We start from the raw sequence: 52,081 nt of genomic DNA on the forward strand, positions 1-52,081 counted from the left end.
ACGAGCAGGTGGTGCCGCGCGGTGGCGACGGGCGCGAATGCGCTGCGCGGCCCGTCGGCCGCCACGACGTCGCCGACCACCAGGTCGTGCACCCACCGGGAGCCGCCGGACCCGTCGGGGCAGAGCAGCACCGAGATCGAGTAGCTCTCCGGTGCGATGCCGGCGCCGGTCAGCGAGTAGGCGTTGCGCCGTTCGCCGCAGTGCAGCACCAGGTGGCTGCCCGGCGGGAAGGCGGGAAGCGCGGCCCCGTCGGCTGAGGCGAGCTCGACCGTCCGGATGCCCGGTGCCGCCTCTCGCACGCCGGTGACCCGGAGCAGGAGGGTGCCCGGGCCGGCGTGCACCACGGTCCCCGCGGGCGCGGGCGCGGGCGCGGGCGGGGTCACCGCGATCATGCCGGCACCCCCGTCAGCGCCTCCGGCCCGGCGTCCTCGGCGTCGACCATGTACCCGAGGTAGGCGCCCAGCCGCCGGGACACGTGGTGGTAGACGTGCAGCGTCCGCCCGCAGCCCTGGCAGGTGCAGGTCGCCCCGATGGCAGCGGAGGTCTGCGTCTCGTGCGTGCAGTGGGCGCAGTGGACCCGGCGGCTGGGGATCCCCGTCACGTGGGTCAGCACCTCGGCGGGGACGGCTCCCAGCCGGAGGGCCCGGGCGCGGGCCCGGAGGACGCCCTCCTCCGGGCCCGCTACGAGCAGCCGCCAGCCGATCAGGGCCTCGCTCGCCCGGGCGTCCACCCAGGCGAGCGCCTCGGTGGTGGTGCGCGCCCGCAGCACGCTCACCGCCGCCCCGGCGGCCGCGGCCTCCGCCGCCCAGGCGGTGACGACAGGGCCGGCGGCCTCGTCCAGGCCGAGGACGGCGGCGCTGCGGACGCCGTGGGGGAGGGCCGGTGGAGCGGCCGCCCACCGGGGCACGCTGGTGTGCTCGATCCCCATGCCGATCAGGGAGCGAAGGACCGCTGGCCGGTGTAGAAACCCAGCGCCCGGTCGGGGGTCTCGAAGCGGATCCGCGAGCCCTTGGGGAAGAACAGCACGTCCTTGGGGCGGGCGACCACCCGCGCGCCGCTGTCGAGGTCGGTGAGGTGGAACTCGCCTTCCACGACGACCTTCATCTCGTCGTAGGTGTAGGTGTAGTCCAGCGGCTCGCCGGCGAGCAGCTCGAAGAAGCCCGAGCACAGTTCCGAGCCCCCGGGGTTGGCGAACGTGTCGCCGATGGCGGCGTTGACGCCGGGAACCTCCATGCTCGGCAGGTCCCCGTAGGTGCCGCTCGCATGTCCGAAGACCATGGTGCCGGTGGTGGTCATGTCCGCCTCCTCAGCGTGGGAGCGGTCGGGCGACCGATCCCTGTGGGTGGACGACATGTAACGCCAGTGGACGATCGGATGGGTGTCATCGCTGTAACGAGTGGGTGACGGGGGTCGATCGAGGCGCGGGTGCACCTCTCCCGTCCGGGTCATGCGACCGCGGTGGAGCCCGCCTCGCTCCCCGGCCGGCACCTATGCTCGCGCCGTGGAGGCGACCCCCGAGCCCGGCGGGCACGACGAGGCACCCGGCGGGCAGCTGGAGGACGTCATAGCGATGCGCGTCCGCGAGTTCCGGCTGGCCAAGGGCGTCTCGCTGGCCGAGCTCGCGCGGAGCACCGGCCTGAGCAAGGCGATGCTGTCGAAGATCGAGCACGCCCAGACCTCCTGCAGCCTGTCCAGCCTCGCGCGGCTGGCCGAGGCGCTGGCGGTGCCGGTCACGGCGCTGTTCCGTGGCGTGGACGCAGAACGCGAGGCGGTCTTCACCCCCGCCGGCCACGGCGCGCAGATCGTCCGTCGGGGTAGCAACGTCGGGCACCTCTACCAGCTCCTGGGGGCGCTTCGCGGGGAGCACAAGCGGCTGGAGCCGCTGCTGGTCACCCTCACCGAGGCCAGCGAGGTGTTCCCGCTGTTCCAGCACCCGGGCACCGAGTTCATCTACGTCCTCGAGGGCGCGCTCACGTACGGCCACGGGGAAGCCCGCTACGAGATGCGTCCCGGTGACTCGCTGGTCTTCGACGGCGAGGGGCCGCACGGGCCGGTCCAGCTGACCGAGCTCCCCATCCGCTTCCTGACCGTCACCGGCTACGGGCACGTCGTCTAGGTCCCGTCCGGCCGGCCCGCAGCACGTGCGGCGGAACTCTCGCTTTCGTAACGCAGATTCACGTCGGTGTAACCACGAGCGCGTCCAGCGCCATGAGACTCCGTTTCACGACGTGACACGCGGCGACCGCCTCGTACCCCGGTACCCCGGTGCCGGGCGGGCGGTGGTCGCCGGCGGTGGCGTCCCCGCACCCGGCTCCGGGTGCGACCCACCGATGTCGTGGCGTGGCCGGCTCCCGCCCGACCGACCTGAGGAGAGTGGCTCATGCCCGCAGCCGATCTCGCCTGGCTCCTGGCGGCGTTCGCCCTCGTGCTGCTGATGTTCCCGGGCCTCGCCCTGTTCTACGGGGGCATGCTCGGCAGCAAGAACATGCTCAACATGGTGATGATGGTCATGAGCACGCTGGCCGTCACGAGCGTCCTCTACGTGCTCTTCGGCTACGGGCTGGTGTCGGGCGACTCGCTCGGCGGCTGGGGTCTGATCGGCAACCCGGCCGACCACCTCGGCCTGGCCGGCTTCCACGACGACGGGGGCACCGGCGGAGCGGAAGGCGTCTACTGGACCGCCTTCTTCATCCTGTTCGCCGCCATCACGATCGCGATCGTGGCCAGCGGTGCAGCCGGCCGGATGAAGTTCGGCTCCTGGCTGGTGTTCTCCGCCGTGTGGCTCACCCTCGTCTACTTCCCGCTCGCGCACTGGGTGTTCGCCTTCGACGACGAGGAGAGCGGCGTCGTCGGTGGCTGGATGCGCAACGTGCTCCAGCTGCACGACTTCGCCGGCGGCACCGCGGTGCACATGAACGCCGGCGTCGCCGCCCTGGCGCTCGCGATGGTCCTCGGCAAGCGGCGCACGCCGACGCACCGACCGCACAACCTGCCCCTGGTCGTCCTGGGCGCCGGCATCCTGTGGTTCGGCTGGATCGGGTTCAACGGGGGCTCGGCGGCCGGGGCGAACTTCCTCGCGCAGTACGTCGTCCTCACCACGCTGCTCGCCGGGTCCACCGGCATCCTCGGCTTCCTGCTGGTCGAGAAGCTGCGCGACGGCCACGCCACGACGCTCGGCATGGCCTCCGGGGCCATCGCCGGCCTGGTCGGCATCACCCCCTCGGCGGACACGGTGAACGCCGTCGGTGCACTGGTGGTCGGCTTCGTCGCCGGTGCGGTCGTAGCCTGGGCGGTGACGTGGAAGACCAAGCTGGGCGTCGACGAGAGCCTCGACGCGTTCGCCGTGCACGGCGTCGGCGGCATCGCCGGCACCCTCTGCGTCATGCTCATCGGCGCGTCGAACTCGCCGGGCGGCGTGCAGGGCATCCTGCTCGGCGGGAGCTTCGACATCGTCTGGCGCGAGCTGGTGGCGATCGTCGCGACCTGCACCTTCTCCTTCGTGATGACCTACGCCATCGCCTGGGTGCTGCAGCGCACGATCGGGCTGCGCGTCGACGAGGCGACGGAGGACGCCGGCCTGGACGTCGCAGTCCACGCCGAGTCGGCGTACGACTTCGACCGGGGCGTGAGCCCCACCCGCGTGGGCGCGACCGTCTACGGCCCGGACCAGGTGCCCCCCGCGCCGATTGCCGCAACCCCGAGGTCGCCCGTCTGACCCGCCGCCGCCTCCCGGCGGCAGTCACGAGAAACCGGAGGCCGGTCCCTGAGGGGGCCGGCCTCCGGCGCGTCGCGCGAGGTCCCCCGCAACACGAACCTGGCGCCACCGTAACGCCGCGGAAACCCAGGGAGTGTTAACTCGTATGCGACAGAGGTTCATGACAGTGAACAGTCGCAGGAGGATCCCGTGCCGCTCACCGCCACCCGTCCCGAGGCCCCGCCGGCGGCCCTCGCGACCGCACCCGAGACGCTCGACCTCGCCACGCGGGCCCGCGCCGACGGCACGCAGTTCATCCTCGCGCTCTTCGTCGACCTCACCGGCAAGCCGTGCGCCAAGCTCGTCCCGGTCGAGGCGGTGGAGGAGCTGCAGGCCGACGGTGTCGGTTTCGCCGGGTACGCCGTCGGCGCCATGGGTCAGGAGCCGAAGGACCCGGACCTCATCGCGATCCCCGACCCCGCCTCGTACATGCCGGTGTCCTTCATCCGCCCCGGGCTGGCGATCGTGCACTGCGACCCGCACGTCCAGGGCCGGCCCTGGCCGTACGCGCCACGGGTGATCCTCAAGGAACAGCTGGCCCGCGCCGCGGAGCTCGGTCTGGACCTCAAGGTCGGCGCCGAGGTCGAGTACTTCCTCGTGGAGCGCGGCCCGGACGGCACCCTGCGCCCGGCCGACCCCAAGGACACCGCCGAGCGCCCCTGCTACGACGCCCGCGGCCTCACCCGCATGTACGACCACCTGACCGAGGTCTCCCGGGCCATCAACTCGCTGGGCTGGGGCAACTACGCCAACGACCACGAGGACGGCAACGGGCAGTTCGAGCAGAACTTCCGCTACGCCGACGCGCTGACCACCGCCGACCGGGTGGTCACCCTCCGGTACCTGCTCTCGGTCCTCGCCGAGCAGCGGGGCATGACGGCCACCTTCATGGGCAAGCCGTTCACCGACCGCACCGGCAGCGGCCTGCACATGCACCTCTCGCTGTGGCGCGACGGCGCACCGGTGTTCCCGGACGCCGGGGACCCGCGAGGCCTGGGGCTCTCGGCGCTGGCGTACTCCTTCCTCGCCGGGCTGATCGACCACGCCTGCGGCCTGCAGGCGGTGCTGGCCCCGACCGTCAACGCCTACAAGCGCACCGGCGCCACCGGCACGCGGTCCGGCGCCACCTGGTCCCCACGCACGGCGTCCTACGGCGGCAACGACCGCACCCACCTGCTCCGCGTGCCGGACGGCAACAGGGTGGAGCTACGCGGCGGTGACGGCTCGGCGAACCCCTACCTCGCTGCGGCGGCGGCGCTGGCCGCCGGGCTGGACGGGGTCCGCCGGGGGCTGGACCCGGGCGACCCGGGGGCGACGACCAGCAGCCCGCTGCCGCCCACGCTGCTGCACGCGGTCGAGGCCCTGGAGACCGACCCGGTGGTCGCGGGAGCCCTGGACGTCGCCGGCCCGGGAGTTGCCGCCTACTTCGCCGGCCTCAAGCGCGAGGAGTTCTTCGAGTGGCACGGGCAGGTGACCTCCTGGGAGGTCGACCGGTACGTGACCGCCTTCTGACCAGCCGGTTCGTCGAGAGGAAACAGCCCCATGTGCGGGATCGCCGGGCTCCACCTGCGGGAGCCCTCCCTGTACCCCCGGCTCGGTGAGCTGCTGACCGGGATGCTCTGCCAGGTCACCGAGCGAGGACCGGACTCCGCGGGGGTCGCCGTCTACGGGGATCCGCGCTGGTCGCCGCCGGGGGAGTCGACGGTGTCGCTGCTCCCCGGCGACGCGAGCGCCCAGGAGATCGGGACGGCGCTGCGCGAGCGGCTGCCCGGGGCGGTGGTGGTCGTCGCCGGGCAGACGCTGGTCGTGCACGCCCCCACCGACCCCGGCACGCTCGTCGCCGCCGTCCGCGCCGTGGCGCCCGGGGGGATCGTGATCGGCCAGGGGGAGGACCTCGCCGTCCTGAAGGGCGTCGGCCACCCGCAGGCCCTCGCCGCCGAGTTCGGCCTGCTGTCGGCGCAGGGCTGGCAGGGCGTGGCGCACACCCGGATGGCCACCGAGTCGGCGGTGACGCCGGAGGGCTCGCACCCGTTCTCCGTCGGCCTGGACCAGTGCCTCGTGCACAACGGCTCCTTCGCCAACCACGCGACGATCCGCCGCGAGCTCCGGGCCGGGGGCATGACGTTCGACAGCGAGAACGACTCCGAGGTCGGCGCCCGGTTCGTCGCCGCCCAGCTCGCCGCCGGCTACGACCTGGAGAAGTCGCTGACGTTGCTGTGCGAGCGGTTCGACGGCTTCTACACCCTGCTGGTCGCCACCCGGGACAGCTTCGCGGTGGTCCGCGACGCCATCGCGTGCAAGCCGGCCGTCGTCGCCGAGACGCCCGAGTGGGTCGCCATGGCGTCGGAGTACCGCGCCCTCGCCGGGCTGCCCGGTGTCGAGAACGCCCGCATCTTCGAGCCCGAGCCGGAAGAGGTCTACGCATGGCAGCGCTGAGCACGTCCCTGGAGTTCGAGGAGCGGCGGGTGGAGCTCGCCGAGCCCACCCTGGTGGACCTGGCCGTGTCCGACGTCCGCGCGCTCAACAGCGCGCTGCACGCCGTCGACGTCGCCGAGAAGGCGCCCACCTGGCGGGTCGCGAACCCCGGCGGCCGGCACAACATCGCCGTGGGTCTGGACGCCGACATCGACGTCGTGGTCGACGGGCACGTCGGCTACTACTGCGCCGGCATGAACAAGGCCGCGACGGTGACCGTCAACGGCAACGCGGGCGTCGGTGTCGCCGAGAACATGATGAGCGGGACCGTGCGCATCCGCGGCAACGCGTCGCAGTCGGCCGGCGCCACCGCGCACGGCGGGTTGCTCGTCGTCGAGGGGTCGGCGGCGGCCCGCTGCGGCATCTCGATGAAAGGCGTGGACGTCGTCGTCGGCGGCGACGTCGGCCACATGAGCGCATTCATGGGGCAGGCCGGCCGCCTGGTCGTCTGCGGTGATGCCGGCGACGCGCTCGGCGACTCCCTGTACGAGGCGCGGATCTACGTAGCCGGTTCGGTGAAGTCCCTCGGCGCGGACTGCGTCGAGAAGGAGGTGCGCGCCGAGCACCTCGCCGAGATCGCCGGCCTGCTGGCCGCCGCCGGTATCGACGCCGACCCGTCGTCCTTCCGGCGGTACGGCTCCGCCCGGCAGCTCTACAACTTCCACGTCGACAACGCCTCGGCGTACTGAGGAGGGGCACCCCGTGACCGACAACCCCGCACTGGCCCCCGACCCCGCTCTCCGCGAGTCCGCCACCTTCGACCGCGCGACCATCGCCGACATCCAGCGCGCCGCGGAGACCGGCATCTACGACATCCGCGGCGGCGGCGCCAAGCGCAAGGTCCCGCACTTCGACGACCTGCTCTTCCTCGGCGCCAGCATGTCCCGCTACCCGCTGGAGGGGTACCGGGAGCGCTGCGACACCGACGTCGTCCTCGGGAACCGCAACGCCACGTACCCGCTGCACCTGGCTACGCCGGTCACCATCGCCGGCATGAGCTTCGGTGCGCTCTCCGGGCGGGCCAAGGAGGCGCTGGGCCGCGGCGCCAGCGAGGTCGGCACCTCCACGACCACCGGCGACGGCGGGATGACACCGGAGGAGCGCGGCCAGTCCAAGCACCTCGTCTACCAGTACCTCCCGTCCCGCTACGGCATGAACCCCGACCACCTGCGCATGGCCGACGCCATCGAGGTCGTGCTGGGGCAGGGGGCGAAGCCCGGCGGCGGCGGGATGCTGCTCGGCCAGAAGATCACCGAGCGGGTGGCCGGCATGCGCACCCTGCCCATGGGCGTCGACCAGCGCAGCGCCTGCCGGCACCCCGACTGGACCGGCCCCGACGACCTGGAGATCAAGATCCGGGAGCTGCGGGAGATCACCGACTGGGAGAAGCCGATCTACGTCAAGATCGGCGCGACCCGCACCTACTACGACGTCAAGCTCGCCGCCAAGGCCGGGGCCGACGTCATCGTCCTCGACGGGATGCAGGGCGGCACGGCCGCGACGCAGGACGTCTTCATCGAGCACGTCGGCATCCCGACGCTCGCCGCGCTGCCGCAGGCCGTGCAGGCGCTCCAGGAGGAGGAGCTGCACCGGAAGGTCCAGCTCGTCGTCTCCGGGGGCATCCGGAACGGCGCGGACCTGGCCAAGTGCATGGCGCTGGGCGCCGATGCCGTCGCGATCGGCACCGCGGCGCTCATCGCGCTCGGTGACAACGCACCGCACCTGGACGCGGAGTACCGCCGGCTCGGGTCGGCAGCAGGCTACTACGACGACTGGCAGGCCGGCCGCGACCCGGCCGGGATCACCACCCAGGACGACGAGCTCGCGCAGCGCCTCGACCCGGTTCAGGGCGGGCGGCGGCTGGCCAACTTCATCCGGGTGATGACCATGGAGGCGCAGATCATCGCCCGTGCCTGCGGCAAGGCGCACCTGCACTCCCTGGAACCCGAGGACCTGGTGGCGCTCACCATCGAGGCCGCCGCCATGGCCCGGGTGCCGCTGGCGGGCACCAGCTGGATCCCGGGGCGCGGGCTGTGACCGCGGCGGCCACCGCCGACGTCGTCGTCGTCGGCGGTGGGCTGGAGGGGACGTCCATCGCCTGGTCGCTGGCTCGACGAGGGGTGACCGACGTAATCGTCTGCGAGCGGGACACCGTCGGTTCCGGCGGCACCGGCAAGTCCAGCGGCATCGTGCGGTGCCACTACGGGGTGTCGTCGCTGGCCGCGATGGCCACCCGCAGCCTCGAGCTCTTCGAGAACGCGGCCGAGATCCTGGGCGACGACGTCGGCTTCCGGCAGACCGGGTACGTCGTCGGCGTCGGCGAGGCGAACGTGGACGCGCTGAGGGCCAGCCTGGCCAACCAGCGGGCGGTCGGCGTGCAGACCGAGGAGATCGACCGGGCGGAGGTCGGGCGCCTGTGGCCGGTGGCCGACCTCTCCGACTTCGCCGCGTTCGCCTGGGAGGCCCGCGGTGGCTACGGCGACGCCTACCAGACCGCCCAGGCGTTCGCGGCGGCCGCGCGGCGACTGGGGGTCCGCGTCCGCCAGGGCACGGCCGTCGCCGAGGTGCTGGCCGGCGGTGGCCGGGTCACCGGGGTGCGGCTCGTGGACGGTTCGGTGATCCGGGCGGGAACCGTCGTCGTCGCGGCCGGCCCCTGGTCGGTGCCGCTGCTGGCGGGGCACGGCATCGACCTGCCGATCCGCGTGCACCGCGAGCCGATCGTGGTGCTCGACCCGGGCGCCGACCTCGGGCAGCTCCCCGTCTTCTCCGATCTCGTCTCGCTGCAGTACATCCGGGCGGAGAGCGGTGGGCGGCTGCTGTTCGGCAACAGCGACCTGTCGATCCCGGAGCCCGCCGACCCCGACTTCTACCTGAACCGTGCCACCGACGACTTCCTGGAGATGGCGGGGCAGAAGATCTCGCACCGCTTCCCGGGGCTCGGGGACGCCTCGGTCACGGGCACCTATGCCGGGTGCTACGACGTGACGCCGGACTTCAACCCGGTGATCTCGGAGACGCCGGTGGAGTCGCTGCTCGTCGCCGCCGGGTTCAGCGGGCACGGGTTCAAGATCTCGCCGGCGGTGGGGCGGCTCGTCGCCGACCTGGTCGTCGACGGCAAGAGCTCGGACGTCGACGTCCCCGAGTCCGACTTCCGGTTGTCGCGGTTCGCCGAGGGCGCGCTGCTCACCAGTCCCTTCCCCTACGTCGGGGCGGGGGAGATGCGCTGACCCGCCGTCGCCGCGCAGGTCCGCCGCACCACCCAGCGTGATGCGGCGTACCGGGCCCACCTCGCTCGACCACACCACCGGCAGGCAGGCACGCCGTGCCTACGACGACGACCTCCGCGCGGACCGCCCCGTCGGGAGTGAGAGTGGTGGTGAGCCCGAGCGCGGGGGTCTCGTGGGGCTGCGGCGTGATGGCCGGGGTGGGCGCGACGACGATCATCGCCGTGGACATCGACGACCGGAAGCTGGAGTGGGCCCGGCAGTTCGGTGCCACCCACACGGTCAACTCGAAGGAGACCGACCCGGTCGAGGCGATCACGGGGTTCACCGGCGGGTTCGGCGTCGACGTCGCCATCGACGCCGTCGGCCACCCGGAGGTGTTCGAGCAGGCGTTCTGCGCCCGCGACCTGGCCGGCCGCGTGGTCATGGTCGGCGTCCCGACGCCGGGCATGGAGATCACCCTGCCGGCGATCGAGGTCTTCGGCCGGGGTGGTGCGGTGAAGTCCTCCTGGTACGGCGACTGCCTGCCCAGCCGCGACTTCCCGATGCTGGTCGACCTCTACCTGCAGGGCCGCTTCCCGCTGGAGGCGTTCGTCACCGAGACCATCGCGCTGGACGACGTGGAGGAGGCGTTCCACAAGATGCACGCCGGCGACGTGCTCCGCTCCGTGGTGGTGCCCGACACGTGAGCACCCGCGCGAGCCGGTCGTCCTCCCGTGCGGGGCGAGCGGAGTCGGCTCACACCTCGACGCCGGTGCCGCAGACTCCGCAGACCTCGAGCTCCTGGCGCTTCCACCGGGCCACCGGGACGAGGAACAGCGAGAACTGCCGGTACTGCCGGATCCGCGACCAGCGCGTGGTGTTGTGGCAGTTCGGGCAGGTGCGGGTCGCGCCAGGGCCGAGGTGCTTGCGCCTGGTGCCGAACCCGAAGAGCAGCAACATCACGCCAGCGTAGGGAGCGGACCGGTCAGCCGCCCGACGCGCGCTGCTGCTCGCTCCGTCCGGAGACCCTCGAGCTCCTCCTCGGGGCGGGCGCCCGTCACTCGCCGGGGTGCGGCGGGACGTCGTCGGCGACGACGGCGCCCCGGCTCCCTGCGGGCAGCTCCGGCCCCACGGTGGAGTCACGGACGGTCTGCCGCTCGGCCTCGGCGTTCACCGCGGCGCCGAAGAAGATGAGCAGGACGGTGGTCCACAGCCAGAACATGCTGATCGCCACGCCGGCGAGCGAGCCGTACGTCGACTGGTAGCTGCCCAGGCCCTGCACGTAGGAGAAGAACCCGTAGGTCACCGCCAGCCAGACGACCGTCGCCAGGACCGATCCGGGGGTGAGCCACCGCCACCGGGCGCGCGCCCGGGCCGGGCCGAACCGGTAGAGGACGGCCAGCGCCACGGCCATGAGCGCGGCGAGCGCCAGCCACGAGAGGACCTGGGTGGCGAGCCGGAGCGGGCCGGAGGACGTGGTGACCTCGGCCGCGGCGACCCCCGCGACGGCGAGCAGCGCGGCGAGGAGGACAGCACCGCCGAGGACGAAGACCAGGGCGAGCCCCACCCGGCGCGGGAAGCTCCGCGTCTCCGGCTGGTGGTAGGCGATGCCGAGCCCGTCGAGGAGGTAGGTCATCGCGGTGGTCGCCGTCCAGAGCGCCACGATCAGCCCGGTGAGCCCGCGGAAGGTGAGCACCTGGCCCGATGCCGCGGTGATCGTCGTGAGCTGGTCGGTCACGACCGCGTCGAGCTCCGTGGGCAGCACGTCCGCCATGCCCGACAGCTGCCGGCGGGCGGTCTCGGGCGTGTTGACGAAGCCGTAGATGGACAGCGCCGTCACCAGCACGGGGGCGACCGACAGGACGGCGAAGAACGCGACCCCGGCGCTCTGCACCATGAGGCGGTCGCTGAGCACCTGGCGCGCCACCCGCCGGAGCACCCGCCGCCACCCGGCGGCGGGGATCCGGTGCGGGGAGTGCGCCTCGTGCCCGCGCCGGCTCCGCACGCCACCGGAGGGGCCCCCACCCCGGACGACAGCCATGGCACATCCCACCCCCGGCGGCGCGCGGCCGCAACGGTTCCGCCGCGTCGGTGACCGACCGCCTTGCTCCTGCGGCGTGGACGGCGGAGCCTCGGCCCATGACGCAGGGCGGCACCACCTTCGGCACCGTCGTCCGCTGGGACGACGACCCCACCGGCGCGGTCATCGAGGCCCCCGACCTCCCGGGCGGCTGCTGGGCCGACGCGCACGCGGTGGAGCAGAGCACCACCGGCTCGGGCGGCCTGCGGGCCGGGCAGGTCGTCGAGGTGGAGTGGGCCCGGCCCGGCGCGCACGGCCTGCCCTTCCGCGCCCTCCGGGTCGTCCCGCGCAACGACCTGCAGGCGACCGTCGGGGGCTGAGCGGCAGGCGGCGCGGCGACGCCCCGGCCGCCGGCGCCGCGCGGGGTCTACTGTGGGGGCGTACCGGCCGCGGGCCAGCACGCCCTCGCCTGGCGAGGATGCCCGCTGGTGCGACCGGTGCTCCCGCCGTCGTCCGGCGGGCTGACGGTCCCGAGGGGCCCTCGGGGCGCGCGGCCCGGGACGTCGTTCTCCCGCGCAGCCCCGGGGCGGGGCCGGATCGCGGAGCGCACCACCCGCGGGGCGTGCGGTCCCGCGGCTTCCGCCGTCCGGTCGACGGGGCCGTGTGCGCGTCCTGCCCGGCAACCCCGCCGGGCAGTGCAGAGGAGGAGTCTGTGGCTCGACCAGGACGGCGCTCGACGGGCGCCCGGCGCGGCGCTCCGCGAACCCAGCGGCGTGTCCGCGAGGGCGACGTCATCGCGGTGCTCGCCCGCGCCGTCCGCGACGTCGAGGCGGCGGTCAAGCGCGACCGCGTGACCCCGTCGGTGCGCGCCGAGTTCCAGGCCATCGCCCTGGTGCTGCGCGAGGAGCGCGCCCGGGTGCAGGCCGACCAGAGCACCGGCGAGGGACGCCGCGCCGAGCAGCTGAAGCGGCTCGACGGCATCGCCACCATCCTCGCCACCACGGCCGTCCGGAACTCGGGCCTGCTCGCGTTGCTCTCCGACGACGCGGTCGCCACCGAGGCGGCCCGCTCGCACCGGCGGGAGCTGCTCGCCGCCGCCGGCATCGAGGCACCCGAGGAAGAGGCCCCGGAGCCCGTGCAGGCCGCGCCGGTGACCGCGTCCGCCGAGCGCCAGGTGGTGCCGCAGTCGGTCATCTCGCGGCAGCTGGCCAACCCCTTCCTCGCCCCGGACTTCGACGTCGTGCGGCCCACCGCGGTGCGGCCGCGCCGGCTGGCCGGCTGGGAGCTGCTCGAGCCGCTGTTCAACTCCTTCGAGCGGGCCGGCGGAGGCGCCCCGGCGTGCATGCCCCTGCCGTTCCCGAGCTCGCAGTTCACCCCGGCGGGGCTGGAGCTCATGCCGCACCAGGGTCAGCTGGTCGCGGCGGCGGCGAACGGCCACCGCACCTTCCTGCTCGCCGACGAGCCGGGCCTCGGCAAGACGGCCCAGTCGCTGCTCGCGGCCGAGGCGGCGCAGGCGTTCCCCTTGCTCGTGGTCGTCCCCAACGTCGTCAAGACCAACTGGGCCCGCGAGGCCGCGCGCTGGGTGCCGCAGCGCCGGGCCACGGTGATCCAGGGCAACGGCGAGAACGCCGACGGCTTCGCCGACATCGTCGTCGTCAACTACGAGGTGCTGGACCGGCACGCGGGCTGGCTGGGCGACTTCGGGTTCGGCGGGATGGTCGTCGACGAGGCCCACTTCATCAAGAACAAGAGCTCGCAGCGCTCGCAGAACGTGCTCGAGATCGCCCAGCGCATCCGGCTGCGCACCGCGCGGCCGCTGCTCATGGCGCTCACCGGTACCCCGCTGATCAACGACATCGACGACTTCAGGGCGATCTGGCAGTTCCTCGGCTGGATCGACGAGGAGAAGCCGCTCGGCGAGCTGATGGAGTGCCTGGAGGGCACCGGGCTGACGCCGGCCGACCCCGGTTTCTACCCGGCGGCCCGCCAGTGCGTCATCGACCGGGGCATCGTCCGCCGCCGGAAGGTCGACGTCGCCGCCGACATCCCCGCGCGCCGCATCGCCGACCTCCCCGTCGAGCTCGACGACAAGGCCGGCCGCTCGATCCGTGCCGCCGAGCGGGAGCTCGCCCGCCGCCTGGTCAAGCGCTACGAGAGCGCGCTCGCGGCCCGCGAGTCGGCCACCGTGGTCGAGGGCATCGACCACGCGCTGGTGCGCAAGGTCGCCGGCTGGGAGCTCAAGGACTCGACCTCGGGCACCGGCGGCGACAACGTCTTCACGATGATGCGGCGGATCGGGCAGGCGAAGGCCGGGCTCGCCGCCGACTACGCCGCCCAGCTGGCCCGCAGCGCCGGCAAGGTGGTCTTCTTCGCCAAGCACGTCGATGTCATGGACGTGGCCGAGGAGACCTTCGAGGGCATGGGCCTGCGCTACTCCTCGATCCGCGGTGACCAGACCCCCGCGGTGCGGCAGCGCAACATCGACGCCTTCGTCAACGACCCGGAGGTCGCCGTCGCGGTCTGCTCGCTGACCTCGGCCGGCGTGGGGATCAACCTGCAGGTCGCCTCCAACCTGGTGCTCGCCGAGCTCTCCTGGACCGACGCCGAGCAGACCCAGGCCATCGACCGCAGCCACCGCATCGGGCAGACCGAGCCGGTCACCGCCTGGCGGATCATCGCCGCGCAGACCCTCGACGCCCGGATCGCCGAGCTCATCGACAGCAAGGCCGGCCTGGCCGCCCGCGCGCTCGACGGCTCGGACGAGGAGATGCAGGGCTCGGCCGACGTCCAGCTCGAGGCGCTCGTCGCGCTGCTCACCGCCGCACTGGAGGACCGATGACCGCCGAACCGCTCCTGACCTCGGCGACGCGGGTCGCCGAGCTCCTGCTCGAGGTACAGACCCGCGTCAACCGGCGGATCGACGCCGAGCTCGCGGAGCTGCTGCCCGGCGTCCAGCGGCAGCTGGGCGTCTCCCCGAACGGCGCCGCCGACCTCTCCGACCTGGTCAACACCCGGATCACCGGCTCCAGCGCCGTCGTCACCCCGGCCGCGGTCGCCTCCGTGGTCCCGGTGCCGGAGGGCTCGGCCGCCACCACGCGGGCGGCGCGGCGGGCGGTGACCGGCATCCTCACCGGGGCTGACGAGCGCCTCGCGGTCATCGCCGGGCCGTGCTCGATCCACGACCCCGAGGCCGCGCTCGAGTACGCGGCCTTCATCGCCCGCATGCGGGAGCGGCACGGCGCGGACCTCGAGATCCTCATGCGCACCTACACCGAGAAGCCGCGCACCGAGGTCGACTGGAAGGGCTTCGCCTACGACCCCTTCCTCGACGGGTCCAGCCGGATCAGCGTCGGCCTCGTCGCGACCCGGATGCTGATGTGCCGCATCACCGCGTCCGGCGTGCCGGTGGCCGCCGAGCCGCTGAACGCGCTGACGCCGCAGTACGTCAACGGCCTGGTCACCTACAACGGCGTCGGGGCGCGGAACGTCACCGACCAGACCGCCCGGGAGCGGGTGTCGGGTTTCTCGTCGGTGGTCGGGTTCAAGAACTCGCCCGAGGGCAGCGTGGACTCCGCGATCCAGGCGGTGATGACGGCGCGGGCGCCGCACCAGTTCCTCGGCGTGGACGCCCACGGCGTCTCCGCCCAGCTGTCGACGGCGGGCAACGGCACCGGCCACGTCATCCTGCGCGGCGCCAAGGACGGCCCGAACTACTCCGCCGCCCACATCGCCGACGCGCGGCGCCGGCTGGCCGCGCGCGGGCTGCCCGAGGTGCTCGTCGTCGACGCCTCGCACGGCAACAGCCAGAAGGACCACCTGCGCCAGATCGACGTCGTGCGCGACCTGGCGGGCCAGATCGCCGGCGGCGAGCAGGCGATCCGGGGGGTGATGGTGGAGAGCAACCTGGTCGCCGGCCGGCAGGACCTCGACCAGCAGCGGCCCGGCGAGCTGGAGTACGGCAAGAGCGTCACCGACGCCTGCGTCGACCTGCCGACGACCGAGCAGCTGCTGGCCGAGCTCGCGGAGGCGGCCCGCGCCCGGCGCGGCTGAGCACCCCTCGCCCGTCGGGCGGTGCGGGCCGGCCAGTACGGTCGGCCGTCCGTCCGACCAGGCAGGAGGCCCGATGTCCGGGAGCCCGGAGATGCTTCTCGTGGTGAACCGGGCGGCCGGGACCGCCCAGGACGACCGGGTGGAGGCGGCGGTCGCCGGGCTGCGTGCCGGCGGCGACGTCGCCGTGGCCGCGACCGCCGACGCCGGTGACCTCGACGAGGCGCTGGCCGCCCACCCCGGCTCCCGGGTCGTGGTGCTGGGCGGTGACGGTTCGGTGCACGCCGTGGTCGCCGCCCTCGACCGGGCCGGTCGGCTCTCGGCCGACGAGCCGGTCGGTGTCATCGCGTGCGGCACGGGCAACGACCTGGCCCGCACGCTCGGGCTGCCGCTGGACCCGGCCGACGGTGCCGCCGCCGTGCTGGCCGGGGTGCCGCGCCGGCTGGACCTGCTCCGCGACGAGGCCGGGGCCGTGGTGGTCAACGCCGTCCACGCCGGGGTGGGGGCGGAGGCCGCCGCCGAGGCGCACCGGCTCAAGCAGCGGCTCGGCGCGGCCGCCTACCCGGTGGGCGCGGCGATCGCCGGGCTGGGGGGCACCGGTTGGCCGCTGCGGGTGGAGGTCGACGGGCGGGTCGCCGTCCACGAGGGCGAGGGCTGGGCCGCCGACGGCGGGCGGCCCGTCCTCATGGCCGGGGTGTGCAACGGGGCGACGATCGGCGGCGGCACCGCGCTGGCCCCGGACGCGCGGCCCGACGACGGCCTGGCCGACGTGGTGGTCTGCACGGCGACGGGGCCGGTCGCCCGGGCCGCCTACGCGGCAGCGCTGACCGCGGGCCGGCACGTCGAGCGGCCCGACGTGCTGGTGCTGCGCGGTCGCGAGGTGCGGATCTCGGGTGGCCCGGTGCCCGTCGACGCCGACGGCGAGCTCGGCGAGCTGCGGCAGGCGGGAGGCTGGCGGCTCGCGCACCACGCCTGGTCGGTGCTGGTGCCGCGGTAGCCGCCGGGGAGTCAGGCGCGGCTCTCCAGCCGGCGCCGGACGACGGCGGCCTGCTCCGGCGAGCCGATGAGCGCGCCGATCTCCGCCTGCTCGGCGGCCAGCCCCTCGGCGAGCGGCACCCGGCCGGCCAGGTCGACCAGCCGCTTGACCGCCCGGGTGGCGCTGCGGCTGTGCCCGGCGATCTCGGCGGCCAGCTCCAGCGCGGCGGCGAGCGGGTCGGCGGCCTCGCGGGTGGCCAGGCCGAGCCGCACCGCCTCGGTGCCCGACACCTTCCGCCCGGTCAGCGCGAGCTCCTTGGCGACGTCGCGGCCGACCAGCTCGGGCAGCAGCTGCGTGCCGCACATGTCCGGCACGATGCCCCACACGATCTCCATCAGCGACAGCTGCGCGTCGGGGGCGACCAGCCGGATGTCCGCGCCCAGGGCGATCTGCAGGCCGCCGCCGAACGCCACGCCGTGCACCGCCGCGATCACGGGGGCGGGTACCAGCGACCACACGTGCACGACCTGCTGGGCCAGCGCGCCGGCCGCGCCCAGCGGCTCCGGGGCGGTCGCTTCGCGCTCGCGGGTCCGCTCCTGCCCGCGTTGGGCCATGTCCGCGAAGGAGCCGAAGTCCAGGCCGGCGCAGAAGGCCCGGCCGGCGCCGGTGAGCACCACCGCGCCGACGTCGTCCCGGGCCATCAGCTCCTTGCCGGTGGCCAGGATCGCCGTGAACATCGCCGGGTCCAGCGCGTTCATCTTCTCGGGCCGGTCCAGCCGCACGGTCGCCACGCCGTCGGTCACCGTGAGCGCCACCCGGCGCGAGACGTCGTCAGCCATGGTCGCTGTCTACGGGCGGCCCGGCCCGCCTGTCAACGCGCGGTGCCCGGGCCGCGGTCAGGTCCGGGCACGAGCTCGGCCGCCCGCACCGCCGCCCGCCTGCTGCTCGGCGCGGTCATGGTGGCCGCCGGTGGTTCTCGTCGTGGTGCTCCCCGGCAACATCGCGCAGTACGTCGAGGCGACCGACGCGTTCGGCCTCGACCCCGGCCGCGAACGGTTCGTCCGGCGTTCTTCCAGCCGCTGCTGGTGCTCTGGGCCCTCCACGGCGGCGGCTGGCTGCGGCGGCGCCGGCGGGCCGACGCCCGTCCTCCCGCCGCCGGCCGCCCGGTGGCGTGAGGCGGTGATCACGTACCCGCCGGTAGCCGGTGGGACCGCCGCTCAGGCACTAGGTTCGGGGGAGGACCGGGTCGTCGGCGCAGGGGAGTGGCACGTGGGCAGGTCGGTGCTGGTGACAGGCGGCAACCGCGGCATCGGGCTCGCGATCGCCCGTTCCTTCGCCGAGCAGGGTGACTCCGTCGCCGTCACGCACCGCGGCAGCGGCGCACCCGACGGGCTCTTCGGCGTGCGGTGCGACGTCACCAGCGCCGAGGACGTCGACCGCGCCTTCACCGAGGTCGAAGGGCACCAGGGCCCGGTCGAGGTGCTGGTGAGCAACGCCGGGATCACCCGCGACGGGCTGCTCATGCGGATGAAGGAGGAGGACTTCACCGACGTCCTCGACGCCAACCTGACCGCCGCCTACCGGGTGTCCAAGCGCGCGGCCGCCAAGATGGTGCGCGCCCGCTCGGGCCGGATGGTGTTCGTCTCCTCCGTGGTGGGCCTGCTGGGCTCGGCCGGGCAGACGAACTACGCGGCGTCGAAGGCGGGGCTCGTGGGGCTGGCCCGCTCGATCGCCCGCGAGCTCGGCAGCCGCGGCATCACGGCCAACGTCGTCGCACCCGGGTTCGTGACCACCGACATGACGGCAGAGCTGCCCGAGGCCCGGCAGAAGGAGATCCTCGGGCAGGTGCCGCTGGGCCGGTACGCCGACGCCGACGAGATCGCCGGCGTCGTGCGGTTCCTGGCCAGCGACGCGGCGGGCTACATCACCGGGGCGGTCGTCCCGGTCGACGGCGGACTGGGAATGGGGCACTGATGAGCGGCATCCTCGAGGGCAAGAAGGTCCTGATCACCGGGGTCCTCACCGAGGCGTCGATCGCCTTCGCCACCGCGCGCCTGGCGCAGGAGCAGGGCGCCACCGTCGTCCTCTCCAACTTCGGGCGGGCCCTGTCGCTGTGCCAGCGGATCGCCAAGCGGCTGCCGCAGGAGGCCGCCGTCGTCGAGCTCGACGTGACGGACACCGAGCACCTGGCGACGCTGGCCGACCGGCTGCGCGAGCAGGGCTTCGACCGCCTGGACGGCGTCGTGCACTCGATCGGCTTCGCGCCGCAGGAGGCGATGGGGGAGGGCTTCCCCGAGGTCGCGTGGGAGCACGCCGCCACGGCGTTCCAGGTCTCGTCCTGGTCCTACGCCTCGCTCACCCAGGCCTGCCGGCCGCTGCTGGCGAACCCGTCCTCGGTGGTCGGCCTCACCTTCGACGCCTCCGTGGCCTGGCCGGTGTACGGCTGGATGGGCGCGGCCAAGGCGGCGCTGGAGTCGGTGAGCCGCTACGTGGCCCGCGAGCTCGGCCCCGAGGGCGTGCGGTCCAACATCGTCGCCGCCGGGCCGCTGCGCAGCATGGCCATGAAGTCCATCCCGGGCAGCAAGCAGTTCGAGGAGGCGTGGGAGGGGCGCGCGCCGCTGGGTTGGTCGGTCACCGACACCGAGCCCGCAGGCAAGGCCGTGGTCGCCCTCCTCTCCGACTGGTTCCCCGCCACCACCGGCGAGATCGTCCACGTCGACGGGGGCTTCCACGCCGTCGGCGTGTGAGTGCATCCGGCGACGCCCCGCGACAGGAAAGAACCCACGTGCCCCGCGCCATCGTCGACATCACCCCTGCCGGCCAGCGTCCCGACGAGGACCCGTCGCTGGCCGTCCGCAACAACGGTGGCGTCCCGCCGTCGGTCGAGCCCGCCCCGCCCGGTCGGCGGGAGGCGCTGCTGCTGCTCTCCTTCGGCGGCCCCGAGGGGCACGACGACGTCATGCCGTTCCTGGAGAACGTCACCCGGGGCCGCGGCATCCCGCGCGAGCGGCTGGAGGAGGTCGCCGAGCACTACCACCACTTCGGCGGCGTCAGCCCGATCAACGACCAGAACAAGGCGCTGCTGGCGGCGCTGGAGGGCGAGCTGCGCTCGGCCGGGATCGACCTGCCGGTCTACTGGGGCAACCGCAACTGGGCGCCCTACGTCGAGGACGTCTGGCAGCAGATGGCCGACGACGGCATCCAGCACGCCTACGTGCTCGCCACCTCGGCCTACGCCTCGTTCTCGGGCTGCCGGCAGTACCACGAGGACGTCGCCCGGGCCCGCGCCGCGCTGACCGGCGACGCCGCCACCCCGGGCGGTCCGACCGCCGAGAAGCTGCCGCACTACTTCGACGCCGACGGCTTCGTGCGGGCCAACGCCGACGCCCTCGCCGCCGCGCTCGCCGAGCTGCCGGCCGACGTGCGCGACTCCGCCCGCCTGGTCGCGACGGCGCACAGCATCCCCGACGCGATGGCCGCCGTCGCCGGGCCGGAGGGGCACGCCTACGAGGCCGAACTGCGGGCCGCCGCGCAGCAGGTCGTCGCCCTCGCCGCCCCGGGCCGGCCGTTCGACCTGGTGTGGCAGAGCCGCAGCGGCCCGCCGTCGGTGCCGTGGCTGGAGCCCGACGTCAACGACCACCTGGAGGCGCTGGCGGAAGCCGGGGAGAAGGCGGTCGTGCTCTTCCCGGTCGGCTTCGTCAGCGACCACCTCGAGGTGATCTGGGACCTCGACAACGAGGCGAAGGAGACCGCCGAGCGGCTGGGCCTGGCCTTCGCCCGGGCCGCCACCGCCGGCACCCACCCGGCCTTCGTGGCGGCGTTGCGGGAGCTGCTGGAGGAGCGGCGGGCCGGCGGCGAACCGCGGCTGGGCACCAACTGCCCGGCCTCCTGCTGTTTCGTCCGTCGGCCTGCGGCCGACACCGCGGCCGACGGCCGTTCCTCTGCGGGCTGAGCCGCTGCTTCGTGCCTGCGCGGGACCCTCCGGGCCCCGCTCGGCCCGGGTCGCCTCGCGGCGACGGCCTCGCCTCCGTCACCTCGGGATCCAGTTGCAGGCGGCGGTGATCGCCTCCCGCACGGAGGTGGACAGCGGCCGCAGCGCCTCGTCCCGGGCTGCGGCCTGGCGGTGGGTGACGGCCCCGCCGGGGGCGTCGGCGAGCGCCAGGTCGAGCACCGCGGCCAACCGCATGCCCCGCGCCAGCAGCGACAGCGCCAGCGGATCGGTGTCGTCGGGCAGCACCACCCCGCGCACCGGCCGGCCGAGATCGGCCAGCAGCGCGGGCACCTCGGGGTGCCACCGGGCGAGGTCGAGATCGGCCAGCGTGCGTGCGGCGTCGGCCATGGCCAGGTCCAGCGCCCCGGACGCGGCGCGCAGCGTGCCCTCCACGGCCGGCGGCGCGGCAGGGACGCCGTCCAGCGGGAACGCCGTCCACTGCACGACTCCCGGGCCGATCGGCTCGGGCACCAGCACCACCCGCTCGCCGACGGCGACCTGGCCGGCCTCCAGCGCGAGCGGCGCGAGCCCCGGCGCGGCCGGCACGCCGCGGACGTCGCCGGGTGCGGGGAGCACCAGCCGCAGCCGCCGCTCGCCCAGGCCGCGCAGTGCGCTGAGCGCTTCCCGCAGCGGGACGGCGGCCTCCGTCCCGGGCAGGCCGCTCACCCGGTGGGCGGTGTCGCCGGTGACCGCGTCGAGGGCCTCGTCGTACGAGGCGCGGCCGCCGAGCCAGGCGGTGGCCCAGATCGCGAGCCGGCCGGCGGGGAAGTCGTGCACCGGTCGAGGCTACGACGGCGCGACCGAGGCACAGGCGGGCGTCCCGGGCCCGCGGCTCTGCCAGACTCCTGGTATGGCGTGGTTGCTGTGGTTGATCGGTGCCGGGGCGCTGGCCGTCGGCGAGATGCTCACGCTCGACCTGGTGATGCTCATGCTGGCCGGCGGGGCCCTCGGGGGCATGACGGTCGCACTCCTCGGCGGGGCGCTCTGGCTGCAGCTGGTCACCTTCATCGTCGTCTCCGGGGTGCTGCTGGTGGCGGTGCGCCCGATCGCGAAGAAGCAGCTGACCGACCGCACGCCGCTGCAGCTCGACGGCGTCGACACGCTCATCGGCCGGACCGCGCAGGTCACCGCGCAGGTCGACCGCAGCGGCGGGCGGATCCGGCTCGGTGCCGACGAGTGGAGCGCGCGCAGCCAGCACAGCGCGGAGTCCTTCGCCGTCGGCGAGACCGTGCGCATCCTGCAGGTCGACGGCGCGACGGCGGTCGTGGGCGACGCGCTGGAGTGAACGTCGTCCCCGGGGTGCTGACCCGGGTGGACCCGGCAGGGCAGGATCGACGGTGACCCCCGACGAAGGGAGCCAGCCGTGGATGCGGCGCTCATCGCACTGATCGTCGTCGCCGTGCTCGTGATCATCGTGATCGCGAAGAGCGTGACGATCGTCCCCCAGGCTCAGGCCAAGGTCGTCGAGCGGCTGGGCCGGTACAGCCGCACGCTGTCGCCCGGTCTCTCGGTCCTCGTGCCGTTCGTCGACCGCGTGCGCGCGACGATCGACCTGCGCGAGCAGGTCGTCTCCTTCCCGCCCCAGCCGGTCATCACCGCCGACAACCTCCAGGTCGGCATCGACACCGTCGTCTACTTCCAGGTCACCGATCCCCGGCTGGCCGTGTACGGCATCGCGAACTACATCACCGGCATGGAGCAGCTGACCACGACGACGCTGCGCAACGTGGTCGGTGGCCTGAACCTCGAGGGCGCGCTCACCGGCCGCGACGGCATCAACAGCCAGCTGCGCTCGGTGCTCGACGGCACGACCGGCCCCTGGGGCCTGCGCGTGGCGCGCGTGGAGATCAAGGCGATCGACCCGCCGCCCTCCATCCAGGACTCGATGGAGAAGCAGATGCGCGCCGATCGCGACAAGCGCGCCATCATCCTCACCGCCGAAGGTGCCCGGCAGTCGGCGATCACCACCGCCGAGGGCGAGAAGGCCGCGGCCATCCTCTCCGCCGAGGGCAAGAAGCAGGCGGCGATCCTCGAGGCCGAGGCCGAGCGGCAGAGCCGGATCCTGCGCGCCGAGGGCGAGCGCGCCGCGCTGTACCTGCAGGCGCAGGGTCAGGCGAAGTCGATCGAGACGGTCTTCCAGGCTATCCACGACGGCAAGCCCGACCAGGGCCTGCTGGCCTACCAGTACCTCCAGACGCTGCCGCAGATCGCGCAGGGCGACGCCAACAAGATGTGGATCGTGCCCAGCGAGTTCAGCAAGGCGCTGGACGGGCTGGCGAACCTCGGCGGCGCAGCCGAGGGGAAGTCCTGGATGGACGTCGAGCCGTCCGGCGACGGTGGCGGAGGCCCCAGGGACGGTGGGCTGGACACGAGCACCTGGTTCGAGTCGCAGCTGCCGCGGGCGGCCGACCAGCCGGAGGCGAAGATCGAGCTCTCGAGCATCGCCGACAGCGCGCCCGCGGTGCCGACCCCGCCGCCGCTGGCCCAGGTCACCCAGGACGTGCGGGACAGCGGCCCGGCCGCCGATCCGCGCAACCGGGCCGGCAGCGACGACCCGGACGCCCCGGACGGCCCGCCGCAGCTGCCCGCGCAGTAGCCGGCCCCCCCGACTCCGGTGGCCCGGAACCCGTGGGGTTCTGGGCCACCGGCGTCCTCGGCCCCGTCGGGGCCCCGGCCTGGCGACGTGCTGGACCGGCCTCCCTGGCAGGGGCCCGCGCCGAGCGTGCGAGGTGCGGGGGCCAGGGAGGCCCTCCCTCAGTCCTTGAGCAGCCCCTCGCGGAGCTTGGCCAGGGTCTGGCTGAGCAGGCGCGAGACGTGCATCTGCGAGATGCCGATGTCGGCGGCGATCTGTGACTGGGTCATGTTGCCGAAGAACCGCAGGATGAGGATGCGGCGCTCGCGGGCCGGGATGGTGGCCAGCAGCGGCTGGAGCGACTCGCGGTACTCCACGCCCTCGAGCGCGGCGTCCTCCTCGCCCAGCGTCGCCGCCAGGGTGGGGGAGTCGTCCTCGCCGGAGAGCCGCTCGTCCAGCGAGCTGCTCCGGTAGGCGTTGGCGACCGCTAGGCCCTCCAGCACCTCGGCCCGCGGGATGCCCAGGTGCTCGGCCAGCTCCGACGGCGTCGGCGCGCGGCCGTTCTTCTGCGCCAGTTCGCCCACCGCGGCGTTCAGCGACAGGTGCAGCTCCTGCAACCGCCGCGGTACGCGCACCGACCAGCCCTGGTCGCGGAAGTGCCGCTTGATCTCGCCGGTGATCGTCGGGACGGCGAAGGACAGGAACTCGACGCCCCGGGTGGGGTCGAACCGGTCGATGGCGGCGATCAGCCCGAGCGTGCCCACCTGCAGGAGGTCGTCGAACGGCTCACCGCGGTTGCTGAACCGGCGCGCGAAGTGGCGCACCAGCGGCAGGTGCTCCTCGACCAGGGTCTCCCGGAGCCGCTCCCGGCGCGGGTCGTCCTTCTCCAGCGTGGCGAGCTCGGCGAACAGCGGCGCCGTGCGCTCGGCCCGGCGCCGGTTCTCCGACAGCGGAGGGGCGTCGGGCTCACCGGCATCCGTGGCCGGTCCGCCCGGCGCGGGCTGCTCCGGGGTCTCGACCGGCACGTCCGCCCGGGGGTCGACCGGCTTGCCGTCGGTGGCGTCCAGTGGTTCCTCCTCGACGGAGTCGGCGGCGGCCGACCTGCTCACCGGGCCACCGAGAGGTTGTCGCCGCTGCCCACCCCGGCCGGGTGCTGGCCCGGCAGGTACTTGGCGAGGGAGATGACCGCGACCGGCACGTCGCCGCCGTGGCCGCCCGGCATCTCGCCCTCGGTGGCCCGGCGGCCCTCCACGGAGTCGACCAGCGCGGCGAGCACGGCCCAGCCGAAGCCGTCGGTGGGGACCTCGGTGCCGTCCGCGGTCGGCACCCAGGCGCTGATGTGCAGGCCGGCCCGCGTGGTCTCGAAGACGACGGTCAGCGGCGCGTCGCCAAGGACGATCGTCGACAGCGTGGCGCAGGCCTCGTCGACCGCGAGGCGGAGGTCCTCGATCGCGTCGAGGTCGTAGTCCATCCGCATCGCGAGGTCACCGGCCATGGCCCGCACCGCGGGCAGCTGGGTCGGTGTGGTGGGCACCCGCAGCTCCAGTCGCTCCGCGCGCCGTCCGTCCTGCGCGAGGGGGCCCCTCGAGTCGACCATCCGTCGTCCGCTCCTTCGTTCCCGGCGCGCTCGACCCTCGAGCCGCGGCGGTGCTCCGTGCCGGGTGGCCCTGCCTCCGGTGGGGGCGCGGACCGGCCGACCGGTCGGTGCACAAGATGTCTGCCTACCCGGACCTCGTGGACCGCGAAACCTGGCCCGGACCACCGGTTCCGCGGCCCCGGCACGCGGTTGCCGCCTCCGGGACCCTGCTGTTTGCTGGCCGGAGATGAGCACCGGTTCCGGCAGTCTGCCACCTCCTCCCGACGGCGCCCTGGACGAGGGTTCCGCAGCGCTGCTCGCTGCCCTGGAGTCCGCGCCCGACGCGCTCTTCTGCCTCACGGCCGACGCGGCGGGACCGCTGTGGGCCAACGCGCGCGCCCGAGGTCTGGAGACGGGCCGTGGTGGACTGCCGGAGCTCTCCGGCCGGCCCCTGACCGACCTGGTCGACGCCGCCGTGCGCGCCGGGCAGGTGGAGACCCTCAGCGGGTCCCTCGGCCCCGAGGGCCCCCTGGCGACGGCGACGGCGCGGCCCCTGGCGATCGACGGCCGACCGGGCGCCCTCCTGCTGATCGAGGCGCTGGCGGCCGACGACGTCCACCGCGCGCAGCGGGCGCTGCTCCCGCCGGCGCTGCCGATGCTGCCCGACGTCGTCCTGTCCGGGAGCTACCACCGCGCGACCGAGCTCTCCGCGGCCGGGGGTGACTGGTACGACGCCGTCCCGCTCGGCAAGGGTCAGGTCGCCCTGGTGGTGGGCGACGCCGTCGGGCACGGGGTGGCCGCCGCCGGTGCGATGAGCCGCCTGCGCGGGGCGCTGCGCTCGACGCTGCTCGGGAACCCCGAGCCGGTGGCGGTGCTCGGCGCGCTGGACGCCTTCGCGGCCCAGATGCACGACGTCGAGGGGACGTCGGTGTTCTACGGCGTGCTCGACGCCGCCAGCGGCAACCTCGTGTACAGCGCGGCCGGGCATCCCGCACCGCTCGTGGTCGAGGCGGACGGGACGAGCCGTTTCCTGGCGGTGACCCCCCGGCCACCCCTCGGCAGCCTCCCCGGGGCGGCTGCTCCGGTGCACGAGACGCAGCTGGCCCAGGGCGCCACGCTGGTGCTCTTCTCCAACGGGGCGGTCACCGGCCTCGACGAGCCGCCCGCCGAGGCGCTGGAGCGGCTCGGCGCGGCCGCGCGCGCGGAGCTGGACGAGCCCGCCGCCCTCGACGTCGAGGCGGCGGCCGGGCTCGCGGGGGCGATCGCCGAAGGGGTGCGCCGGCCGCACGGTTGGCTGGACGACGTGGCCGTCCTGGTCGCGCACCGGCGGGCGACCAGCCACGAGGCGCTGCGGTTGGACCTGCCGGCGGTGCCGTCGGCGTTGCCCGGAGTGCGCCGGCGGCTCAACGCCTGGCTGACCGAGCTGGGCATGGGTGAGCAGGACCGGGTCGGGGTCATGGTGGCGGTCGGTGAGGCGTGCGCCAACGCGGCCGAGCACGCCTACCGCGGCACGGAGCCGGGCCCCATGTCGGTGACCGCCCAGGTGGACGTCGACGGCGTCCTCACCGTGACGGTGCACGACGAGGGCACCTGGCGCCCGCCGGACCGCGATCCCGGCGACCGGGGACGCGGGCTGCTGATCATGCGCCAACTGGTCGACGGCGTGACGCTCGTCGAGGACCACGGGACGACGGTGAGGCTGAGCTTCCGGCTGCGGCGGACCCCGGACGAGGAGGTCGACCCGCACCGCGTCGTCGAGGGCGCCGACGTGGTGGTCGACCGCCAGGGCCCGCGCCCGGTCGTGCGGGCCGCCGGAGCGATCGACGCGACCGCCGCCGAGCAGCTGCGCATCCGGATGCTGGAGGCCAGCCACGGCGGTGCCATGCCGATGGAGCTCGACCTCGGCGGGGTCGGCCTGTTCAGCAGCGCGGCCGTCCGCGTCGTGCTGGCCATGGCGCGCATCGCCCGCGACGAGTCGTGGCGCCTGGCGGTCCTCGCCCCGGAGGGCGGGGTGACCCGCCACGTGCTCGAGATCAGCGGCCTCGACGGGCTGGTGGACCTCCGCTGAGGTGTGACCCCGCGTACCGCGGCGTTTGCGGAACGCCCGTGGTGCCCATTGACCGCCCGTGAGACTGCGGCGGAGCGACGTGCACGGCCCCGGCTACCGGCGCCGCAAGGCCGGGCGGGGCTTCGCCTACTACGACACCGACGGCAGCCTGATCAAGGACGACCGGCTCGACCGCATCCGCGCGCTGGCGATCCCGCCCGCGTGGAAGGACGTCTGGATCTGCCCCTGGCCCAACGGGCACATCCAGGCGACCGGGGTGGACGCCGCCGGGCGCCGCCAGTACCGCTACCACGACGAGTGGCGCGCCCGGCGTGACGCGGAGAAGCACGAGCGGGTGCTGGAGATCGCCCGCCAGCTGCCCGACGTCCGCGACGCGGTGCGGGCCGGCCTGCGCACCCGCGGCCTCACGCGCGAGCGCGTACTCGCCACCGCGATCCGGTTGCTGGACCTCGGCGCGTTCCGCGTCGGCAGCGAGCAGTACGAGGAGGAGAACGGCACCTACGGCCTGGCCACGCTGAAGCGCCGGCACGTGTCGGTGCGCGGCGAGCGGACGTTCTACTCCTACGTCGCCAAGGGCGGCATCGAGCGCGAGGTGGAGATCACCGACCGGCCGACCGCCACCGTCGTCCGCCAGCTGCTGGAGCGCCCCGCCGACGCCGGTGAGGACCTGCTCGCCTACCAGGACCAGGACGGCGGGTGGCACGACGTGACCAGCGCCGAGGTCAACGCCTACCTCAAGGAGATCAGCGGCGCGGAGATCTCCGCCAAGGACTTCCGCACGTGGACGGCGACGGTGCTCATGGCGGCCGCGCTGGCCGAGGCGCCCCCGCCGGCGTCCAAGACCGCCCGGAAGAAGGTCGTCACCGCCGCCTACAAGCAGGTCAGCGAGCAGCTCGGCAACACGCCCGCGGTCTGCAAGGCCAGCTACGTGGACCCCCGGGTCGTGGACCGGTTCGAGCACGGGGAGACGGTCGCCGAAGCGCTGCAGGAGGCGGACGAGGCGGAGGCCGACCGGGACACCCAGAAGGTGCTCGAGCAGGCCGTCTGCCGGCTGCTCTCGGCCTGAGGACGACGAGGGCCCCCGCCGCGCTGTGCGGCGGAGGCCCTCGGCCGGCCCCGTCCCGGGACCCGCCCTGAGCTCGGGAAGGGTGCGGGGGACGAGGTGGTGTTTCCTTCTAGCGGGCGTCGGCGATCGTGAAGAGGTCGATCAGCCCGGTCACCTCGAGCGGCCGCGTGACGGCGCGCGTGGTGGCGATGAGCCGGAGGGGGACCTCGCGGCTGCGGGCGGACTTCTGCGTCTCCACGAGGACGGCGAGACCGGCGGAGCCCAGGAACTGGACACCGGAGAGGTCGATCACCAGCTCACGCGGCTGCTGCTCGAGCTGGCTGTCCAGGGTCGAACGGAGCACGGGAGCGGTGAAGGTGTCCACCTCGCCGACGACCGTGACCGTGACAGCGCCGTCCTCGTCGGTGGAGGTCGACAGCGTGATCACGTCGTCGAAGGGTGCCTCGGTGCCCTCGGTCGACACGTCGGGCTGCCCCTCGGCGGGCAGGTCGGAAGTGGTCACGGACAGTGGCTCCTCTCGGCGGACCCGGACGACGGGCCGCCCGGACAATCTACCGCTCTGCGGCACCGGGAGCCGTGGGGCCCCCGTTCGCGGTGGTCGAACGTGTCGCGCGCCGGACACGGGTCCAGCACGTCGCGGCTGCCTGCTGAACCGCGGACCCAACGTAGACAACCTGCCGGGCGCGCGCCAACCCGCCCCGCGGAGGCAACCCGGTGGGGGCGGCCTCCGCGGGGCGGGTCGGTGGCGTGCGGAGGAGCAGTCAGCCGTCGGTGACGTGGACGGCGGACTCCTCGGGGCCCTCGCCGCCCACGGGCAGGTCCGCGGTGGCCTCGATGTCGTCGGCGGTGCGGTTGGTGCCCGAGTCGCTCTCGGGGGTGGTGGAGGTGTCCTGCTCGAGCTGGGCGTCGGCGCGCTCCGGGTCCTCGGCGGGCCGGACGTCGAGCGCGTCGTCGGGCAGCTCCCGCTCCAGCCGCTCGGTCAGCGGCTCGCCCTCGGACTGCTCGAAGGCGGTGGTGCCGAAGTCGGTGGTGGCGGTGGGCCGCTCGCCGGGCAGCGGCTCGAACTGAGGGTCCTCCGCCCGATCCATGGTGGGGGAGTCGTCCTGCGACACCTCGGGGATGCCGTCGTCCTCGGGGAAGATGTCGCGCGCGGTCTGGCCCTCGGGCTGCGTCATGCGGTGCCTCCGTCTCTGCGCGGGTGCGCTCGTGGTTCGTGTCGGCGTCGCTCGGGGGACGCCGCGCCGGCCGGGGACCGGCGTCGGACCCCCGCCCTACCCGGGTCCCCGGCGGCCATGCGCCGCTGTGGGTCGCAGCACTGCGCCCTCGGGGGCGGCATGGGAGCGCGCCCGCGGGGTAGCGGGGGGCCATGGCGATCGCAGACGAGGTCCAGCGGGTCGGGGCACCCCTCCGCCGGTGGGCGCGCACCCAGAAGCGCGAGTACACCCAGGGGGAGCCCCGGCCGCTGGCCGGCGACCTGGGTGCCATGGGGGTCTACGCGGGCCTGGTGGTCGGCGGCGCCGCGGCGGTGCGGACCGCGGGAAAGCAGCTGCCCGAACGGATCCCGCTGGGCGACGTCGCGCTGCTCACCATCGCCACCTTCCGGCTGGCCCGCCGCATCGCCAAGGATCCGGTGACCAGCCCGCTGCGGGCCCCGTTCGTGCGCTACGAGGGGACGTCGGGGCACGCCGAGGTGGCCGAGGAGGTGCGGGAGCACGGGGGCGTCAAGCACGCCGTCGGCGAACTGCTCACCTGCCCCTTCTGCCTGGCCCAGTGGGTCGGCACGGCGTTCGTCTTCGGGTACGTGACCGCCCCCCGGGCCACCCGGCTGGCCGCGCTCACCATGACGACGGTCGCCGGTTCCGACGTCCTGCAGTTCGTGTACGACTCGATCCAGAACGGCGCGCTGGCCCCGGCGGAGGACGAGGCGGCCGAACGGGGCTGAGGAGCCGGCCGTCGCCCGTCGGGGTACCCGGCGCGTCGTTCGCGCTGCCGGGGAGGGCGCGGCGGACCTATCCTGCGATCTTGACCCGGCTCCGGGTCGGGGACCGCCCGGCGGAACGGGTGCGAGGGAGGCTCGGCATGCGATCGATCTGGCGCGGCGCCGTGTCGTTCGGCCTGGTCAGCATCGGCGTGAAGCTGTACTCGGCCACCGAGGACAAGGACATCCGCTTCCACCAGGTGCACGCGGCCGACGGCGGCCGGGTGAAGTACCGGCGGGTGTGCTCGATCGACGGCGAGGAGCTCGAGTACGCCGACATCGCCAAGGGCTACGAGCTGCCCAGCGGCGAGGTGGTCATCCTCACCGACGAGGACTTCGACGAGCTGCCGCTCAGCACCCGCCGCGAGATCGAGGTGCTGGAGTTCGTCGACCAGGGCGAGATCGACCCGATCATGTTCGAGAAGACGTACTACCTCGAGCCCGACGGCCCCGCTGCCCGCCCCTACGTCCTGCTGCGCGACGCGCTGGAGAACGCGGGGCAGGTGGCGATCACCAAGATCGCCCTGCGGCAGCGCGAGTCGCTCGCGGCGCTGCGCGTGCGCGACGGCGTCCTGGTGCTGCACACGATGCGGTGGCCGGACGAGATCCGGCGGCCCGACTTCGGCTTCCTCGACGAGGACATCTCGGTGCGGCCACAGGAGCTGAAGATGGCCGAGGCCCTGATCGGCTCGATGACCACCGAGTTCGATCCCACGCAGTTCACCGACGACTACCGCGAGGCGATGACCGCGCTGCTGGAGGCCAAGCAGAGCGGGGGAGAGGTGGCCCAGCCGGCGGAGGCCCCGGACGAGGGGGCCGCCGTCGTCGACCTGATGAGCGCGCTTCGCCGCAGCGTCGAGCGCGCGCGGGGCGGCGGGGCCGCCGAGCAGGCGCCCGCGGAGCCGCCGGCGAAGAAGACGGCGTCGACGCGGAAGGCCGCACCGCGGAAGGCCGCCGCCGACGGGCCGTCGGAGAAGGCGCCGGCGAAGAAGGCCGCCGCGAGGAAGGCCGCCCCGAAGAAGGCGGCGGCCGCCGGGGAGAAGACGACCGCGCGGGCCGCCGGCGGCGACAAGCCACCGGTGAAGCGGGCCCGCCGCAGCGCCTGAGGTGGCGGCGCCCGAGCCGGCCGGCCTCCCGCTGCCGATGCTCGCCGTGCCCGGTGAGCTCCCCGCCGACGACGACGGCTGGGGCTTCGAGTTCAAGTGGGACGGCGTGCGCGCGGTCGCCGGGGTGCGCGACGGCCGGCTGGTGCTCGCCTCGCGCAAGGGCGGCGACATCACCGTCCGCTACCCGGAGGTGGCCCGGCTGCCCGCCGCACTCGCCGGCCGCGACGTCGTCGTCGACGGCGAGGTCGTGCTGATGGACGCCCGGGGGCGGCCGGACTTCGGTGCCCTGCAGAACCGGATGCACCGCACCGGCCCGGAGGTGCCGCGGCTGGCGGCGGCGGCCCCGGTGACCTACCTGGTGTTCGACCTGCTCGCCCTCGACGGCACGGACCTGCGCGGCCGCCCGTACGCCGAGCGGCGGGAGCTCCTCGACGACCTCGGCCCGGCCGGCTCCCGGTGGGTGCTGACGCCGTGGTTCCCCGGCTCCGGTGCGCAGGTGCGGGCGGCCAGCGTGGAGAACGGCCTCGAGGGCGTGGTGGCGAAACGGCTCGCCTCGACCTACCGCGACGGCGTCCGGAGCCCCGAGTGGCGGAAGGTCAAGAACTTCTACACGCAGTCGGTCGTCGTCGGCGGGTGGCGGCCCGGGCAGGGCCGGCGCGCGGGCACGATCGGCTCGCTGCTGGTCGGCGTGCCGGACGACGACGGGCGGCTGGTCTACGTCGGGCACGTCGGCACCGGGTTCGGCGACCAGGACCTCCGGGACCTCCAGCGGTCGCTCACCCGGCGCCGCACCCCGCCCTTCGACGGCGCCCTGCCCCGCGAGGTCACCCGGGACGCGCAGTGGGTGGAGCCGGACCTGGTCGGGGAGGTCGCGTACGCGGTGTGGACGGCGGACGCCCGGCTGCGGCACCCGGTCTGGCGCGGGGTGCGCGACGACCTGGAGCCCGACGACGTGGTGAGGGAGTCGTGAGCCCCGCCAGGCAGCGGGTGGAGATCGCCGGCCGGCAGCTGTCGGTGTCGAACCTGGAGAAGGTGCTCTTCCCCGAGGTCGGCTTCACCAAGGCGCAGGTCATCGACTACTACGTGCGCATCGCGCCGGTGCTGCTGCCGCACGTGGCCGGCCGGCCGGTCACCTTCACCCGGTGGCCCGACGGCGTGGAGGGTCAGGCCTTCTTCGAGAAGAACAGCGCGCGGCACGCCCCCGAGTGGGTGCGGCGGGTCCGGCTGCCGAGCCCCGGCAGCTCGCGGGGCCGCGAGACGCTGGACATGGTGCTGCTGGCCGACGTCCCCGACCTGGCCTGGGCGGCGAACCTCGCTGCCCTCGAGGTGCACGTGCCGCAGTGGCGGGTGGACGACGACGGCGAGCCGCAGCTGCCCGATCTGCTGGTGCTCGACCTCGACCCGGGCCCGGAGACCGGCATCGCCGAGTGCTGCGAGGTGGCCGAGCGGCTGGGGGTGCGGCTGGAGGCGGACGGCCTGGACCCGGTGGTGAAGACCTCCGGCTCGAAGGGCATGCAGGTCTACGCGCCGATCGAGATGCCGGCCGACCGCGAGCACCCCAGCCGGTACGCGAAGGCGCTGGCGCAGGAGCTCTCGGCCGAGACGCCCGAGCACGTCGTCTGGCGGATGGAGAAGGCCCTGCGCCCGGGCAAGGTGCTCATCGACTGGAGCCAGAACAACCCGGCGAAGACCACGGTGGCCCCCTACTCGCTGCGGGCACGGGCGGGGGCGACGGTCTCCACGCCCATCGGCTGGGACGAGGTGGACGCCGTTCGCGACGGCTCCCTGGACCCGGCCGCGCTGCGGTTCACGACCGACCAGGTGCTGGCGCGCGTCGAGGAGTACGGCGACCTCTTCGACGTCGCCGGCGCCCGGCGCGCGCCCCTGCCCGCGGCCTGGTGACGGACCCCGTCCTCCTCACCCCTCGCAGGCTCGGGTGAGCCTCTGGACGGGGCCGGGACCCGGCTTTGGGAAACTGTCCGCCATGTCAGCCGCCGACCCGCAGGATCCCCGCACCGCCGACCTGGGACGGCTGGTCGTCCGCTGCCCCGACCGGCCCGGGATCGTGGCCGCCCTCAGCGGTCTCATGGCCGAGGTCGGCGCGAACATCACCGAGTCGCAGCAGCACTCGTCCGACCCGAGCGGCGGCACCTTCACCCTGCGGCTGGAATTCGTGCTGGCGGGCCTCGCCGGCCGGCGCGCGGAGCTGGAGCGGCGGCTCTCCGAGCTGACCCGGGAGTGGCAGCTCACCTGGCGGCTGGGGGAGGCCGCGCACCGCCCGACCGTCGCCGTCTTCGTGAGCCGGACCGATCACGTGCTGCAGGAGCTCATCTACCGCGTGCGGGCCGGTGACCTGCGCGCGGACATCACCGCGGTCGTGAGCAACCACCCCGACCTGGAGCCCGTGGCGGCCGCGGCGGGCATCCCCTTCCACCACGTGCCGGTCACGCCGGCCACCAAGGCCGAGGCCGAGGCGCGGGCGCTGGAGATCGTCGGCGAGGTCGACCTGGTGGTGCTGGCGCGGTACATGCAGATCGTGTCGCCGGAGTTCTGCGCGCGCTTCCCCGAGCGGCTCATCAACATCCACCACAGCTTCCTGCCGGCCTTCGTCGGGGCGAACCCGTACCAGGCGGCGCACGACCGCGGGGTGAAGCTGATCGGCGCTACCGCGCACTACGTCACGGCCGAGCTGGACGCCGGTCCGATCATCGAGCAGGAGGTCGCCCGGGTCGACCACCGCGCGACGGTCGACGACATGCGGAGGGTCGGGCGCTATGTCGAGCGCCAGGTGCTGGCACAGGCGGTGACCTGGCACGTGGAGGACCGGGTCATCGTCGAGGGCGACCGGACCATCGTCTTCGCCTGACCGCGGCCCCTGATCGCCGCGCCACGACCAGCCGACCTCATCCTCCAGCGTTCTTCCTCACGGTGGGCGGTGAGGGAGGACGCGCCACGATCAGGTCCGCTGATCGTCCGGCGGGTGCGGCGCGCTCCCCCGGGGGCCGGCCCCGCGCTCGCGGCGCGGCTCACCCGGTCGGGGTCGACCGGCGTTCACCACACCGCCGGGTGTCCTTTTCTTGACTGGCTCAAGAAAAGGGCGTTGGATGGCGGCGTGGAGACGACCTGGGCGCACCAGTTGCGGGAGGCGGGGCTGCGCGTGACGCGGCCCCGGCTGTCGGTGCTGAGCGTCCTGGCCGACCGCCCGCACGCGGACGCCGACACGATCGTGACCGGCGCCCGCGAGGTGCACCCGTCGCTGTCCCCGCAGGCCGTCTACGGCGTCCTGAAGGCGTTCGTCGCGGCGGGGATCGCCCGGCGGATCGAGCCCGCGGGTGCGCCCGCGCTGTTCGAGCTGCGGGTGGGCGACAACCACCACCACCTGGTCTGCCGCTCGTGCGGCGCGGTCGCGGATGTCGACTGCGTCCTGGGCGCGGCCCCCTGCCTGGCCCCCTCGGATCCGGCCGGCTTCGTCATCGACGAGGCCGAGGTCGTGTTCTGGGGGCTGTGCCGGGCATGTCAGAACCGTGACCGCCAGGTCGCGGACGCCGCCGAACCCGTGCAGCTCGAGGAGCGCGGGACCCGAGGAGGAGCAGGAGCATGACCGACGTCGCATCGCAGGGCACGGCGCCCAGCCAGGCCGGCAAGCCCGTCCTGACCAACCGCCAGGGCCACCCGGTCTACGACAACCAGAACCAGCGGACGGTGGGCGCCCGTGGCCCCGCCACCCTGGAGAACTACCAGTTCCTCGAGAAGATCAGCCACTTCGACCGGGAGCGGATCCCGGAGCGCGTCGTGCACGCCCGCGGCGTGACCGCCTACGGCTACTTCGAGGCCGACGGCACCGTGGGCGACGAGCCCGTCGCCAAGTACACCCGGGCCAAGCTGTTCCAGGAGAAGGGCAAGCGCACCGACGTCGCGCTGCGCTTCTCGACCGTGGCCGGTGGCCGCGACTCCTCGGAGATGGCCCGCGACCCGCGTGGCTTCGCGGTGAAGTTCTACACCGAGGAGGGCAACTGGGACCTCGTCGGCAACAACCTGGGCGTCTTCTTCATCCGTGACGCGATCAAGTTCCCCGACTTCATCCACTCTCAGAAGCCGGACCCGGTCACCTTCGAGGCGAACGTCGCCGAGCGGGCGTTCGACTTCTTCAGCCAGACCCCGGAGGCCATGCACATGGTGTCCCTGGTCTTCAGCCCCCGCGGCCTGCCGGCGTCCTACCGCCACATGCAGGGCTTCGGCGTGAACACCTACAAGTGGGTCAACGCGCAGGGTGAGACAGTCCTGGTCAAGTACCACTGGCTGCCGAAGCAGGGCGTGAAGTCCTACACGGCCGAGGACGGCGCCAAGGTCCAGGCGCAGACCCTCGGGGCGCACACCAAGGACCTCTACGACTCGATCGCCGCCGGCGACTTCCCGTCGTGGGAGCTGCACGTGCAGCTCATGAGCGACGACGAGCACCCCGAGCTGGACTTCGACCCGCTCGACGACACCAAGGTGTGGCCCGAGGAGGTCTTCCCGCTCCGCAAGGTCGGGACGATGACCCTGGACCGGATGCCCGAGGACTTCTTCGCCGAGAACGAGCAGATCGCCTTCGGCACCGGTGTGCTGGTGGACGGCCTGGACTTCTCGGACGACAAGATGCTCGTCGGCCGGACGTTCTCCTACTCCGACACCCAGCGCTACCGGGTGGGGCCGAACTACCTGCAGCTGCCGGTGAACCGCCCCAAGGTGCCGGTGAACACGAACCAGCAGGGCGGCCCGATGTCCTACGGCCGCGACAACGTGGGCGACAACCCGCACGTCAACTACGAGCCGTCGATCACCGGCGGCCTGCGCGAGGCCACCTACCCCACGCACGACGAGCAGGGCCCGGTCATCAACGGCCGGCTCACGCGCAAGCGGATCCCGCGGACCAACGACTACAAGCAGGCCGGCGAGCGCTACCTGCTGAGCGAGCAGTGGGAGAAGGACGACCTGGTCACCAACCTGGTCGGCGCCCTGCAGCAGTGCCGCCGCGAGATCCAGGAGCGGATGGTCTGGCACTTCTTCATGTGCGAGGACGAGTGGGGGCAGCGCGTCGGTGACGCGCTGGGCATCACCGCCGACGACGTCCGCACCCTGCCGCCGCTGCAGACGCAGACCCTCACCGAGGAGGAGCAGCAGCGCGCCGCCAACCTCGGCAAGAACGGTCCGCGCGACGTGACCGGCCTGGTCATGACGCACTGCGTGCCCAACGAGCGCGTCGTCGTCGCCTGACGAAGGGCCTCGGTGCCCCGCCGCACGCACGCTCGCGGCGGGGCACCCGGGCCGGCGGGTGCGGTCGTCCTCCGATCCACCTGCAGCGCAGCGGGCCGCGACCGGGAGCACCCGGTCGCGGCCCGTCGCGGTCTGCGGGCTTCCACTCGCTGGAAGCCCGGTGCGGAGCAGCGGCGGTCCGGGACCTAGCGTGTGACGACACTCGCCGACCCGAGGGGACGACGTGGACTCCGCGCCCACCGCCACCGCCACCAGCAGCCGCCGCGCAGCGGGCTGGGTGGCCCCGCTGTGCTGGATCGCCGTGCTGCTGGACGGCTTCGACCTCGTGGTGGTGGGTGCGGTGATCCCCACCCTGCGCACGCCGGAGGAGTGGGCGCTCAGCGGCACCGGCGCGACCGCTGTCATCACCGTCGGCCTGGTCGGCATGATGGTCGGCGCGCTGACCATCGGCACCCTGACCGATCTGGTGGGCCGGCGGAAGGCGCTCATCGGCGCGGTCGTGGCCTTCTCCGTGCTCACCCTGCTCTGCGCCTTCGCGCCCAACGCCCTGGTGTTCGGGGTGCTGCGCTTCCTGGCCGGCATCGGCCTCGGCGGCTGCCTGCCGACGGCGATCGCGATGGTCAACGAGTTCACGAGGGCCGGGCGCAGCGGCCGGGCCACCACGACGATGATGACCGGCTACCACGTGGGTGCGGTGGCGACGGCGGCGCTGGCCATCGTCGTGCTCCCCGCGCTCGGGTGGCGGTGGATGTTCGTGATCGGCGCGCTGCCCGCCCTGGTGCTCGTGCCCCTGATGCTCGCCCGGCTGCCGGAGTCGGCGGCGTTCCTGCTGGCGCACGGCCGGCGGGCGGAGGCCGAGCAGGTGGCCGCCCGGTACGGGCTCGAGCTCGAGCAGCCGGCGGCCGACGTCGCCCCGGCCGCGGAGGGTTCCGGCGGTGCCACCGACACCGTGCGCGCGCTCTTCGCGGCGCGCTACCTGCGCAACACCGTCGCCATCGGCGTGACGTCCTTCATGGGCCTGCTGCTGGTCTACGGCCTCAACAACTGGCTGCCGACGATCATGCGGGAGGCCGGCTACGACCTCGGCGACTCCCTGGCGTTCCTGCTCGTGCTGAACGTGGGCGCCGTGGTCGGCCTGCTGGTGGCCGGCGCCGTGGCCGACCGGATCGGGGCGCGCTCCGCCGGCATGGTCTGGTTCGCCTCGGGCGCGCTGTTCCTGGCGCTGCTGTCCGTGGAGCTGCCCACCGCGGGCCTGTACGCGATGTGCTTCCTGACCGGCTGCTTCGTCTTCAGCGCCCAGGTGCTGGTGTACGCCTTCACCAGTGCCAACCACCCGCCGCAGGTGCGCGCCACCGCGCTGGGCTGGTCGGCCGGGGCCGGGCGCATCGGCGCGATCGTGGGCCCGGTGCTCACCGGTGCGCTGGTCACCGCGGGGATCGCGTTCCCCTGGGGCTTCTACCTGTTCGCCGTCGTGGGCGGCCTCGGGGCGGTGGCCCTGAGCACCGCCCGGCGGCGCGACCGGCCCTGACCGGTCAGTCGCGCCGGCGGTCCTGGTCGGCGAGGAACCGCTCGAACTCCGCGCCGATCTCCTCGGCGCTGGGCACCTCACCGCCGCCCCCGAGCAGGTCGCTGCCCTCTCGGGCGGCGGTGAACGAGTCGTACTGCTGCTCCAGGGCGGCGACGACGGCGACGTTGTCCGCCGACCGCGCGATCTGCGCGTCCACCTCGGTCCGGTGCAGCTCGGCGGCCTCGCGCAGCGACTCGGTCGGCAGGCGGAGCCCGGTCAGCTGCTCCAGGTGCTCGAGCAGCGTCAGCGACGCGGCCGGGTAGGTGGCCTGCGCCAGGTAGTGCGGCACGTGCGCGGCCACGCCGAAGGCGTCCACCCCGGCCTCGCCCATGCGCAGCTCCAGCAGGGCCGAGACGCTGCCCGGGATGCGCATCTCGCCCCAGTAGACCGGATAGGACTCGATCAGCTGCCGCCGCGTCGCGTGGGCGGTGACGGTGACCGGCCGGGTGTGGGGCACCGGCATCGGGATGGCCTGCAGCGCGGCGACGGAGGTGACGCCGAGCCGCTCGACCAGGCCGCCGACCGCGGCGACGAACCGCTCCCAGGCATAGTCGGGTTCGGCGCCGTGCAACAGCAGGAAGGGCTCGCCGGCGTCGTCCTCGACGGCGTACAGCAGGATCTCCGGCGCGGTGAAGGCCTCGTACCGGTCGGCGTTGAACGTCATGCGCGGACGGCGGGCCCGGTAGTCCACGAGGCTGTCGGCGTCGAAGCGGGCGACCACCTCGTGCGGCAGCTCGGCCAGCAGGTGCGCGCCGGCCAGCGTGCCGGCGGAAGCGGCGTCGAAGTCGCCGGCCAGGTCGTGCACGAGCACGAGCCCCCGGCGCTCGGCCGGGTCGCCGACGGCGGCTTCGCGGGTGAGGAACGGCTCGGCCGCGGGGAGCAGCTCGACCAGGTCCTCCGGTCGCTGGGCCACGGGGCACCTCCTGTCGGGTGGTCCGGCGTGACGGCGGGCCACGCTCCTCCGTAGAGCCGCCGGGCGGCCCGCGGCATTCCCGCGCGGCCGGGGGCCACCCGGTGGGGTGTCTCAGCGGGGGGCGCGCTCCGCGCTGCCCTCGTCGCGGCCTTCGACCCGCCCCGGGTCCCCGTCCTCGGAGCCCTCCGCCCGCTCGCGGGTCAGGTGGGCGCCGGTCTCGTCGGGGACGATCTGCGCCCGCGTCCCGTCGGGGAGGATCTCGGGCGACTTGCCGTCGAGCTGGTCGCGCGCGTAGCGGTAGGAGACGGCGATGAGCGCGGTCACCGGGACGGCGAGGAAGGCGCCGATGATGCCGGCGAGGCTGCTGCCTGCGGTGACGGCGAGGATGACCACGGCGGCGTGCAGGTTCAGCCCGCGGCCCTGGAGGATCGGCTGCAGGACGTTGCCCTCGATCTGCTGGACGAGGAGCACGATGCCCAGGACGATCAGGGCCGTGGTGAAGCCGCTGTCGACCAGCGCGATCAGCACCGCGAAGCCGCCGGCGACGAACGCGCCGATGATCGGGATGAACGCGCCGAAGAAGGTCAGCACGGCCAGCGGCAGCACCAGGGGCACGCCCAGGATCCACAGCCCCAGGCCGATGAAGAAGGCGTCGACGAAGCCGACGATCGCCTGCTGGCGGATGAACTCCGAGAGCGTCGACCACGTCTTGTAGGACAGCGCGGCGACGTGCGGCGCCGCGGGCGGACCGGTCTGCGCGGCCAGCCACGGGACCCAGCGGGGCCCGTCCTTCAGGAAGAAGAAGGTGAGCACCAGTGCCAGCACCAGGTTGATCAGCATGCTGCCGATGGCGGTGGCGCCGGTGACGGCGTACTGCGCGATGTTCTGCGCATTGCCCTGGATGGTGTTGATCGCCTGGTCGACGGCGTTGCCGATCTGCTCCTCGCCCAGGTTGAACGGTGGCCCGGTCAGCCAGTCCTGCAGCTGCTCCAGCCCCACGCTGACGCCGTCGGCGAGCTCCTCGACCTGCTGGACGACGGGCGGCGCGATCAGCGCGATGATCCCGGCGAAGGCCGCGAAGAAGGTGAGCAGGACGGTGAGGGCGGCCAGCGCCGAGGGCCAGCCGTGGTTGCGCAGGAAGCGGGTGGGGGGCCACAGCACCGTGGTGAACAGCAGGCCCAGCACGACCGGCAGCAGGACGACCCACAGCTTGCCCACGACGTAGCCGACGACGATCAGCCCGCCGACGATCAGCAGCAGCTCCGCCGAGGCGACGGCCACGGCCCGGCTCGCCCGCCGCAGGCGCTCCCCGCGCTCGGTGGTGGGTGCCGGGGCGTGCGTCGCCGGCCGGACGCCGGACCCCGGCGTCGGCTGGTCGGGCTCGACCTCGTCGGCGGTCTCGTCCGGTGGCGTGTCGGTGCGACCGGGCAAGCGGATCCTCATGCGCCGATCTCAGCACAGATGCACGCGACCGACCGGGCGGGAAACGGTCGTCACACCGGCGTCGTAGCGTGCGGGTATGCCGAAGATCGCGACCGCCGACCGGGTCGACCGGGAGTCCCTGCTGGAGTTCCTCCGCGAGCGCCACCGCGCGGTGCTGCTCACCCGCCGGCGCGAGGGTGGTGCGCAGCTCTCGCCGGTCACCTGCGGGGTGGACGCCGAGGGCCGCGTGGTCGTCTCGACCTACCCGCAGCGCGCCAAGGCGGTCAACGCACGGCGCGACCCGGCCGTCTCGCTGTGCGTGCTCTCGGACGAGTGGGACGGTCCGTGGGTGCAGCTCGACGGCCGGGCAGAGGTGCTCGCGATGCCCGAGGCGCTGGAGCCGCTGGTCGAGTACTACCGGTCCATCAGCGGGGAGCACCCCGACTGGGCCGCGTACCGCGCCGCCATGGAACGCCAGGGGAAGGCGCTGCTCCGGGTGACCGTCACGTCCTGGGGACCGATCGCGACCGGCGGCTTCCCGGCCGCGGTCGCCGACAAGCTCTGAGGCTTGCTCCGGTCGAGGAAAGGTGCCAGTCTTTCCTCATGGTGTACGTCCTGACCGTCGACCAGCGGGCCAGCCGGCGCGGGCCCGACCGGGTCGCCGACGTCCTGGCGCAGCTCAACGCCGACGTGGGCACGCTGCTGGCCTTCGAGCGGACGGCGGGCGACGAGTTCCAGGGGGTGCTCGCCGAGCCCGAGGCCGCGGTGGACGTCGCGCTGCGCCTGGTCCGGCTGGGCGGGTGGAGCATCGGCATCGGGGCCGGCGCCGCCCAGCAGCCGCTGCCGCCGAGCACACGGGCGGCAGCCGGGCCCGCCTTCCTGTGCGCCCGGCGCGCCGTCGACGCGGCCAAGCAGCGATCGGTGCACCTGGCCGTCCGCGGGGCGGTAGCCTCCGACGCCGCCGATGCGCAGGCGGTGCTCGGCGCGCTGGCGGTGCTGGTGGGCCGCCGCAGCGAGCAGGCGTGGGAGGCGATCGAACTGGTCGAGGGCGGGCGGACGCAGGCCGAGGCGGCCGCGGTCCTGGGCATCTCGCGGCAGGCGGTGGGCCAGCGCCTGGCTGCCGCCTCCTGGGACCTGGAGCGCGAGCTGCGGCCGACGGCCGCCCGGCTGCTGCAGCGGGCGGCGGGATGAGCGTCGCCGTCCTGCTGCTGCTCGGTCTGGTCGGCCTCGCCGGGCTGGTCCTCACCCTCCGCGGGGAGCGGGGGACGGGCGCCACCGGGGCCGTCGCGCTCGTCGGGTCGCTCGCGGTCGCCGCCGCCATCGCCTGGCCGGCCGACGGCGGGCCCGGCGCGGTGCAGGCCGGTGCGGCGCTCGCCGCCCTGGCCGCGGTCGTCGGTGGGGGGCCGGTCGCGACGGCGGTGCTGCACGCCGCCGACCCGGCCGCCACCGGGGTCTCCGGGGGGCCGCAGGACCCCGACATCCTCAGGGGCGGCGCGTGGATCGGCGTCCTCGAGCGCGGTGCCATCGCCGCCACGCTGCTGGTCGGCTGGCCCGAGGGGCTCGCCGTCGTCCTCGCGGTCAAGGGGCTGGGCCGGTTCTCCGAGCTGCGCGCCCCGGCGGCGGCCGAGCGGTTCATCGTCGGCACCCTGGCCAGCGGTCTGTGGGCCGCGGCCTGCGTGGGGGTCGCGGTCCTGCTCCGCGGCTGAGCGCCCGCCGGGCGGCGCGGCGACCGCCCCGCCAGGATGGTGTCGGGCACCGCCGCAGCGATCGAGGGAGGCCGCATGTGCCACGACCAGGACAGCCGGCCGCCGGCCCCGCCGAGCACCGGCCCGGTGGGGGAGCGCACCTCGGGCACGCTGACGGCGGCCGACGGCACCACCTTCTCGGCCGCCACCGCACTGCCCGGGGGGCGCGCCCGGGCGGGGGTGGTGGTCCTCCCGGACATCCGGGGGCTGCACCCCTACTACGTCGCCCTGGCCGAGCGGTTCGCCGAGGCGGGCCTGGCCGCGGTGGCCATCGACTGGTTCGGCCGGACCGCGGGGGTGTGCGCGGAGGGCGTCCGGCCGGAGGGCTTCGACTGGCAGGCGCACATCCCGCGCACCACCCACGAGGGCATCGACGCCGACGTCGACGCTGCCATCGCCCACCTGCGCGAGCGGGCCGGCGCGGACCTGCCGGTGGTGGCGGTCGGTTTCTGCTTCGGCGGCAGCCACGCGTGGCGGCTGGCCGGCGGTGACCTGGACCTCGCGGGCTGCGCCGGTTTCTACGGTCGCCCGGCGCTGGTGGGCGACGCCGCCGACCGGGCGCACCTGCCCACGGTCCTGCTCGTCGCCGGCGCCGACACCGCGACCCCGGTGGCCGAGCAGCTCGCCCTGGCCGACCGGTTGCGGGCGGCGGGGGCCGACGTCGACGTCGCCGTCTACGACGGGGCGCCGCACTCCTTCTTCGACCGGGCGCACGGGGAGTGGGCCGACGCCTGCCGCGACGCGTGGGAGCACGTGCTGGCCCTCGTCGACCGCGTGGCCCGGGTGTGACAGCCCCTGCGCCGCGGGCGCCCGGTGCCCGCGGCCGACGTCCCGTGGCGGCGGCCGACCGGCGCGCGGACCCCTGCGCCGACGGTCTCCTACGCTGGGTCGGGTGAGCGGCCAGCCGATCGATCCCGGAGTCATCGAGCTCGCCGGGCGGGTCTTCGACCTCGCCCGCGGCGGGCACACCGACGAGCTCTCCGCGTACGTGGACGCCGGCGTGCCGGTGGACCTCACCAACGACAAGGGCGACACCCTGCTCATCCTCGCGGCCTACCACGGCCACAGCGGCACGGTCGCGGCGCTGCTGGAGCGCGGCGCCGACCACGCCCGGGCCAACGACCGCGGGCAGACGGCGCTGGCCGCGGCGGTGTTCAAGCAGTCGGCCGGGACGGTGCAGCACCTGCTGGCCGCCGGCGCCGACCCCGACGCGGGCGGGCCCAGCGCCCGGGAGACCGCCGCGTTCTTCGACCTGCCAGCCATGACCGCGCTCCTGGACACCCGGGCCTGACGGGCTCGGGGCAACCGGTGCGGCCGCGGGCGACGGAGGGGGAGACGGGCGTGGCAGCACGTGGTGACCGACCGGAGACGGGGCCACCGCCGCTGGTCCGGCCGGAGGAGCAGGGCACGGGACCGGCCGGCGCACCGCGAACCGCCGGGGCGGAGGTCGGCGTACCCCTGCCCAGGCCCGAGCCGGGCCTGCCCCGCTGGCTGCTGCTGGTCGGCGGCGCCGCCGCGGCCACCATCGCCATCGCCGGCCTGCAGGCGGTCGCCTGGCTCGTGGCGCCGGTCTTCCTCGCCCTCGTCGTCGTCATCGCGCTCACCCCGGTGCAGCGGTGGCTGCGCCGCATGGGTGCGCCGCGCTGGCTGGCGACGACGGTCCTGCTCGTGCTCGTGTGGGCGGTGCTGCTCGCCTTCGTCGCCCTGCTGGTGGCCTCGGTCGCCCAGTTCGCCGCCCTGCTGCCGGACTACGCCGACCAGGCACAGGTGCTGATCAACGACGTCGTCGACGACCTCAACAGCCGGGGGATCGTCTCCGGGCAGCTGTCGGACCTCGTCGAGCAGATCGACTACGGCTCGCTGGTCGGGCTGGCCACCGACCTGCTGAGCCGGCTCACCGACGCGGCGACCACGCTGGTCCTCCTGCTCTCGGCGCTGGTCTTCATGGCCATCGAGAGCAGCGGCTTCGGCCGGCGGCTGGCGCTGATCGGGGCCGAGCGCCCCCACCTGCCGGTGGCCATGACGCTGTTCACCCGCGGCACCCGCAGCTACCTGCTGGTGAGCACGGTGTTCGGGGCCATCGTCGCGGTGGGTGACACGATCGCCCTCGCGCTGCTCGACGTGCCGGCGGCGCCGCTGTGGGGCCTGCTCGCCTTCATCACGAACTACGTGCCGAACATCGGTTTCCTGCTGGGCGTCGCCCCGCCCGCGGTGCTGGGGCTGCTCGCCGGCGGCTGGGGCGACTTCGTCGCGATCCTGGTCGTCTACTCGCTGCTCAACTTCGTCGTCCAGACCCTCGTCCAGCCACGCTTCGTCGGTGACTCCGTGGGCCTGTCCATGACGGTGACCTTCGTGGCGCTGCTGTTCTGGGGGTGGGTCCTGGGTGCGCTCGGTGCGCTGCTGGCCATCCCGCTGACCCTGCTGGTCAAGGCGCTCATGGTCGACGTCGACCCGCGGGGCCACTGGCTCGACGCGCTGCTCCGCGAGGAGCCGCGGGCCCCGCGCACCATGCGGGCCCGGCGGCGGATGGCCGACCGGCACGCCGCGCTGGCGTCGATGCGGCGGCTGCACCACCACCCCTCCCGGCGGTCGGCGGCCGCCGACTCGGAGGAGGAGACGCCGACCCCGGCGGGGCGGTCCTGACCGCGCCGGAGCTCGTCGTCCTCGTCGGCCTGCAGGGCAGTGGCAAGAGCACCTGGGTGGCGGAGCACCTGGCCGGCACCCACCACGTGGTCAGCAAGGACCACTGGCCCAACGCCCGGCGCCGCGAGGCCCGCCAGCAGCGGCTGGTCGCCGAGCTGCTCGCCGCCGGGCGCAGCGTCGTCGTCGACAACACCCACCCGGCGCGGGAGGACCGGGCGGCGCTGATCGCCCTGGCCCGCGACGCAGGGGTGCCGGTGCGCGCCGTGTGGCTGGACACCCCGCCGGAGGTCTGCCTGGCCCGCAACGACGCCCGCACCGGGCGCGCCCGCGTCCCGCTCGTCGGCATCCACGCCACCCGGGCCCGGTTCGTGCCGCCGTCGCCCGACGAGGGCTTCGACCGGGTGGACGTCGTCCGGCAGGGGCCCGCGGGGCCGGGGGTGCTCCCGGGCGGGCACGGGCCGGTGGACCTTGTGACGGCGGCCGCAACCGGCGGCCGTAACGTGTCGGGCGCAGCTCGCCGCGCGCCGGGGCCGTCCGCCCCGGTGACCGCCGGCATCCGAGACGAAGGGAACGACATGACCGAGGCAGGTACCACGGCACCCCGCGTGGCCATCGTGACCGGCGGGGCCCGCGGCATCGGCGCCGCCACCGCCCAGCGGCTGGCGCAGGACGGCTTCGCCGTCGCCGTCCTGGACCTGGACGAGGGCTCGGCCAAGGGCACCGTCGAGGCGATCGAGGCCGCCGGTGGCCGCGCGCTGGCCGTCGGCGCCGACGTGAGCGACGCCGCGCAGGTGGAGGCCGCCGTCGAGCGGATCGTGGCCGAGCTCGGCCCGCCCACCGTCCTGGTCAACAACGCAGGCGTGCTCCGCGACAACATGCTGTTCAAGATGTCCGAGTCCGACTGGGACATCGTCATGAACGTGCACCTCAAGGGCGCCTTCCTGATGACCCGCGCGGCGCAGAAGCACATGATCGACGCGAAGTGGGGCCGGATCGTCAACCTGTCCAGCACCTCGGCGCTGGGCAACCGCGGCCAGGCCAACTACTCGACGGCGAAGGCGGGCCTGCAGGGCTTCACCAAGACCCTCGCCATCGAGCTGGGCAAGTTCGGCGTCACCGCCAACGCGATCGCGCCGGGCTTCATCGAGACCGAGATGACCAAGGCCACGGCGGACCGCATCGGCATCCCCTTCGACGACTTCATCAAGGGCGCCGCCTCCCAGATCCCGGTGGCCCGCACCGGCAAGCCCGAGGACATCGCGCACCTGGTGTCGTTCTTCGTGAGCGAGGGCGCCGGCTTCGTCTCCGGACAGGTCGTCTACGCCGCCGGCGGGCCGAAGGCCTGAGAGGACCGGACGATGTGCGCTGGCGCCCACTTCCAGGACTGAGAAGTGGGCGCCAGCGCACACCATCGACCGGCGAGAGCTTCCCGTAGGAGGAGAACCGTGCCCGAGCAGCAGTCCGTCCTCGTCGAGCGCCGCGGTGCGGTGCAGGTCATCACCATCAACCGGCCGGAGGCCCGCAACGCGCTCGACGGGGCCGTGGCCCGCGCGGTCGCCGCCGCCGTGGACGAGCTCGACGCCGACGGCGACCTGCGGGCCGGCGTGCTCACCGGGGCGGGTGGCAGCTTCTCCTCCGGGATGGACCTCAAGGCCTTCCTCCGCGGGGAGAGCCCGTCGATCGAGGGCCGGGGGCTCTGCGGGATCACCCGCACGCCACCGCGCAAGCCGCTCGTCGCGGCCGTCGAGGGCTGGGCCCTGGCCGGCGGCTTCGAGCTGGTGCTCGCCTGCGACCTCGTGGTGGCCGGCCGCGGCGCCCGGTTCGGGGTGCCCGAGGTCAAGCGCTCGCTGGTCGCCGCCGGCGGCGCCGCGCTGCTGCTGCCGCAGCGGGTGCCGCGCGCGGTCGCGCTCGAGCTGCTGCTGACCGGCGAGCCGGTCGACGCCGGGCGCGCGGCGGCCGTCGGGCTGGTCAACCGGGTGGTCGACGACGGCGGTGCGCTGGATGCCGCCGTCGCGCTCGCCGAGGTGATCGCCGCCAACGGCCCGCTGGCGGTGGCGGCCACCAAGCAGGTCGTCCTCGAGGCGCCGTCGTGGCCGGCGGAGGAGGCGTGGGAGCGGCAGGAGCGGATCGTCCGCCCGGTGTTCGGCTCGGAGGACGCCCGTGAGGGCTCCACCGCCTTCGCCGAGCGCCGCCCGCCGGTGTGGCGCGGCCGCTGAGGCCCGCCCCACCCTCCGGATGATCAGGAGACCTGATCGCCGGGAAGGCGCGGACCGCCGGGGGGCGTTGCAGCAGGTGTGACCCGCTCCGCTCTGCGCCTGCTCGTGCTCGGTGACTCCCTCGGCTACGGCACCGGCGCCGCCCGGCCCGCCGACGCCCTCGGACCCCGGCTGGCCCAGGCGCTGGGCGAGGACGGGTTCGACGTCGATCTGCACGTCCTCGCCGTCCCCGGCGCCGTCTCGGGAGGGCTGGCCGATCAGGTCAGCCGGGCCCTGCCGCTCTCGGCGGACCTCGCCGTCGTCGTCATCGGGGCGAACGACCTCGCCCGCTTCGTGCCGGCCGAGCAGGCCGCGACGGCGCTCGCGGCCGCGGTGACCGCGCTGCGGGCCGCCGGCACCGACGTCGTCGTGGTGCCCGCGCCGGACATGTCCATGGTCCCGTTCGTCCCGCCGGCCCTGCGGGCGCTGGTCCGCGGCGCCTGCGCGGTGCTGCAGCGGCGGCAGGAGCAGGTCGCCCTCTCCGGCGGCGCCACGGTCGCGCCGGTCGCGGCCGAGGTCGCCCACGCCTTCGCGGCGGACCCGGCGCTGTTCTCCGCGGACCGCTTCCACCCCTCCTCGGCCGGCTACGCGCGGATCGCCGAGGTGCTCGCGCCGTCGGTCCTGGCCGCGGCCCGGGCCCGGCGGGACGATGCCGCGGCCTGACGGTCTCAGGCCCGCTGCGGGGGCCGCACCAGCCGGGCCGACAGCGGCTCGACGAAGCGGGTCAGCAGCGGCCCGGTCACCGCGAGCACGAGCACGTACCCCGTGGCCACGGGGCCGACGGCGGGGATGCCGGCCGTGACCGCCAGCCCGGCGATCACGACGGAGAACTCACCGCGGGCCACCAGCGCGGTCCCCGCGCGCAACCGGCCCGGGACCGCGACGCCGTCGCGCGCGGCGGCGAACCAGCCGGTGCCGATCTTCGTCACGGTGGTGACGGCGGCCAGCGCGAGCGCCGCGGGCAGCACCGGCAGGATCGCGCCCGGGTCGGTGGCCAGGCCGAAGGCGACGAAGAAGGTGGCGGCGAAGAGGTCGCGGAGCGGGCCGAGGATGGCCCGGGCCCGCTCGGCGAACGACGCCGGGAGCGCCAGCCCGACGAGGAACGCGCCGACCGCCGCGGACGCCCCCAGCGCCTGCGCGGCGCCGGCCACCAGCAGGGTCAGCCCGATCAGCCGCAGCATCACCTGCTCGTCGTCGTCGTGGGAGAGCAGCCGGCCCAGCCGGTGGCCGTGCCGCTGCGCCGCCAGGAGGACCAGGAGCACCGCTCCCACGGCGAGCCCGACGCCGGCGACCGCGGACATCGGGCCCTGGCCGGCGAGCGCCACGACGAGCAGGGGGAGGAACAACGCCATCGCCAGGTCCTCGAGCACCAGCACCGAGAGCACCGCCGGGGTCTCCCGGTTCGCCAGGCGCCCCAGGTCGCCGAGCAGCCGCGCGATGATCCCCGACGACGAGATGTAGGTGACCCCGCCCAGCGCCACCGCCCCCTGCCACGGCAGCCCGAGGAGCAGCCCGGCGACGAAGCCGGGCGGGCCGTTGAGCACCAGGTCCACGAGCCCGGACGGCGCGTGCCGGCGGAACGACGCGAACAGCTCGGTGGCGGAGAACTCCAGGCCCAGGGTCAGCAGCAGCAGGACGACCCCGATCTCCGCGGCCGCCTCCAGGAACGGGCCGGCGTTCTCCACCGGCACCAGGCCGCCCTCGCCGACCGCCAGAGCCGCCAGCAGGATGAACGGGATGGGGGAGAGCCCCAGCCGCCGGGCCAGCAGCCCGAGGGCCGAGAGGCCGAGGAAGAGCAGCCCCAGCTCCAGGAGCAGGGCGGCGACGTGGTCCACCGCGGCCCTACTCCTGGCCCGCGAGCCGCCGGTCCAGCTGCTCCAGCCCGGCCGCCGAGCCGATGGCGACCAGCACGTCACCGGCGAACAGCGGGTCACCGGGCGAGGGCGAGGGGACGACGTCGGCGCCGCGGACGATCGCCACCACCGAGCAGCCGGTGAGCGTGCGCGCCCGGGTGTCGCCCAGCGTCCGGCCCGCGAACGGGGAGTCCGGGCGTACGGTGATCCGCCCGGACTCCAGCCCCGGGACCTCGCGGGAGAGGTCGGCGAACCGCTGGGTCAACCGCGGCGCCCCGAGCACCTCGGCCACGGCGTCGACCTCCTCCGGGTCCAGCCGGAAGGTCTCCCGCGCCTGGTCGGGGTCGCGCCGGTCGAACACCGCGATCTCCGCGCCGCCCTCACGCTGCACGACGATGCCCAGCAGCTGGCCCGACCGGGTGCGCAGCTGGTACCGGACGCCGACACCCGGCAGCAGGGTCTCCTCGAGCTCCACGTCGGGCATGGTCGCAGACCCGCCCTCAGCCCAGCCGGTCCGCCAGCAGCTCGGCGAGGTGCCGCCCGCGCCGGCCGGCGAGCTGGTCGAGCTGGGTGCGGCAGGAGAAGCCGTCGGCCAGGACGACCGCGTCCTCGGGGAGGTCGCGGACGGCGGGCAGCAGCTGCTGCTCGGCGACGGCGACCGACACGTCGTGGTGCCCCCGCTCGACGCCCCAGTTGCCGGCGAGGCCGCAGCAGCCGCCGAGCCGGGTGACGCGGGCACCGGCCTGCTGCAGCAGCCGGGCGTCGGCCGACCAGCCCAGCACCGACGCGTGGTGGCAGTGCGGCTGGGCGACGACCTCCAGGCCCTCGAGCGACGGCGGCGTCCAGCCGGGGGTGTCGCGCAGCACCTCGGCGAGGGTGCGGGTCGCCGCCGCCACCTGCTCGGCCTCGGCGCCGCCGACGAGCTCCAGGGCCTCGCTGCGCAGCACCGCCGTGCAGGAGGGCTCGATGCCGACGACCGGCACGCCGGCGGCGGCGAGCGGGGCGAGGGTGCGCACGGTGCCGCCGAGGATGCGCCGGGCCGCGTCGAGCTGACCGGTGGTGATCCAGGTGAGCCCGCAGCAGGTGTCCGCGCCGGGCACCTCCACCCGGTAGCCGGCGGCCTCGAGCACCCGCGCGGCGGCGAACGCCACCTCGGGGGCGAAGTGGTCGGTGAACGAGTCCACCCACAGCGCGACCCGCTGCCCGCCGCCGGCCTGCGGTCGCTGCGCCCACTGCTGCCGGAAGGTGCGCGGCGCGAAGGCCGGCACGGGGCGCCGCTGGTCGATGCCCGCCCCCCACTTGGCCACCGAGCCCACCAGCGCGGAACCGAGCATCGCGTTGACCAGGCGCGGGGCGCGGGCGACCAGGTCGGACCAGAACGGCAGCCGGCCCAGCGTGTAGTGCGAGCGGGGCCGCAGCCGCCGCCGGTAGGACTGGTGCAGCACCTCGGCCTTGTAGGAGGCCATGTCGACGCCGGTGGGGCAGTCCGACGAGCACCCCTTGCACGACAGGCACAGGTCCAGCGCCTCGTGCACCTCCGGCGCGCGCCAGTCGCGCACCGGGCCGCCCGGGGCGAGCATCTCCTGCAGCACGCGGGCGCGGCCGCGGGTGGTGTCCTTCTCCTCTCGCGTGGCCGGCCAGGACGGGCACATGACGGCGCCGGTGGACTGCAGGTCGGCCCGGCACTTGCCCACGCCCGTACAGCGGTGCACCGCCGCCGAGAAGTCGCCGCCGTCGTGCCGGTAGGCCAGCGCCAGGGGGCGGCGGGAGGTCGAGACCAGCGGCGGGGCGGCGGCGATCCGGACGTCCTCGTCGAGCGGTGCCGGGCGCACCAGCACGCCCGGGTTCAGCACGTCGGCCGGGTCGAAGACCGCCTTGACCTGCGCGAAGAGGTCCAGCGTGGCGGGGGAGTACATGTGCGGCAGCAGCTCGCTGCGCGCCCGCCCGTCGCCGTGCTCGCCGGAGAGCGACCCGCCGTAGCCGGCGACCAGCCGGGCGGCGTCCTCGACGAAGGAGCGGTAAGCCGCCCGGCCGCGGTCGGGCCCCTTCCCGAACGGGAAGTCGATCCGCACGTGCACGCAGCCGTCGCCGAAATGGCCGTAGGGCACGCCCTGCAGGCCGTGGCCGTAGAGCAGCGCTTCGAAGCCGCGCAGGTACTCGCCCAGCCGCTCCACCGGCACGGCGGCGTCCTCCCAGCCGGCGTGCGCCGGGCGGCCGTCGGAGGTGCGGTTGGCCAGCCCCGCGCCGTCCTCCCGGATCCGCCAGATCGCCGCGGCGTGCGCCGGGTCGGTGACGACGAGGGAGTCCAGCGCGCCGGCGTCGGCCAGCACCCCCCGGGCCTTGGCCTGCACCTCGGCCACGCTGTCGCCGGTGAGCTCCACGATCAGCCAGCCGTCGCCCCGCGGCAGCTCGGGGACGACGGCGGCGGGCACGTCGCGCAGCCGCTGCACGATCCGCTGGTCGAGGCCCTCGACCGCGGTGGGCTCGTGGGGGAGCAACCCGGGGGTGGCGTCGGCGGCGTCGGCCATGCCCGGGTACCCCAGCACCACGAGGCCGCGGACCGGGGCGTCGGCGACCAGGCGCACGGTGGCCCCGAGGACGACGGCGAGCGTCCCCTCGCTCCCCACCAGCGCGCGGGCCACGTCGAAGCCGCGCTCGGGCAGCAGGTGCTCCAGCGAGTAGCCCGACACCTGCCGGCCGAACGTGCCGAGCTCGGTGCGCATGGTCGCGAGGTGCCCGGCGACGAGCCGGTGGAGGTCCTCGAGCACCCCCGGTGCGGGCTCGGTGCCCGGCCCCAGCCGCAGGCGCGTGCCGGTGCCGGTGACGACGTCGAGGCCCACGACGTTGTCCGACGTCCGGCCGTAGCCCAGTGCCCGGGAGCCGCAGGCGTTGTTGCCGATCATCCCGCCGATCGTGCAGCGGTTGTGCGTGCTCGGGTCGGGGCCGAAGCGCAGGCCGTGCGGCCGGGCGGCGGTCTGCAGCGCGGCCTGGACCACGCCGGGGTCGACCGTCGCGGTCCGGGCCTCCGGGTCGATGCCGTGCACACGGTTCAGGTGGCGGCTGGTGTCGAGCACCACGCCGGTGCCCACGGCGTTGCCCGCGATCGACGTCCCCGCGCCGCGGGCGGTCAACGGCACGCCGAGCGCGCGGCAGACGTCGAGGGCCGCCACGATCTCGTCGGCGTGGCGCGGCCGCACCACGGCCCGGGGGAGGACGCGGTAGAGCGACGCGTCGGAGGAGTACAGGGCCCGGGCCAGGCCCGAGTCGTCGACGTCCCCGATGCCGGCGCGGCGCAGCTCGGCGACCACCGCCCGGCCGTCGTCGGTGCGCGTCGTCGTGTTCGCGGCCGGTGCGCTCATGCTGCCGAGTCTGGCGGGCCCGTCCCGGACGGGGGCGGCCGGCCCCCCCGGTCGGGCGGGGGGGGGGGGGCGCGGGGGGGGCGGGGCGGGGGGGGGGGCGGGCCGGGCGCGCCCCCCCCCCCCCCCCCCCCCGGGCCGGTCACGCCAGATGCGCACCTAGTATCACCTCCGACGCCGGCCACCGTGCCACGGGCCACCCGCCGGGTCCCCCACCCGGGGCAGCCGGCCCGGTC

General features: G+C 74.6%; 52 protein-coding genes (1 of these 52 cut by a window edge). 36 read left to right on the forward strand and 16 right to left on the reverse strand.

Annotated features, from left to right (window positions below):
* The 3 genes in view from ACI79W_RS06245 to ACI79W_RS06255 are tightly spaced (at most 5 nt apart) and all read right to left on the reverse strand, a layout consistent with a single transcriptional unit that may run on beyond the window.
* Positions 1-392: the 5' end (the start) of a PDR/VanB family oxidoreductase gene (locus ACI79W_RS06245; RefSeq protein ID WP_456561204.1), read on the reverse strand. 607 nt of this gene lie to the left of the window's left edge; 392 of the gene's 999 nt are visible here — the first part of the coding sequence; its start codon is at positions 390-392; its stop codon lies beyond the left edge, outside the window.
* Entirely contained in the window at positions 389-928 is a 540-nt protein-coding gene (locus tag ACI79W_RS06250; protein ID WP_456561205.1) for a dimethylamine monooxygenase subunit DmmA family protein, read from the reverse strand. Before ACI79W_RS06250 ends, ACI79W_RS06245 begins: the two co-directional genes overlap by 4 nt.
* Before the next feature lie 5 nt (positions 929-933).
* Complete coding sequence (locus ACI79W_RS06255; protein ID WP_456561206.1) at positions 934-1,296, reverse strand: cupin domain-containing protein; 363 nt, start codon at positions 1,294-1,296, stop codon at positions 934-936.
* A 205-nt stretch (positions 1,297-1,501) separates the two neighbouring features.
* Here ACI79W_RS06255 and ACI79W_RS06260 point away from each other — a divergent pair, with 205 nt between their 5' ends.
* The 8 genes from ACI79W_RS06260 (at position 1,502) to ACI79W_RS06295 (ending at position 10,142) form a co-directional block, all read left to right on the forward strand.
* On the forward strand, positions 1,502-2,116 hold the full coding sequence (locus ACI79W_RS06260) for a helix-turn-helix domain-containing protein (protein WP_456561207.1): 615 nt from the start codon (positions 1,502-1,504) through the stop codon (positions 2,114-2,116).
* A gap of 264 nt (positions 2,117-2,380) precedes the next feature.
* Positions 2,381-3,715, forward strand: a complete 1,335-nt coding sequence (locus ACI79W_RS06265; RefSeq protein WP_456561208.1) for an ammonium transporter — start codon at positions 2,381-2,383, stop codon at positions 3,713-3,715.
* Between the two features lie 189 nt (positions 3,716-3,904).
* Positions 3,905-5,266, forward strand: coding sequence for a type III glutamate--ammonia ligase (gene glnT, locus ACI79W_RS06270; RefSeq protein WP_456561209.1), 1,362 nt, complete (start codon positions 3,905-3,907; stop codon positions 5,264-5,266).
* A gap of 30 nt (positions 5,267-5,296) precedes the next feature.
* Positions 5,297-6,190 (forward strand): hypothetical protein, encoded by an 894-nt coding sequence (locus tag ACI79W_RS06275; protein ID WP_456561210.1) that lies wholly within the window; start codon positions 5,297-5,299, stop codon positions 6,188-6,190.
* On the forward strand, positions 6,178-6,918 hold the full coding sequence (locus tag ACI79W_RS06280; RefSeq protein WP_456561211.1) for a GltB/FmdC/FwdC-like GXGXG domain-containing protein: 741 nt from the start codon (positions 6,178-6,180) through the stop codon (positions 6,916-6,918). Before ACI79W_RS06275 ends, ACI79W_RS06280 begins: the two co-directional genes overlap by 13 nt.
* 13 nt (positions 6,919-6,931) lie before the next feature.
* Positions 6,932-8,266 (forward strand): FMN-binding glutamate synthase family protein, encoded by a 1,335-nt coding sequence (locus ACI79W_RS06285; protein WP_456561212.1) that lies wholly within the window; start codon positions 6,932-6,934, stop codon positions 8,264-8,266.
* Positions 8,263-9,456: an NAD(P)/FAD-dependent oxidoreductase gene (locus ACI79W_RS06290; RefSeq protein WP_456561213.1), complete on the forward strand. Its 1,194-nt coding sequence runs from the start codon at positions 8,263-8,265 to the stop codon at positions 9,454-9,456. The genes ACI79W_RS06285 and ACI79W_RS06290 overlap by 4 nt, the downstream gene beginning before the upstream one ends.
* Before the next feature lie 149 nt (positions 9,457-9,605).
* Entirely contained in the window at positions 9,606-10,142 is a 537-nt protein-coding gene (locus ACI79W_RS06295) for a zinc-binding dehydrogenase (RefSeq protein WP_456561214.1), read from the forward strand.
* A 49-nt stretch (positions 10,143-10,191) separates the two neighbouring features.
* Here the strand turns inward: ACI79W_RS06295 and ACI79W_RS06300 are convergent, their stop codons facing one another.
* Together ACI79W_RS06300 and ACI79W_RS06305 are read right to left on the reverse strand one after the other, a co-directional pair.
* Complete coding sequence (locus ACI79W_RS06300; RefSeq protein WP_456561215.1) at positions 10,192-10,395, reverse strand: zinc-ribbon domain-containing protein; 204 nt, start codon at positions 10,393-10,395, stop codon at positions 10,192-10,194.
* A gap of 97 nt (positions 10,396-10,492) precedes the next feature.
* A complete protein-coding gene (locus ACI79W_RS06305; protein ID WP_456561216.1) occupies positions 10,493-11,476 on the reverse strand; it encodes a YihY/virulence factor BrkB family protein in 984 nt (327 codons plus the stop codon).
* 98 nt (positions 11,477-11,574) lie between these two features.
* On the opposite strand from ACI79W_RS06305, the gene ACI79W_RS06310 reads away from it, so the two are divergent.
* The 4 genes from ACI79W_RS06310 (at position 11,575) to ACI79W_RS06325 (ending at position 16,499) form a co-directional block, all read left to right on the forward strand.
* Positions 11,575-11,835, forward strand: coding sequence for a hypothetical protein (locus tag ACI79W_RS06310; RefSeq protein ID WP_456561217.1), 261 nt, complete (start codon positions 11,575-11,577; stop codon positions 11,833-11,835).
* Between the two features lie 332 nt (positions 11,836-12,167).
* Positions 12,168-14,294 carry a DEAD/DEAH box helicase gene (locus ACI79W_RS06315; RefSeq protein WP_456561218.1) on the forward strand — a complete coding sequence of 709 codons (2,127 nt, stop codon included), beginning with the start codon at positions 12,168-12,170 and terminating at the stop codon, positions 14,292-14,294.
* A complete protein-coding gene (locus ACI79W_RS06320; RefSeq protein ID WP_456561219.1) occupies positions 14,291-15,505 on the forward strand; it encodes a 3-deoxy-7-phosphoheptulonate synthase in 1,215 nt (404 codons plus the stop codon). The genes ACI79W_RS06315 and ACI79W_RS06320 overlap by 4 nt, the downstream gene beginning before the upstream one ends.
* A gap of 73 nt (positions 15,506-15,578) precedes the next feature.
* Positions 15,579-16,499, forward strand: coding sequence for a diacylglycerol/lipid kinase family protein (locus ACI79W_RS06325; protein ID WP_456561220.1), 921 nt, complete (start codon positions 15,579-15,581; stop codon positions 16,497-16,499).
* 11 nt (positions 16,500-16,510) lie between these two features.
* On the opposite strand, the gene ACI79W_RS06330 is transcribed toward ACI79W_RS06325, so the two are convergent.
* Positions 16,511-17,317 carry a crotonase/enoyl-CoA hydratase family protein gene (locus ACI79W_RS06330; RefSeq protein WP_456561221.1) on the reverse strand — a complete coding sequence of 269 codons (807 nt, stop codon included), beginning with the start codon at positions 17,315-17,317 and terminating at the stop codon, positions 16,511-16,513.
* Positions 17,318-17,447: 130 nt separating this feature from the next.
* Between ACI79W_RS06330 and fabG (ACI79W_RS06335) the strand changes: the two genes are divergently transcribed.
* From fabG (ACI79W_RS06335) to ACI79W_RS06345, 3 genes are read left to right on the forward strand one after another with little or no spacing between them, the layout of a single operon-like run.
* Entirely contained in the window at positions 17,448-18,452 is a 1,005-nt protein-coding gene (fabG, locus tag ACI79W_RS06335) for a 3-oxoacyl-ACP reductase FabG (RefSeq protein ID WP_456561222.1), read from the forward strand.
* Positions 18,452-19,225: an enoyl-ACP reductase FabI gene (fabI, locus tag ACI79W_RS06340; protein ID WP_456561223.1), complete on the forward strand. Its 774-nt coding sequence runs from the start codon at positions 18,452-18,454 to the stop codon at positions 19,223-19,225. Before fabG (ACI79W_RS06335) ends, fabI begins: the two co-directional genes overlap by 1 nt.
* 38 nt (positions 19,226-19,263) lie before the next feature.
* Positions 19,264-20,430, forward strand: coding sequence for a ferrochelatase (locus tag ACI79W_RS06345; protein WP_456561224.1), 1,167 nt, complete (start codon positions 19,264-19,266; stop codon positions 20,428-20,430).
* Positions 20,431-20,508: 78 nt separating this feature from the next.
* Here ACI79W_RS06345 and ACI79W_RS06350 read toward each other — a convergent pair whose 3' ends face one another.
* Positions 20,509-21,246 carry a hypothetical protein gene (locus ACI79W_RS06350; protein ID WP_456561225.1) on the reverse strand — a complete coding sequence of 246 codons (738 nt, stop codon included), beginning with the start codon at positions 21,244-21,246 and terminating at the stop codon, positions 20,509-20,511.
* Positions 21,247-21,319: 73 nt separating this feature from the next.
* On the opposite strand from ACI79W_RS06350, the gene ACI79W_RS06355 reads away from it, so the two are divergent.
* Together ACI79W_RS06355 and ACI79W_RS06360 are read left to right on the forward strand one after the other, a co-directional pair.
* Positions 21,320-21,754, forward strand: a complete 435-nt coding sequence (locus ACI79W_RS06355) for an NfeD family protein (RefSeq protein WP_456561226.1) — start codon at positions 21,320-21,322, stop codon at positions 21,752-21,754.
* Positions 21,755-21,832: 78 nt separating this feature from the next.
* Entirely contained in the window at positions 21,833-23,065 is a 1,233-nt protein-coding gene (locus tag ACI79W_RS06360; RefSeq protein WP_456561227.1) for an SPFH domain-containing protein, read from the forward strand.
* 158 nt (positions 23,066-23,223) lie between these two features.
* Here the strand turns inward: ACI79W_RS06360 and ACI79W_RS06365 are convergent, their stop codons facing one another.
* Positions 23,224-24,150, reverse strand: coding sequence for an RNA polymerase sigma factor SigF (locus ACI79W_RS06365; protein ID WP_456561228.1), 927 nt, complete (start codon positions 24,148-24,150; stop codon positions 23,224-23,226).
* The gene (locus tag ACI79W_RS06370) at positions 24,147-24,575 is read right to left on the reverse strand and encodes an ATP-binding protein (protein WP_456561229.1); all 429 of its coding nucleotides are present in this window, start codon (positions 24,573-24,575) and stop codon (positions 24,147-24,149) included. The genes ACI79W_RS06365 and ACI79W_RS06370 overlap by 4 nt, the downstream gene beginning before the upstream one ends.
* Before the next feature lie 289 nt (positions 24,576-24,864).
* On the opposite strand from ACI79W_RS06370, the gene ACI79W_RS06375 reads away from it, so the two are divergent.
* Together ACI79W_RS06375 and ACI79W_RS06380 are read left to right on the forward strand one after the other, a co-directional pair.
* Positions 24,865-26,685, forward strand: coding sequence for a SpoIIE family protein phosphatase (locus tag ACI79W_RS06375; RefSeq protein ID WP_456561230.1), 1,821 nt, complete (start codon positions 24,865-24,867; stop codon positions 26,683-26,685).
* A 58-nt stretch (positions 26,686-26,743) separates the two neighbouring features.
* Positions 26,744-27,751, forward strand: coding sequence for a DNA topoisomerase IB (locus tag ACI79W_RS06380; RefSeq protein WP_456561231.1), 1,008 nt, complete (start codon positions 26,744-26,746; stop codon positions 27,749-27,751).
* Between the two features lie 109 nt (positions 27,752-27,860).
* On the opposite strand, the gene ACI79W_RS06385 is transcribed toward ACI79W_RS06380, so the two are convergent.
* Together ACI79W_RS06385 and ACI79W_RS06390 are read right to left on the reverse strand one after the other, a co-directional pair.
* Positions 27,861-28,253, reverse strand: a complete 393-nt coding sequence (locus tag ACI79W_RS06385) for an STAS domain-containing protein (protein ID WP_456561232.1) — start codon at positions 28,251-28,253, stop codon at positions 27,861-27,863.
* Between the two features lie 259 nt (positions 28,254-28,512).
* Positions 28,513-28,926 (reverse strand): hypothetical protein, encoded by a 414-nt coding sequence (locus ACI79W_RS06390; RefSeq protein ID WP_456561233.1) that lies wholly within the window; start codon positions 28,924-28,926, stop codon positions 28,513-28,515.
* 191 nt (positions 28,927-29,117) lie between these two features.
* Here ACI79W_RS06390 and ACI79W_RS06395 point away from each other — a divergent pair, with 191 nt between their 5' ends.
* The 8 genes from ACI79W_RS06395 (at position 29,118) to ACI79W_RS06430 (ending at position 37,619) form a co-directional block, all read left to right on the forward strand.
* The gene (locus tag ACI79W_RS06395) at positions 29,118-29,693 is read left to right on the forward strand and encodes a DUF1360 domain-containing protein (RefSeq protein ID WP_456561234.1); all 576 of its coding nucleotides are present in this window, start codon (positions 29,118-29,120) and stop codon (positions 29,691-29,693) included.
* Positions 29,694-29,830: 137 nt separating this feature from the next.
* Positions 29,831-30,835 (forward strand): non-homologous end joining protein Ku, encoded by a 1,005-nt coding sequence (ku, locus tag ACI79W_RS06400; protein WP_456561235.1) that lies wholly within the window; start codon positions 29,831-29,833, stop codon positions 30,833-30,835.
* A 1-nt stretch (position 30,836) separates the two neighbouring features.
* On the forward strand, positions 30,837-31,805 hold the full coding sequence (gene ligD, locus ACI79W_RS06405; protein ID WP_456561236.1) for a non-homologous end-joining DNA ligase: 969 nt from the start codon (positions 30,837-30,839) through the stop codon (positions 31,803-31,805).
* Positions 31,802-32,737 carry a non-homologous end-joining DNA ligase gene (gene ligD, locus ACI79W_RS06410; RefSeq protein ID WP_456561237.1) on the forward strand — a complete coding sequence of 312 codons (936 nt, stop codon included), beginning with the start codon at positions 31,802-31,804 and terminating at the stop codon, positions 32,735-32,737. The genes ligD (ACI79W_RS06405) and ligD (ACI79W_RS06410) overlap by 4 nt, the downstream gene beginning before the upstream one ends.
* A gap of 82 nt (positions 32,738-32,819) precedes the next feature.
* Positions 32,820-33,701: a formyltetrahydrofolate deformylase gene (gene purU / locus ACI79W_RS06415; protein ID WP_456561238.1), complete on the forward strand. Its 882-nt coding sequence runs from the start codon at positions 32,820-32,822 to the stop codon at positions 33,699-33,701.
* A 246-nt stretch (positions 33,702-33,947) separates the two neighbouring features.
* Positions 33,948-34,436, forward strand: coding sequence for a Fur family transcriptional regulator (locus tag ACI79W_RS06420; RefSeq protein ID WP_456561239.1), 489 nt, complete (start codon positions 33,948-33,950; stop codon positions 34,434-34,436).
* Entirely contained in the window at positions 34,433-36,091 is a 1,659-nt protein-coding gene (locus ACI79W_RS06425; protein WP_456561240.1) for a catalase, read from the forward strand. Before ACI79W_RS06420 ends, ACI79W_RS06425 begins: the two co-directional genes overlap by 4 nt.
* A 223-nt stretch (positions 36,092-36,314) precedes the next feature.
* Positions 36,315-37,619, forward strand: coding sequence for an MFS transporter (locus tag ACI79W_RS06430; RefSeq protein WP_456561241.1), 1,305 nt, complete (start codon positions 36,315-36,317; stop codon positions 37,617-37,619).
* A gap of 4 nt (positions 37,620-37,623) precedes the next feature.
* Here ACI79W_RS06430 and ACI79W_RS06435 read toward each other — a convergent pair whose 3' ends face one another.
* Both ACI79W_RS06435 and ACI79W_RS06440 read right to left on the reverse strand, forming a co-directional pair.
* Positions 37,624-38,571, reverse strand: coding sequence for a proteasome assembly chaperone family protein (locus tag ACI79W_RS06435; RefSeq protein ID WP_456561242.1), 948 nt, complete (start codon positions 38,569-38,571; stop codon positions 37,624-37,626).
* A 111-nt stretch (positions 38,572-38,682) separates the two neighbouring features.
* Positions 38,683-40,002 (reverse strand): AI-2E family transporter, encoded by a 1,320-nt coding sequence (locus ACI79W_RS06440; protein WP_456561243.1) that lies wholly within the window; start codon positions 40,000-40,002, stop codon positions 38,683-38,685.
* Between the two features lie 88 nt (positions 40,003-40,090).
* Between ACI79W_RS06440 and ACI79W_RS06445 the strand changes: the two genes are divergently transcribed.
* The 9 genes from ACI79W_RS06445 (at position 40,091) to ACI79W_RS06485 (ending at position 47,299) form a co-directional block, all read left to right on the forward strand.
* Positions 40,091-40,558, forward strand: a complete 468-nt coding sequence (locus tag ACI79W_RS06445) for a PPOX class F420-dependent oxidoreductase (protein WP_456561244.1) — start codon at positions 40,091-40,093, stop codon at positions 40,556-40,558.
* A 38-nt stretch (positions 40,559-40,596) separates the two neighbouring features.
* Positions 40,597-41,184, forward strand: a complete 588-nt coding sequence (locus tag ACI79W_RS06450; protein ID WP_456561245.1) for a hypothetical protein — start codon at positions 40,597-40,599, stop codon at positions 41,182-41,184.
* Positions 41,181-41,699, forward strand: a complete 519-nt coding sequence (locus ACI79W_RS06455; protein WP_456561246.1) for a hypothetical protein — start codon at positions 41,181-41,183, stop codon at positions 41,697-41,699. The genes ACI79W_RS06450 and ACI79W_RS06455 overlap by 4 nt, the downstream gene beginning before the upstream one ends.
* A 75-nt stretch (positions 41,700-41,774) precedes the next feature.
* Complete coding sequence (locus ACI79W_RS06460; protein WP_456561247.1) at positions 41,775-42,527, forward strand: dienelactone hydrolase family protein; 753 nt, start codon at positions 41,775-41,777, stop codon at positions 42,525-42,527.
* Between the two features lie 103 nt (positions 42,528-42,630).
* Entirely contained in the window at positions 42,631-43,029 is a 399-nt protein-coding gene (locus ACI79W_RS06465) for an ankyrin repeat domain-containing protein (protein ID WP_456561248.1), read from the forward strand.
* Positions 43,030-43,079: 50 nt separating this feature from the next.
* Positions 43,080-44,381: an AI-2E family transporter gene (locus tag ACI79W_RS06470; protein ID WP_456561249.1), complete on the forward strand. Its 1,302-nt coding sequence runs from the start codon at positions 43,080-43,082 to the stop codon at positions 44,379-44,381.
* Positions 44,378-45,727 (forward strand): 3-oxoacyl-ACP reductase FabG, encoded by a 1,350-nt coding sequence (fabG, locus tag ACI79W_RS06475; RefSeq protein WP_456561258.1) that lies wholly within the window; start codon positions 44,378-44,380, stop codon positions 45,725-45,727. The genes ACI79W_RS06470 and fabG (ACI79W_RS06475) overlap by 4 nt, the downstream gene beginning before the upstream one ends.
* Positions 45,728-45,826: 99 nt before the next feature.
* Entirely contained in the window at positions 45,827-46,597 is a 771-nt protein-coding gene (locus ACI79W_RS06480) for a crotonase/enoyl-CoA hydratase family protein (RefSeq protein ID WP_456561250.1), read from the forward strand.
* Positions 46,598-46,675: 78 nt separating this feature from the next.
* A complete protein-coding gene (locus tag ACI79W_RS06485; protein WP_456561251.1) occupies positions 46,676-47,299 on the forward strand; it encodes an SGNH/GDSL hydrolase family protein in 624 nt (207 codons plus the stop codon).
* A gap of 5 nt (positions 47,300-47,304) precedes the next feature.
* On the opposite strand, the gene ACI79W_RS06490 is transcribed toward ACI79W_RS06485, so the two are convergent.
* From ACI79W_RS06490 to ACI79W_RS06500, 3 genes are read right to left on the reverse strand one after another with little or no spacing between them, the layout of a single operon-like run.
* Positions 47,305-48,471, reverse strand: coding sequence for a cation:proton antiporter (locus ACI79W_RS06490; protein WP_456561252.1), 1,167 nt, complete (start codon positions 48,469-48,471; stop codon positions 47,305-47,307).
* 7 nt (positions 48,472-48,478) lie between these two features.
* Complete coding sequence (locus tag ACI79W_RS06495; protein WP_456561253.1) at positions 48,479-48,973, reverse strand: cation:proton antiporter regulatory subunit; 495 nt, start codon at positions 48,971-48,973, stop codon at positions 48,479-48,481.
* A gap of 16 nt (positions 48,974-48,989) precedes the next feature.
* Positions 48,990-51,848 (reverse strand): FAD-binding and (Fe-S)-binding domain-containing protein, encoded by a 2,859-nt coding sequence (locus tag ACI79W_RS06500; RefSeq protein ID WP_456561254.1) that lies wholly within the window; start codon positions 51,846-51,848, stop codon positions 48,990-48,992.
* Positions 51,849-52,081: the final 233 nt, after the last annotated feature.

The sequence above is a fragment of the Blastococcus sp. SYSU DS0533 genome (assembly GCF_054050775.1).

Excerpts from the sequence above, each read along its gene's own strand:
- ACI79W_RS06250 (WP_456561205.1), bottom strand. The coding sequence starts at position 928 with ATGGGGATCGAGCACACCAGCGTGCCCCGGTGGGCGGCCGCTCCACCG.
- ACI79W_RS06255 (WP_456561206.1), bottom strand. The coding sequence starts at position 1,296 with ATGACCACCACCGGCACCATGGTCTTCGGACATGCGAGCGGCACCTAC.
- ACI79W_RS06265 (WP_456561208.1), top strand. The coding sequence starts at position 2,381 with ATGCCCGCAGCCGATCTCGCCTGGCTCCTGGCGGCGTTCGCCCTCGTG.
- ACI79W_RS06275 (WP_456561210.1), top strand. The coding sequence starts at position 5,297 with ATGTGCGGGATCGCCGGGCTCCACCTGCGGGAGCCCTCCCTGTACCCC.
- ACI79W_RS06280 (WP_456561211.1), top strand. The coding sequence starts at position 6,178 with ATGGCAGCGCTGAGCACGTCCCTGGAGTTCGAGGAGCGGCGGGTGGAG.
- ACI79W_RS06300 (WP_456561215.1), bottom strand. The coding sequence starts at position 10,395 with ATGTTGCTGCTCTTCGGGTTCGGCACCAGGCGCAAGCACCTCGGCCCT.
- ACI79W_RS06305 (WP_456561216.1), bottom strand. The coding sequence starts at position 11,476 with ATGGCTGTCGTCCGGGGTGGGGGCCCCTCCGGTGGCGTGCGGAGCCGG.
- ACI79W_RS06310 (WP_456561217.1), top strand. The coding sequence starts at position 11,575 with ATGACGCAGGGCGGCACCACCTTCGGCACCGTCGTCCGCTGGGACGAC.
- ACI79W_RS06320 (WP_456561219.1), top strand. The coding sequence starts at position 14,291 with ATGACCGCCGAACCGCTCCTGACCTCGGCGACGCGGGTCGCCGAGCTC.
- ACI79W_RS06325 (WP_456561220.1), top strand. The coding sequence starts at position 15,579 with ATGTCCGGGAGCCCGGAGATGCTTCTCGTGGTGAACCGGGCGGCCGGG.
- ACI79W_RS06330 (WP_456561221.1), bottom strand. The coding sequence starts at position 17,317 with ATGGCTGACGACGTCTCGCGCCGGGTGGCGCTCACGGTGACCGACGGC.
- fabI (WP_456561223.1), top strand. The coding sequence starts at position 18,452 with ATGAGCGGCATCCTCGAGGGCAAGAAGGTCCTGATCACCGGGGTCCTC.
- ACI79W_RS06355 (WP_456561226.1), top strand. The coding sequence starts at position 21,320 with ATGGCGTGGTTGCTGTGGTTGATCGGTGCCGGGGCGCTGGCCGTCGGC.
- ACI79W_RS06375 (WP_456561230.1), top strand. The coding sequence starts at position 24,865 with ATGAGCACCGGTTCCGGCAGTCTGCCACCTCCTCCCGACGGCGCCCTG.
- ACI79W_RS06390 (WP_456561233.1), bottom strand. The coding sequence starts at position 28,926 with ATGACGCAGCCCGAGGGCCAGACCGCGCGCGACATCTTCCCCGAGGAC.
- ACI79W_RS06395 (WP_456561234.1), top strand. The coding sequence starts at position 29,118 with ATGGCGATCGCAGACGAGGTCCAGCGGGTCGGGGCACCCCTCCGCCGG.
- ku (WP_456561235.1), top strand. The coding sequence starts at position 29,831 with ATGCGATCGATCTGGCGCGGCGCCGTGTCGTTCGGCCTGGTCAGCATC.
- purU (WP_456561238.1), top strand. The coding sequence starts at position 32,820 with ATGTCAGCCGCCGACCCGCAGGATCCCCGCACCGCCGACCTGGGACGG.
- ACI79W_RS06425 (WP_456561240.1), top strand. The coding sequence starts at position 34,433 with ATGACCGACGTCGCATCGCAGGGCACGGCGCCCAGCCAGGCCGGCAAG.
- ACI79W_RS06445 (WP_456561244.1), top strand. The coding sequence starts at position 40,091 with ATGCCGAAGATCGCGACCGCCGACCGGGTCGACCGGGAGTCCCTGCTG.
- ACI79W_RS06450 (WP_456561245.1), top strand. The coding sequence starts at position 40,597 with ATGGTGTACGTCCTGACCGTCGACCAGCGGGCCAGCCGGCGCGGGCCC.
- ACI79W_RS06455 (WP_456561246.1), top strand. The coding sequence starts at position 41,181 with ATGAGCGTCGCCGTCCTGCTGCTGCTCGGTCTGGTCGGCCTCGCCGGG.
- ACI79W_RS06460 (WP_456561247.1), top strand. The coding sequence starts at position 41,775 with ATGTGCCACGACCAGGACAGCCGGCCGCCGGCCCCGCCGAGCACCGGC.
- ACI79W_RS06495 (WP_456561253.1), bottom strand. The coding sequence starts at position 48,973 with ATGCCCGACGTGGAGCTCGAGGAGACCCTGCTGCCGGGTGTCGGCGTC.
- ACI79W_RS06500 (WP_456561254.1), bottom strand. The coding sequence starts at position 51,848 with ATGAGCGCACCGGCCGCGAACACGACGACGCGCACCGACGACGGCCGG.